General features: G+C 72.7%; 53 protein-coding genes (1 of these 53 cut by a window edge). 26 read left to right on the plus strand and 27 right to left on the minus strand.

Annotated elements, in window-relative coordinates:
- The 3 genes from ACIBP6_RS14795 to ACIBP6_RS14805 form a co-directional block, all read left to right on the plus strand.
- Positions 1–522, plus strand: the 3' portion of a protein-coding gene (locus tag ACIBP6_RS14795) for an NADP-dependent oxidoreductase (protein ID WP_397052337.1). 159 nt of this gene lie to the left of the window's left edge; only the last 522 of its 681 coding nucleotides appear in the window; its start codon lies off the left edge, out of view; its stop codon occupies positions 520–522.
- A complete protein-coding gene (locus ACIBP6_RS14800) occupies positions 519–968 on the plus strand; it encodes a cupin domain-containing protein (protein WP_397052339.1) in 450 nt (149 codons plus the stop codon). The genes ACIBP6_RS14795 and ACIBP6_RS14800 overlap by 4 nt, the downstream gene beginning before the upstream one ends.
- 314 nt (positions 969–1282) lie before the next feature.
- Complete coding sequence (locus tag ACIBP6_RS14805) at positions 1283–1432, plus strand: hypothetical protein (RefSeq protein ID WP_165970021.1); 150 nt, start codon at positions 1283–1285, stop codon at positions 1430–1432.
- A 52-nt stretch (positions 1433–1484) separates the two neighbouring features.
- Here ACIBP6_RS14805 and ACIBP6_RS14810 read toward each other — a convergent pair whose 3' ends face one another.
- A complete protein-coding gene (locus tag ACIBP6_RS14810) occupies positions 1485–1727 on the minus strand; it encodes a hypothetical protein (protein ID WP_132618820.1) in 243 nt (80 codons plus the stop codon).
- Between the two features lie 86 nt (positions 1728–1813).
- Complete coding sequence (locus ACIBP6_RS14815; RefSeq protein ID WP_397052341.1) at positions 1814–2779, minus strand: helix-turn-helix transcriptional regulator; 966 nt, start codon at positions 2777–2779, stop codon at positions 1814–1816.
- Positions 2780–2914: 135 nt separating this feature from the next.
- On the opposite strand from ACIBP6_RS14815, the gene ACIBP6_RS14820 reads away from it, so the two are divergent.
- Positions 2915–6355, plus strand: a complete 3441-nt coding sequence (locus ACIBP6_RS14820; RefSeq protein WP_397052343.1) for a S8 family serine peptidase — start codon at positions 2915–2917, stop codon at positions 6353–6355.
- 113 nt (positions 6356–6468) lie between these two features.
- Here ACIBP6_RS14820 and ACIBP6_RS14825 read toward each other — a convergent pair whose 3' ends face one another.
- Genes ACIBP6_RS14825 through ACIBP6_RS14840 form a run of 4 tightly spaced genes read right to left on the minus strand, consistent with a single transcriptional unit; the run spans position 6469 to position 10272 of the window.
- On the minus strand, positions 6469–7476 hold the full coding sequence (locus ACIBP6_RS14825) for a LacI family DNA-binding transcriptional regulator (protein WP_397052345.1): 1008 nt from the start codon (positions 7474–7476) through the stop codon (positions 6469–6471).
- Between the two features lie 24 nt (positions 7477–7500).
- Positions 7501–8313: an ATP-binding cassette domain-containing protein gene (locus ACIBP6_RS14830; RefSeq protein WP_397052347.1), complete on the minus strand. Its 813-nt coding sequence runs from the start codon at positions 8311–8313 to the stop codon at positions 7501–7503.
- The gene (locus ACIBP6_RS14835; protein ID WP_397052349.1) at positions 8310–9284 is read right to left on the minus strand and encodes an ABC transporter permease; all 975 of its coding nucleotides are present in this window, start codon (positions 9282–9284) and stop codon (positions 8310–8312) included. The genes ACIBP6_RS14830 and ACIBP6_RS14835 overlap by 4 nt, the downstream gene beginning before the upstream one ends.
- Before the next feature lies 1 nt (position 9285).
- The gene (locus tag ACIBP6_RS14840; protein WP_397052351.1) at positions 9286–10272 is read right to left on the minus strand and encodes a sugar ABC transporter substrate-binding protein; all 987 of its coding nucleotides are present in this window, start codon (positions 10270–10272) and stop codon (positions 9286–9288) included.
- 151 nt (positions 10273–10423) lie between these two features.
- Here ACIBP6_RS14840 and ACIBP6_RS14845 point away from each other — a divergent pair, with 151 nt between their 5' ends.
- Entirely contained in the window at positions 10424–11344 is a 921-nt protein-coding gene (locus ACIBP6_RS14845) for a carbohydrate kinase (RefSeq protein WP_397052353.1), read from the plus strand.
- Positions 11345–11357: 13 nt separating this feature from the next.
- Here the strand turns inward: ACIBP6_RS14845 and ACIBP6_RS14850 are convergent, their stop codons facing one another.
- Genes ACIBP6_RS14850 through ACIBP6_RS14860 form a run of 3 tightly spaced genes read right to left on the minus strand, consistent with a single transcriptional unit; the run spans position 11358 to position 18459 of the window.
- On the minus strand, positions 11358–15596 hold the full coding sequence (locus ACIBP6_RS14850; RefSeq protein WP_397052355.1) for a TIGR02680 family protein: 4239 nt from the start codon (positions 15594–15596) through the stop codon (positions 11358–11360).
- Complete coding sequence (locus ACIBP6_RS14855) at positions 15593–16795, minus strand: TIGR02678 family protein (protein ID WP_397052357.1); 1203 nt, start codon at positions 16793–16795, stop codon at positions 15593–15595. Before ACIBP6_RS14855 ends, ACIBP6_RS14850 begins: the two co-directional genes overlap by 4 nt.
- Positions 16792–18459 (minus strand): TIGR02677 family protein, encoded by a 1668-nt coding sequence (locus ACIBP6_RS14860; protein WP_397052358.1) that lies wholly within the window; start codon positions 18457–18459, stop codon positions 16792–16794. The genes ACIBP6_RS14855 and ACIBP6_RS14860 overlap by 4 nt, the downstream gene beginning before the upstream one ends.
- Positions 18460–18587: 128 nt before the next feature.
- Here ACIBP6_RS14860 and ACIBP6_RS14865 point away from each other — a divergent pair, with 128 nt between their 5' ends.
- From ACIBP6_RS14865 to ACIBP6_RS14900, 8 genes are all read left to right on the plus strand, one after another.
- Positions 18588–19007 (plus strand): SRPBCC family protein, encoded by a 420-nt coding sequence (locus ACIBP6_RS14865; RefSeq protein ID WP_397052360.1) that lies wholly within the window; start codon positions 18588–18590, stop codon positions 19005–19007.
- A 388-nt stretch (positions 19008–19395) separates the two neighbouring features.
- The gene (locus ACIBP6_RS14870) at positions 19396–20631 is read left to right on the plus strand and encodes an alpha/beta hydrolase (RefSeq protein ID WP_397052362.1); all 1236 of its coding nucleotides are present in this window, start codon (positions 19396–19398) and stop codon (positions 20629–20631) included.
- A gap of 153 nt (positions 20632–20784) precedes the next feature.
- Positions 20785–23550, plus strand: a complete 2766-nt coding sequence (locus tag ACIBP6_RS14875; protein WP_397052364.1) for a Na+/H+ antiporter subunit A — start codon at positions 20785–20787, stop codon at positions 23548–23550.
- Positions 23547–24356 carry a Na(+)/H(+) antiporter subunit C gene (locus ACIBP6_RS14880; RefSeq protein WP_132612712.1) on the plus strand — a complete coding sequence of 270 codons (810 nt, stop codon included), beginning with the start codon at positions 23547–23549 and terminating at the stop codon, positions 24354–24356. The genes ACIBP6_RS14875 and ACIBP6_RS14880 overlap by 4 nt, the downstream gene beginning before the upstream one ends.
- Before the next feature lie 9 nt (positions 24357–24365).
- On the plus strand, positions 24366–25916 hold the full coding sequence (locus tag ACIBP6_RS14885; RefSeq protein WP_397053396.1) for a Na+/H+ antiporter subunit D: 1551 nt from the start codon (positions 24366–24368) through the stop codon (positions 25914–25916).
- Complete coding sequence (locus ACIBP6_RS14890) at positions 25913–26446, plus strand: Na+/H+ antiporter subunit E (RefSeq protein ID WP_397052366.1); 534 nt, start codon at positions 25913–25915, stop codon at positions 26444–26446. The genes ACIBP6_RS14885 and ACIBP6_RS14890 overlap by 4 nt, the downstream gene beginning before the upstream one ends.
- Entirely contained in the window at positions 26443–26703 is a 261-nt protein-coding gene (locus tag ACIBP6_RS14895) for a monovalent cation/H+ antiporter complex subunit F (protein WP_397052368.1), read from the plus strand. Before ACIBP6_RS14890 ends, ACIBP6_RS14895 begins: the two co-directional genes overlap by 4 nt.
- Positions 26700–27011: a cation:proton antiporter gene (locus ACIBP6_RS14900; protein WP_397052370.1), complete on the plus strand. Its 312-nt coding sequence runs from the start codon at positions 26700–26702 to the stop codon at positions 27009–27011. Before ACIBP6_RS14895 ends, ACIBP6_RS14900 begins: the two co-directional genes overlap by 4 nt.
- Here the strand turns inward: ACIBP6_RS14900 and ACIBP6_RS14905 are convergent.
- The 4 genes from ACIBP6_RS14905 to ACIBP6_RS14920 are packed head-to-tail and all read right to left on the minus strand — an operon-like array spanning position 26966 to position 31000.
- Complete coding sequence (locus tag ACIBP6_RS14905; protein ID WP_132612720.1) at positions 26966–27457, minus strand: DUF6328 family protein; 492 nt, start codon at positions 27455–27457, stop codon at positions 26966–26968. The genes ACIBP6_RS14900 and ACIBP6_RS14905 overlap by 46 nt on opposite strands.
- Before the next feature lie 56 nt (positions 27458–27513).
- Positions 27514–29547, minus strand: a complete 2034-nt coding sequence (locus ACIBP6_RS14910; protein ID WP_397052372.1) for a xanthine dehydrogenase family protein molybdopterin-binding subunit — start codon at positions 29545–29547, stop codon at positions 27514–27516.
- Positions 29544–30515 carry an FAD binding domain-containing protein gene (locus ACIBP6_RS14915; protein WP_397052374.1) on the minus strand — a complete coding sequence of 324 codons (972 nt, stop codon included), beginning with the start codon at positions 30513–30515 and terminating at the stop codon, positions 29544–29546. Before ACIBP6_RS14915 ends, ACIBP6_RS14910 begins: the two co-directional genes overlap by 4 nt.
- The gene (locus ACIBP6_RS14920; RefSeq protein WP_132612726.1) at positions 30512–31000 is read right to left on the minus strand and encodes a (2Fe-2S)-binding protein; all 489 of its coding nucleotides are present in this window, start codon (positions 30998–31000) and stop codon (positions 30512–30514) included. The genes ACIBP6_RS14915 and ACIBP6_RS14920 overlap by 4 nt, the downstream gene beginning before the upstream one ends.
- Before the next feature lie 114 nt (positions 31001–31114).
- Here ACIBP6_RS14920 and ACIBP6_RS14925 point away from each other — a divergent pair, with 114 nt between their 5' ends.
- The 4 genes from ACIBP6_RS14925 to ACIBP6_RS14940 are packed head-to-tail and all read left to right on the plus strand — an operon-like array spanning position 31115 to position 36608.
- Entirely contained in the window at positions 31115–32263 is a 1149-nt protein-coding gene (locus ACIBP6_RS14925; protein WP_397052376.1) for an acetate/propionate family kinase, read from the plus strand.
- The gene (locus tag ACIBP6_RS14930) at positions 32260–33525 is read left to right on the plus strand and encodes an erythromycin esterase family protein (protein ID WP_397052378.1); all 1266 of its coding nucleotides are present in this window, start codon (positions 32260–32262) and stop codon (positions 33523–33525) included. The genes ACIBP6_RS14925 and ACIBP6_RS14930 overlap by 4 nt, the downstream gene beginning before the upstream one ends.
- Before the next feature lie 36 nt (positions 33526–33561).
- The gene (gene recD2 / locus ACIBP6_RS14935) at positions 33562–35697 is read left to right on the plus strand and encodes an SF1B family DNA helicase RecD2 (protein WP_397052380.1); all 2136 of its coding nucleotides are present in this window, start codon (positions 33562–33564) and stop codon (positions 35695–35697) included.
- Between the two features lie 35 nt (positions 35698–35732).
- Positions 35733–36608 carry an ADP-ribosylglycohydrolase family protein gene (locus ACIBP6_RS14940; protein WP_397052382.1) on the plus strand — a complete coding sequence of 292 codons (876 nt, stop codon included), beginning with the start codon at positions 35733–35735 and terminating at the stop codon, positions 36606–36608.
- A 7-nt stretch (positions 36609–36615) separates the two neighbouring features.
- Here ACIBP6_RS14940 and ACIBP6_RS14945 read toward each other — a convergent pair whose 3' ends face one another.
- Complete coding sequence (locus tag ACIBP6_RS14945) at positions 36616–36750, minus strand: hypothetical protein (RefSeq protein ID WP_397052384.1); 135 nt, start codon at positions 36748–36750, stop codon at positions 36616–36618.
- A 102-nt stretch (positions 36751–36852) separates the two neighbouring features.
- Between ACIBP6_RS14945 and ACIBP6_RS14950 the strand changes: the two genes are divergently transcribed.
- Positions 36853–36993, plus strand: coding sequence for a hypothetical protein (locus tag ACIBP6_RS14950; RefSeq protein ID WP_397052386.1), 141 nt, complete (start codon positions 36853–36855; stop codon positions 36991–36993).
- Here ACIBP6_RS14950 and ACIBP6_RS14955 read toward each other — a convergent pair.
- Positions 36984–37574, minus strand: coding sequence for a hypothetical protein (locus ACIBP6_RS14955; RefSeq protein ID WP_397052387.1), 591 nt, complete (start codon positions 37572–37574; stop codon positions 36984–36986). The two genes, ACIBP6_RS14950 and ACIBP6_RS14955, sit on opposite strands and share 10 nt — an antisense overlap.
- A 113-nt stretch (positions 37575–37687) precedes the next feature.
- On the opposite strand from ACIBP6_RS14955, the gene ACIBP6_RS14960 reads away from it, so the two are divergent.
- Positions 37688–38215, plus strand: coding sequence for an RNA 2'-phosphotransferase (locus ACIBP6_RS14960; protein ID WP_397052389.1), 528 nt, complete (start codon positions 37688–37690; stop codon positions 38213–38215).
- Between the two features lie 136 nt (positions 38216–38351).
- On the opposite strand, the gene ACIBP6_RS14965 is transcribed toward ACIBP6_RS14960, so the two are convergent.
- On the minus strand, positions 38352–38924 hold the full coding sequence (locus tag ACIBP6_RS14965; RefSeq protein ID WP_397052391.1) for an NADAR family protein: 573 nt from the start codon (positions 38922–38924) through the stop codon (positions 38352–38354).
- Positions 38925–39085: 161 nt separating this feature from the next.
- On the opposite strand from ACIBP6_RS14965, the gene ACIBP6_RS14970 reads away from it, so the two are divergent.
- The 4 genes from ACIBP6_RS14970 (at position 39086) to ACIBP6_RS14985 (ending at position 41327) form a co-directional block, all read left to right on the plus strand.
- Positions 39086–39748, plus strand: coding sequence for a potassium channel family protein (locus ACIBP6_RS14970; RefSeq protein WP_397052393.1), 663 nt, complete (start codon positions 39086–39088; stop codon positions 39746–39748).
- 46 nt (positions 39749–39794) lie between these two features.
- The gene (locus ACIBP6_RS14975) at positions 39795–40238 is read left to right on the plus strand and encodes a CBS domain-containing protein (protein ID WP_397052395.1); all 444 of its coding nucleotides are present in this window, start codon (positions 39795–39797) and stop codon (positions 40236–40238) included.
- A 52-nt stretch (positions 40239–40290) separates the two neighbouring features.
- Positions 40291–40887: a TetR/AcrR family transcriptional regulator gene (locus tag ACIBP6_RS14980; protein ID WP_397052396.1), complete on the plus strand. Its 597-nt coding sequence runs from the start codon at positions 40291–40293 to the stop codon at positions 40885–40887.
- Between the two features lie 74 nt (positions 40888–40961).
- Positions 40962–41327: an STAS domain-containing protein gene (locus ACIBP6_RS14985; RefSeq protein WP_132612744.1), complete on the plus strand. Its 366-nt coding sequence runs from the start codon at positions 40962–40964 to the stop codon at positions 41325–41327.
- Between the two features lie 471 nt (positions 41328–41798).
- On the opposite strand, the gene ACIBP6_RS14990 is transcribed toward ACIBP6_RS14985, so the two are convergent.
- The 3 genes from ACIBP6_RS14990 to ACIBP6_RS15000 all read right to left on the minus strand — a co-directional run bounded on the left by ACIBP6_RS14990 (position 41799) and on the right by ACIBP6_RS15000 (position 44259).
- Complete coding sequence (locus ACIBP6_RS14990; protein WP_397052399.1) at positions 41799–42983, minus strand: MFS transporter; 1185 nt, start codon at positions 42981–42983, stop codon at positions 41799–41801.
- A 69-nt stretch (positions 42984–43052) separates the two neighbouring features.
- Positions 43053–43631: a TetR/AcrR family transcriptional regulator gene (locus ACIBP6_RS14995; protein ID WP_397052401.1), complete on the minus strand. Its 579-nt coding sequence runs from the start codon at positions 43629–43631 to the stop codon at positions 43053–43055.
- Positions 43632–43659: 28 nt separating this feature from the next.
- Positions 43660–44259, minus strand: coding sequence for a TetR/AcrR family transcriptional regulator (locus ACIBP6_RS15000; protein WP_397052403.1), 600 nt, complete (start codon positions 44257–44259; stop codon positions 43660–43662).
- A gap of 41 nt (positions 44260–44300) precedes the next feature.
- Here ACIBP6_RS15000 and ACIBP6_RS15005 point away from each other — a divergent pair, with 41 nt between their 5' ends.
- Positions 44301–45470: a macrolide family glycosyltransferase gene (locus ACIBP6_RS15005; protein ID WP_397052405.1), complete on the plus strand. Its 1170-nt coding sequence runs from the start codon at positions 44301–44303 to the stop codon at positions 45468–45470.
- Positions 45471–45506: 36 nt separating this feature from the next.
- Positions 45507–46478 (plus strand): aldo/keto reductase, encoded by a 972-nt coding sequence (locus ACIBP6_RS15010; RefSeq protein WP_132612752.1) that lies wholly within the window; start codon positions 45507–45509, stop codon positions 46476–46478.
- A 631-nt stretch (positions 46479–47109) separates the two neighbouring features.
- Here ACIBP6_RS15010 and ACIBP6_RS15015 read toward each other — a convergent pair.
- The 7 genes from ACIBP6_RS15015 to ACIBP6_RS15045 all read right to left on the minus strand — a co-directional run bounded on the left by ACIBP6_RS15015 (position 47110) and on the right by ACIBP6_RS15045 (position 52809).
- Positions 47110–47448 (minus strand): hypothetical protein, encoded by a 339-nt coding sequence (locus ACIBP6_RS15015; RefSeq protein ID WP_397052407.1) that lies wholly within the window; start codon positions 47446–47448, stop codon positions 47110–47112.
- A gap of 19 nt (positions 47449–47467) precedes the next feature.
- Positions 47468–47680 (minus strand): hypothetical protein, encoded by a 213-nt coding sequence (locus ACIBP6_RS15020; protein WP_397052409.1) that lies wholly within the window; start codon positions 47678–47680, stop codon positions 47468–47470.
- Between the two features lie 208 nt (positions 47681–47888).
- Positions 47889–48953: a sensor histidine kinase gene (locus ACIBP6_RS15025; RefSeq protein ID WP_397052411.1), complete on the minus strand. Its 1065-nt coding sequence runs from the start codon at positions 48951–48953 to the stop codon at positions 47889–47891.
- A gap of 271 nt (positions 48954–49224) precedes the next feature.
- Positions 49225–49632 carry a cupin domain-containing protein gene (locus ACIBP6_RS15030; RefSeq protein WP_397052412.1) on the minus strand — a complete coding sequence of 136 codons (408 nt, stop codon included), beginning with the start codon at positions 49630–49632 and terminating at the stop codon, positions 49225–49227.
- Between the two features lie 419 nt (positions 49633–50051).
- Positions 50052–50798 carry an SDR family oxidoreductase gene (locus tag ACIBP6_RS15035; RefSeq protein ID WP_397052413.1) on the minus strand — a complete coding sequence of 249 codons (747 nt, stop codon included), beginning with the start codon at positions 50796–50798 and terminating at the stop codon, positions 50052–50054.
- 94 nt (positions 50799–50892) lie between these two features.
- Entirely contained in the window at positions 50893–51687 is a 795-nt protein-coding gene (locus ACIBP6_RS15040; protein WP_397052414.1) for a thioesterase family protein, read from the minus strand.
- A gap of 21 nt (positions 51688–51708) precedes the next feature.
- Positions 51709–52809 carry an amidohydrolase family protein gene (locus tag ACIBP6_RS15045; protein ID WP_397052415.1) on the minus strand — a complete coding sequence of 367 codons (1101 nt, stop codon included), beginning with the start codon at positions 52807–52809 and terminating at the stop codon, positions 51709–51711.
- Positions 52810–53069: 260 nt separating this feature from the next.
- Between ACIBP6_RS15045 and ACIBP6_RS15050 the strand changes: the two genes are divergently transcribed.
- Complete coding sequence (locus tag ACIBP6_RS15050; protein ID WP_397052416.1) at positions 53070–53987, plus strand: LysR family transcriptional regulator; 918 nt, start codon at positions 53070–53072, stop codon at positions 53985–53987.
- Positions 53988–54042: 55 nt separating this feature from the next.
- On the opposite strand, the gene ACIBP6_RS15055 is transcribed toward ACIBP6_RS15050, so the two are convergent.
- Positions 54043–54318: a hypothetical protein gene (locus ACIBP6_RS15055; RefSeq protein WP_397052417.1), complete on the minus strand. Its 276-nt coding sequence runs from the start codon at positions 54316–54318 to the stop codon at positions 54043–54045.
- Positions 54319–54760: the final 442 nt, after the last annotated feature.

Genomic DNA, 54760 nt, shown 5'->3' on the forward strand with positions numbered 1-54760 from the left:
CGAGCCGGTCATGACCGGGCGGCGAGTGTGCCCGGGCATGGCGTGTCGGGGGTCGTCGCCGAATTGGGGTACGGCACCACCGGTCTTACCGTCGGGCAGCGGGTGTTCGGGCTGACCGACCGGTGCCGTAACGGTTCGCTGGCCGAGTACGTGGCGGAGGAGGCGCGCAACCTCGCGCCGCTGCCGGCCGACGTCGACCACACCGTGGCCGCCGCGTTGCCGATCTCCGGGCTGACCGCATGGCAGGGCCGGTTCGACCACGGCCGTCTCACGACCGGCCAGACCGCGCTCATCCACGGCGCCGCGGGCGCGGTCGGCTCGGTCGCGGTGCAGCTCGCGCGCGAGGCGGGAGCCCGCGTGGCTCGCCGACCTCGTCCAGCGGCTGCGGGACGGCCGGCTCAAGCCCATCGTCGGCGCCGTACGGACGCCGGCAGAAGCGCCGGCGGCGTTCACTCCCGACCGGCGCACCCCCGGCAAGACGATCATTCGCGTCACGGAAGCCCGATGAGGAGGCCGTCATGATCGGAACACGGTTCGCCGGCGCTTGTCTGGCCGCCACCATGGTGGCCACCGCGTGCGCCCCCGCGGCCCAGCCCGCGCCCGACGTGGCGCCGGTCGCCGCCGTGGTGACGACGCCACCGTCGGACAAACTGACGCCGCTGTACGAGCAGGCGCTTCCGAACGTCAAGGGCAAGACGTTCACCTCGGCGATCGTCGACTTCCCGCCTGCCGGTCGCGCGGCGCCGCATCGGCACGGTTCGGCCTTCGTCTACGCCTACGTGCTCGAAGGCTCGGTGCGCAGCCGGCTCGCCGACGGGCCGGCGCGTACGTACCAGCAGGGCGAGGACTGGGTCGAGCAGCCGGGCGCCCACCACCTGCTCGCCGAGAACACCAGCCAGACGAAACCGGCGAAACTGCTGGTCATCTTCATCTCCGACACCGGGCACGAGCTCAAGGTCGACGACTAGCAGCCGGCTCCGTCCGGCGAGACGGCCAGGCGCTGGAGGCGACGTCGGTGGCAGTAGCGGCGCGGCCACGCCGGCCGGTCGGGTGGGCCGGCCGGCGTGCCCGCTCCCGGCAAGCGGGCGAACTCGTCGTCGGTGAGCGACTGCCGATGGTCCTCAACCGGCCGCGCGTCGTGATCAACCCGTCGCCGTCGGCGGACCGTGGGCTGCGACCGGTCGAGTTCCCGCGCGGACGGCGCAGAGCCGTTCCCGGCGGTCAGAGTTCCCCAACCGGCCCGACACGCTTGCCCGCAGCCCGGCCGGGTAGGGGTGGGCGCATGGCCACACTCATGGATCGAGTGCGCACGTACCTGCGCAGCCCTCAGGGCAGACAGAATGTCGAGAAGGCGAAGCGCATGGCCCGTGACCCGCACACGCAGCAGAAGATGCGGCGGTTCCTGGACAAGTTCCGGTCACGGCGTCACTGATATCGGGCGGATTTCGCCGGCACGGTGGGAGGCCCGGCTTTCGCGCCGGGCCTCACTCCACCTTGTGCACGGTGACGGCCTGAACCGCCGTCAGCAAAATCGTGTGGACGGGCGATTCATGCCGGGTCGAAGCGGAGCCCTGCGCGTACTCGTCGAGGACGACGCTCTTGCGGGCCCGGTCCAGTTCGACGACGACTCCCTTCAGGGACTGGCCGCCGTAGAGGTGCACCGTCACCCGCTGCCGGCTCCCTTCCACGCTGGACAGTACGTCCACCCACACGTCCATGACTTCCATCCGGTCCTCCGTGTGGACGTTCGCCCGTAGGCATCTCCCCCTCATTCTCGCATGTCGGACGTACCGCGCCGGGTGGGCGAGCGGCGTCAGATCCAGCCGCGGCGGGTGGCCTCCATCGCGACCTGGAAGCGGGTCTGGGCGCCGAGACGGCGCATCAGCTTCGTGATGTGCCGCTGGACCGTGCGCTCACTCCATCCCAGCGCGCGGCTGGCCGCCTTGTCCGTGGCGCCCGAGGCCAGCAGCGTGAGCAGGCGCTCCTCGTCCTGCGACAGCTCCCCGCCCTGCGGCGTCAGCCGTACGGGGACGCTGCGCTCCCACAGCGCCTCGAACAGCGCCATCAGCGCGTCGAGCAGCGGCGACGGATGGATCAGGTACGACGCCGTGACCGCGCTGTCGCCCGCCCGCAGCAACGGGATGATGGCCAGCCGGTCGTCGGAGATCGCCAGCTTCATCGGCAGGTCGGCGGCGATGCGCGCCTGCTCCCCGCGTTGCATCCCGGCCGTCACGTCCTCCAGCCAGCCCGGCAGCTCCAGCACGCTGGTGTCGTAGATGACGCGGTACTTCACGCCGCGCCGCAGCAGGTCCAGCTCGATCGGGTTCGAGCGGGTGTGCTGCTCGGGGGCGGCGTACGGCGGGCGGTCGAAGCCGCGCATCTCGGCCCTGGTGTTCCGCTGCAGCTGGGCGAAGCGCTGGTTGACCTCGTCACGCCCCGAGACGACCTCGATGAGCTCGCCGGGGTGGGAGAAGAGGGTGTTGGCGCGGTAGACGTCCATGAGCACGCGGATGTGGGTGCGGACGCCGTCGAGCTGGCGTTCGCGCTCGCGCAGGATGGCCTCGAGGCTGCTGTCGGGCGAGACGGCGACATAGCGGGTGGGGCGGCCGGTCGAGCGGGTGGCCAGGCCGAGCTCGACCAGCGACTGCAGGATGCGCCGCGTGGCCGTGACCGGCAGGTGGCAGTCGGCGGCGATCTCGGCGGCCGTGGCCTGGGTCCGCCGCACGAGAGCGTCGTAGACCTCCTCGTCCTGGACGCTGAGTCCGATGGCCTGCAGCAATCCCGCCCCCTCGGATGTCGGGTTTACGCCAGATGACAGAAACTCGTCACCCACGGATCTTGTCAGGAAATAGACGGAGATGTCAGCGTTCTTGGGCACCATCGGCCCCTGTGGCCACAGGATGAAGGAGCCCCCTTGCCGCTGTCCCCCCGTCGGCCTCCTGGACGACGCCTGCTCGCGGCCGTCCTGCCCGCCCTGCTCGTGACCGCAGGGATGTCCGGGACGCTCGTACCGTTAGCCGCGACCTCGGCGATGGCGCAGGCCGTCACCGCCGACGAGCCAGGCCCCGCGCCGAAGATCGACCCCAAGCTCGCCGACCGGATGACGAGCGCTCGCGGCCGCCTGGAGGCGGTCGTCGTGCTGCGCACCCCGCAGGAGGCGCCGGCGATGAAGTCGCGCGCCGAGGCCCGCGCCGCGCTGACGGCGAGCGCCGAGCCGACCCAGGACCCGGTCGCCGCGCTGGTCGCCCAGCGCGGCGACGTCGTGGTCAACCGGTTCTGGCTGAAGAACATGCTCCTGGTACGCGCCACGCCCGCCACGCTGGCCGCCCTGGCGGAGCTCGACGTGGTGGACCGGATCATCCCGAACTTCACCCTGACCACCCCGGACCCGGACAAGCCGGAGGCCGCGGCCCCCAAGGCCACGGCGGCCGGGAGCGCGACCTGGGGCGTGGCCAAGATCGGCGCAGATCGGGTGCGCGCCGACCGCGGCCTGACGGGCGAGGGCGTGCGCGTGGCCGTGCTCGACACCGGCATCGACGCCGCCCACCCCGACCTGGCCGGCAAGCTGGCCACCGACGACGCCTCGGACCCGAAGCACCCGGGCGGCTGGATCGAGTTCGACCCGTCCGGCATGCCGGTGCCGTCCGAGCCGCATGACAGCAGCTTCCACGGCACGCACGTGGCGGGCACGATCGCGGGCGGTGACGCGTCCGGCACGCAGATCGGCGTCGCGCCGGGCGCCGAGCTGATGGCCGCCCTGGTCATCCCGGGCGGCTCCGGCACGCTCGCCCAGGTGATCGCCGGCATGCAGTGGGCCGTCGCTCCGTACGCGGCCGACGGCAGCCCGGCGGGCGAGCCGGCCGACGTCGTCAGCATGTCGCTGGGCGCCGAGGGTTACGCGGACGAGTTCATCGAGCCGGTGCGGAACATCATCAAGGCCGGAGCGTTCCCGGCATTCGCCGCCGGCAACGACTGCGTGGAGGGCCAGTCCAACAGCCCGGGCAACGTGTACGAGTCCCTGGCCGTGGGCGCGACCGACGCCGACGACAACGTGGCCGACTTCTCCTGCGGCGGCGTGGTCCAGCGCGGCGACTGGTTCAGCGCGCCGCCCGAGTGGCCCGACTCCTACGTCGTGCCGGACGTCTCCGCCCCCGGCGTGGACGTGGTCTCGTCCCTGCCGAACGGCGAGTACGGCTCCCTGAACGGCACCTCGATGGCCACCCCGCACGTCAGCGGCACCGTCGCGCTCATGCTGGAGGCGCGCCCCGGCCTGACCGTGGAGGCGGCCGAGGAGATCCTGGCCGGCACGTCGGTCTCCGACGACCGGTACGGCCCGCGTCCGAACCCGCGCATCGGCCTCGGCCGCGTCGACGCGTACGCCGCCGTCGCCGAGGCGGCGCTGGAGAGCGGCGTGCGCGGCACGGTCACCGACGAGCGCAGCCGCAGGCCGCTGGCCGGCGTCAAGGTCGCCGCGGAGACCGGCCGCAGCACCGTGACCGACGACGAGGGGCACTTCGAGCTGCGGCTGCCGGCCGGCACCCGCGAGCTGACGCTGTCCAGGTTCGGCTACCAGGACGACTCCCGCAGCGTCCGGGTCGAGGACGACCGGCTCTCCGACGTGCGCTGGGCGCTGGAGCGGACCCCCTGGAGCACGATCTCGGGCACGGTGACGTACGGGCCGACCGGCTCTGCGGTGCCGGGCGCGACCGTCTCGGTGCTCGGGGTCCCCGACGAGCTGACGGGCGCCACCGACCGGAACGGCCGGTACACGATCAAGGACGTGCCGGTCGGCGACCACCAGATCTCCGCGTACGCCCCGGGCGTGTCCCGTTCGCAGCCGGTGCAGGTCACCGTGGGCCGCCAGAAGGCGTCCGCGGACGTGACGCTGCCGCGCCGCCCGCAGACCGAGCGCGTGTCGGTGGGCCCGGACGGCCGCCAGGGCAACCACGAGACGTGGTGGCCCGAGCTCAGCGGCGACGCGAGCGTGGTCGTGTACGCCAGCTTCGCCGCCAACCTCCTCGACGACGAGGATGACAACGCCGAGCTGGACGTCTTCGCCACCGACCTGCGCACCCGGACGACCGAGCGGGTCTCGGTGCCGACCGGCGGCGGCCTGGCGAACTCGTTCTCGCTGTCGCCGACGGTCAGCGCCGACGGGCGGTACGTCGGGTTCAACAGCGGGGCGAGCAACCTCGCCGAGGGAGACACGAACGGTCAGACGGACGCGTTCGTGCACGACCGGCAGACGGTGACGACGGAGCTGGTGTCCGTGTCGTCCGACGGCACGCCGGGCGACGGGCTGTCGGGCTCGCCGGTCATCAGCGCGGACGGCCGGTACGCGGTCTTCAGCAGCGACGCGACGAACCTGGTGCCCGGTGACACGAACGGCCGCAGCGACGTGTTCCTGCGCGACCGGCAGGAGCGCACGACCGTGCGCCTGTCCGTCGCCCAGGACGGCTCCCAGCTGAACGGCCAGGCCCGCGAGCCGTCGATCAGCGCCGACGGCCGGTACGTGGCCTTCCAGAGCGACGCCGCCAACGTCGTGCCCGGTGACGCCGACGGCCTGAACGACGCGTTCGTGCTCGACCGCCAGAGCGGGACGGTCAAGCGGATCGAGGGGCCGTTCCCGGACACCGAGACCACCGGGCCGGTGCTCAGCGCCGACGGGACCGCGGTGGCCTTCGCCAACGGCGTGGGGCTCGGCGAGATCTACGTGCAGAACCTGGCCACCGGCAAGACCGACATGGTGTCGGTCACGCTGGACGGGCAGGGGGCGGGCGCCCTGTCGTTCGCCCCGGAGCTGAACGCGGACGGCAGCAAGGTCGTCTTCTACAGCGACTCGGGCCGGCTCACCGAGGGCGACACGAACGCGCGCAGCGACGTGTTCCTGCGCGACGTCGCGGCGGGCACCACCACGCTGCTGTCCACCGGCCCCAACGGCGAGGAGGGCGACGACCGCACCGAGCTGCCGTCGATCAGCGACGACGGGCGGTACGTGGTCTGGCAGAGCACCTCGGGCAACCTGGTCGAGGGCGACACCAACCACCGGTCCGACATCTTCGTGCACGACCTGGTGGCCGGGCCGGAGGCGCTGTTCACGCTGGCCGGTCTGGACGTCTCCCCCGCCGTCTCGCGGTCGGGGCGCGTCGAGGTGCGCGCGCTGGTGAAGAACATCGGCGAACGGGCGGGCTCGTACGAGGCCGTGCTGCGCGTCGACGGCGAGAAGGTCCAGCAGCGTACGGTGCCGCTGCAGCCCGGCCGCGGCACGCGCGTCACGTTCGCGCTGCGCGCCGAACCCGGCGACCACACCGTCGAGCTGGGGCCGCTGACCGGGCGGTTCACGGTCAAGCGCTAGAGAAGGTCTCTCCTGGCAGGGCCGCCCGGCATCGGGCGGCCCTGTCGCGTTTCCCGAACGCCGGCGCCTGAAGGGCCGGCGGAACGGGGGCGTTCAGGCGGAGCCGCGGGCGATCAGCCGGGCGGAGGCAGTTCGCCGGAGCCGCGGGCGATCAGCCGGGTCGGCACGGTCGTGCGGCGCGCCCGGGAGCGGTCGCCGTCGAGCCGCCTCAGCACCATCTCGGCCGCCGCGGCCCCGACCGCCGCCGGGTCCTGGGCCACCACCGTCAGCGGCGGGTCGAGCGCCTCGGCCAGCGGCAGGTCGTCGAAGCCGACCACGGCGACGTCCTTGCGGCCCGCCCGCGACAGTGCCACCACCGCGCCCATCGAGGCCAGGTTGTTCCCCGCGAACAGCGCCGTCGGCGGGTCGGCGAGGGATAACAGCCGCATCGTCGCCCGGGCCGCGGCCTCCATGTCATGACCGGTCTCCGCCAGCGCCCGGTCGTACGGCAGCCCCGCGCCGTCGAGGGCGTCGCGGTAGCCCTGGAGCCGTTCGCGGCGGGTGTAGAGCGAGGCGGGCACGTCGCCGACGAAGCCGATCCTGCGATGCCCGTGCGCGATGAGGTGGGCGACACCCGCCCGTGAGCCCTCGCGGTTGGCGCTGACCACGCAGTCGGCCCGCAGGCCGGCGGCCGGGCGGTCGAGGAAGACGATGGGCAGCCCGGCCACCCGCTCGGAACGCAGGTGGCGGTGGTCGCTGGACGCCGCGGGGACCACCATGAGGGCGCTGACCCGGCGGGCCAGGAACGTCGCGATCAACGACTGCTCCAGGCCGGCCGCCTCGTCGGAAGAGCCGACGATGAGGGTGAGCCCGCGCGCCCGCACCGCGCTCTCGACGCCGCCCGCGACCGTGCCGAAGAACGGGTTGCCCATCTCGGGGATGACCAGGCCGATCGCGGCGTCGCGGGCGCCCACGCGTATGTTGCGGGCCATGAGGTTGGGCTGGTAGCCGAGCTTCCTGACCGCCGCCAGGACGCGCTCGCGGGTCTCCACGGCCACCGGGCCGTCGTTGAGCACCCGGGAGACGGTCTTCGCGGTGACCCCGACCTCACGGGCCACATCGGTCATCGTCGGACGCCGCATCGCGCCCATGCTCGCCGTCCGTCCTCAGGACCAGCCGATCGCGTCCGCCGCGCTCTGGTCCACCACCACGGACTTGCCGTCCGACACCTGGAGCGCGCCGGTCATGACGGCCACCACCTCCGCCATGCTGTGCTCGCGCGGGCTGATCTCGGCGACCCGGCGGCCGAGGCGCTGGATGTGGATCCGGTCGGCGATCTCGAAGACGTGCGGCATGTTGTGGCTGATCAGGACGACCGGCGTGCCCCGGTCGCGGACCTGCCTGATCAGGTCGAGCACCTGGCCCGACTCCTTGACGCCGAGCGCCGCCGTGGGCTCGTCCATGACGACGACGCGGGTGGCCCACGCCACCGCCCTGGCCACGGCCACGCCCTGGCGCTGGCCGCCGGACAGCGACTCGACCGGCTGGCTGAGCGAGCGCAGCCCGATCTTCAGCTCGGCCATGTGCCGGGCCGACTCCTGCCGCATGCGCTTCTTGTCCAGCATCCGGAAGACCTTGCCGAGCACGCCGGGCTTGCGCAGCTCGCGGCCGAGGAACATGTTCGTGGCGATGTCGAGCGAGGCGGCGATGGCGAGGTCCTGGTAGACGGTCTCGATGCCGTGCCGGCGGGCGTCGAGCGGGTCGCGGAAGCGCACGGGCTCGCCGTCGAGCCGGATCTCGCCGGAGTCGGGCTGCAGGGCGCCGGTCAGCGCCTTGATCAGGCTGGTCTTGCCGGCGCCGTTGTCGCCGATGACCGCGAGCACCTCGCCGGGCATCAGGTCGAAGTCGGCGCCGTCGAGCGCGACGACGTGACCGTAGCGCCTGGTCAGGCCGCGGGCCTGGAGCACCGGGGTGGTCATCGGTTCCTCCTGCGGGAGAGCTGGTCGACGGCGACGGCGAGGATCACGAGGATGCCGGTGATGAGCGTCTGGTAGATCGACGGCACGCCCATGAGCTGCAGGCCGTTGCGGAAGACCCCCACGATGAGCGCCCCGACCAGCGTCCCGATGACCAGGCCGCGGCCGCCGAACAGGCTGGTGCCGCCGAGCACGACGGCGGTGATGCTGTCGAGGTTGTCGGTCTGGCCGGCCTGCGGGTCGCCCACGCCCGTACGGGAGACCAGCAGCAGGGCGGCGATGCCGTAGACGAAGCCGGCCAGCGTGTAGACGCCGACCGTCAGCCGGCGCGTCCTGATGCCGGTCAGCCGGGCCACCTCGGGGCTGTTGCCGAGCGCGTACACGTGGCGGCCCCACGCGGTCGAGCCCAGCAGGTACGCGAACAGCAGGAACAGCAGGATCGTCAGCAGCGAGCCGTAGGTGACGTTCGTCTGCCCGACCTGGAACGTCTGCCCGAGGAACGTCAGCAGGCCGGGCAGGCCGACCACCGTCTGCTCGTTCGAGTAGATGTGCGTGAGCGCGAACGCCACGTTCAGCATGCCGAGCGTCACGATGAACGGCGGCAGCGAGATCCGCGTCACCAGCAGCCCGTTGACCAGCCCGAAGGCGGCGCAGACGGCGAGCCCGGCGGCCACCGCGAGCAGCGGCGGCAGGCCGTGGTCCACGGCCAGCTTGGTCATCACGATCCCGCCGAACGCCATGATCGCGCCGCACGCCAGGTCGATGCCCGCGGTCAGGATGATCAGGGTCTGGCCGATGGCGAGCGTGCCGACGACCATGACCTGCTGGATGATCAGGGAGAAGTTGGGGCCGGTGAGGAACTGGTCGCTGTTGACGCCGAAGAACACGCACGCCAGCACGAGCGCCGCCAGCGGCCCGGCGACGGGCGTGACGACCAGGCGGCGCGCCGGCGACGGCGCTTCGATCACCGCCATGTCAGCCCCAGCAGTTGGCCAGGCCGAAGGCGGTGTCCTGCGCCTCGACCCCGGGGACGGCCTTGTCGGTGATGAGGGTGACGCCGGTGTCGGTGTAGCCGCCGGCCTTCTGGCCTGTCCTGGCGAACGCGGCCACGGCCTTGACGCCCTCCTCGGCCATCTTCAGCGGGTACTGCTGGCTGGTCGCGGCGATCTGCCCCGACTGCACGGCCCGCGTGCCGGTGCAGCCGCCGTCGACGGAGACGATCAGCACGTCCTTCTCGCGGCCCTTGGCCTTCAACGCGGTGTACGCGCCCAGCGCCGCCGGCTCGTTGATGGTGTAGACGAGGTTGATGTCGGGCGCCTTCTGCAGGCAGTTCTCCATGGCGGTCTGCCCCCTCGCCTGGTCGCCGCGGGTGTCCTGGGAGCAGACGACGGAGGGGTCGCCCTCCTGGACGCCGAACCCCTTGAGGAAGCCGTCGTGCCTGAGCTGCCCGACCGTGATGCCCGGGGCCAGGTCGAGCGTGGCGATCTTGGCGGGCTTGCCCGCCATGGCGGCCTTGGCGTACTGGCCGATCAGCTCGCCGGCCTTGAAGTTGTCGGTGGCGAACAGCGCGTCCGTGGCGTTCTGCGGCTCGGTCGGCGTGTCCAGCGCGATCACCAGGACGCCGGCGTCGCGGGCCTTCTGGATCGCGGGGACGATGGCCTTGGTGTCGCTCGGCGTGATGAGGATGCCCTTCACGCCGGCGGCCACCATGTTCTCGATGGCGGTGATCTGGGAGGCGTTGTCGCCGTCGAACTTGCCCGCGGCGCTCATCAGCTCCATGCCGCCCGCCTGGGCGGCCTTCTCGGCGCCTTCCTTCATCTTGACGAAGAACGGGTTCGTCTCGGTCTTCGTGATCAGGCCGACCTTGGGCGGGGCGGAGGCGCTCTGCCCGCCGCCCCCGCCTCCGCACCCGGTGAGGAGAAGCGCTGTGACCAGGAGTCCTGCCGGAATCTTCGCGTTCATGGCGGTTCCTATCAGGGGGGACTCGCTGTCATCGCCGACATATGTCAACGTTGACATCCGCTGTGCTGCGATGATGAACTCCGGTCCGGGAAACGTCAATGCCCACGGGCCGTGACAGGCCGGAAACGTGCTCAGGAGAGGCAGCCCCCCGATGATCGCCGTCCTCGGCGAGTGCGTCGCCGACGCCTTCACCTCCGCCTCCCGGGCCGGCTCCATGGACCTGCGGGTGTTGCCCGGGGGCGGGCCGGCGAACACGGCGGTGGCGCTGGCCCGGCTCGGCACGCCCACGCGTTTCCTCGGGCGGCTCTCCCACGACGTGTTCGGCGGCCTGTTCCGCGAGCACCTGGCGTCCTCCGGAGTCGACCTGTCCGCCTCCGTCGAGGCCGCCGAGCCGAGCACCCTCGCCGTCGCCGCCCTCGACGAGGACGGCCGGGCCGCGTACACCTTCTACGCCACCGGCACCGCCGACTGGCAGTGGAGCCCGGACGAGCTGGGGCCGGAACGCCTCGGGCCGGCCGCCTGCCTGCACACCGGCTCGCTCGCCCTGGTCAAGGGGCCGGGCGGGGAGGTCGTGGAGGAGTTCGCGCGGGCGGCGGCCGGGCGGGCCACGGTCTCGGTCGACCCGAACGTCCGCCCGAGCCTGGCCACGAAGGACGACTACCAGGTGGCCCGCTGGTGCGCGTGGGCCGACATCCTCAAGCTCAGCGAGGACGACCTCGGCTTCCTGCTGCCCGGTGTGCCGCTCGAAGCGGCCTGCGACATGCACCACGAGGCGGGCGCCCGTCTGGTCGTCGTGACCAGGGGTGCTTCCGGCGTGCTCGTCTCGCTGGACGGCGACCGCGCCGCGGTGCCGGCGCCGGAGGTGGCGGTCGCCGACACGGTCGGGGCGGGCGACGCGTTCACCGCGGGCCTGCTGCACGATTTCGGCGCGCGGGGCCTGCTCGGCGGCCGCCTGGACGGCCTCGACCTGCCCGCCGCCGTGCAGGCGGCCGAGTTCGCCGTCCGGGTGGCCGCCCTGACCTGCACGGTCCCCGGGGCGAACCCGCCCTGGGCCCGCGACCTCACCCCCTGACCTCACGTCGCCGTCAGTCGGCGGGGACCGTGCGGTAGCCGTTCCAGACGAAGCGGGCCGTCGTCACCGCGTCGTCGCCGTCGCCCGTGATGAGCTGGTGGATGGCGATGCCGTCAAGCTCGCGGTATTCGCACCACTCGTGGTCGGACGTCAGCACCAGGTCCAGCCCGAGGTCCACCAGCAGGTCGAACACCTGACCCCGGTTCGTCTTGTCCACCCCGACGAACACCTCGTCCAGCAGGATGAAGCGGGGGCATCCCGGGTCGGTCTGGTAGTGCGCGGCCACCGCGGCGAACAGCGGCAGATGCAGGGCGATCGCCTTCTCCCCGCCCGACAGGGCGCCGTGCAACTTCCTGGTCAGCTCCTGCCAGCCCTGCCCGTCGCCCCGGTCCAGCTTGACCGCGAACCGGTGCCAGGCCGTGTAGTCGAGCACCTTCATCAGCTGGTCCTCCCAGCTCGCCGAGGAGTCGTCGGCGCGGGCCTCCTCCACGCGGTCGCGGAAGAAGACGTACAGCTCCTCCTTCTCGGCCTCGCTCAGCCCGGCGGGGTCGCGCAGCAGCAGGTCGCGGGCGGCGCGCGTGCCCGGCGACTGGGTGGGGTCGACCTGCCAGACCAGCCGGACGGCCACCCGGGAGGCGGTGCGGACGCGTTCGAGGCGCTGGTTCATGCTCTCCACCAGCGCCGTCGCCTGCCGGATCCGGTCGGCCAGGTGCCGCCGCGTGTCGCCCGCGAGCGTACGGTCGAACAGGTCGCGTTCGGCGTCGGTGATGTCGGAGCGCCGCTCGTCGCGTTCCATGCGCAGCGCCCTGCTCAGCGCCGCCGCCCCGGTCCTGACGCCGTTGACGGTGGCGGTGAGCACCTGGACGTCCTCGTCCGGGGCCAGCTCCAGGTCGGCCCGGTCGGCGAGGACCTCCCTGGCGTGGTGGAAGGCGTCCCGGAGCCGCGCCTCGGCCGCCCTGACGTTCTTGTGCTCGTACGGCACCGAGGCGAGCTGCTCGGCCACGGACCCCGCCGCCTCCAGGACGGCCCGCGCCCCCGCTCCGGGCGGCAGCTCGATCGTGACCTGCGCGTCCACCGGCAGGTGCCCGGCCGCCAGGCGGCGGAACCGGTCGCACACCTCGTCGCGCACCCGCCCGGCCTCGGCGTGCCGGTCCTCGGCGGTGCCGAGCTCGCCGCGCAGCCGGCCCAGCCGGGCGTTGAGCCGCGCCAGGTCGTCGTGGCCGGCCTTGATGTGGCGGCGGCAGGACTGGTAGGCGTTCTGGGCGTCCTGGAGCCGGTCGAGCACGCCGTCGTGATCGTCGCCGGCCGTGGACTCGACGGCGGCCAGCCGCTCGGCCAGCACCACGGCCTGCGACGCGGACTCCTCGGCGCGCTCGACGGCCTCGACGGCGAGCCGTTCGCAGGCGCGGGCGGTCTCGGCGGCCAGCTCGGCGCGCTCCCCGGCGGCGCGGGCCTCGGCCCGCCGGTCGTGCCAGACGGCGCCGGTCGCCTCGGCGGCGCGCAGCGCCTCCTCCAGGGTGTCGAGCGCGGCCGCCGCGGTGGGCAGCGCGTGGCGGGCGGCCAGCTCGGTGAGCCTGCGCAGCGAGCGGCCGACGTCCTGCTCGCGCTCGCGCAGCCGCTGCTCGTGGCGGCGCAGGTCGTCCTCCAGCAGCGCCACCTTCCGCACCGCTCCGTCGAGCGCCCGCACGGCGTCGGCGTACGGCCGGCGGTCGGGTCTGCGGCGCAGCTCGGCGGCCAGCGTCTCCCGCTCGCCCTGGACCACGGCGAGCAGGTGGTCGCACTCGGCGATGCGCCCGGCCAGCTCACTCAGCCGGTCGTCCAGCTCCGCCACACGCCGCCGCCTGGCACGCTCGCGGGCGGTCGCGCCGATGTACGACGGCTCCGGCTTGACCCAGCGGCCGGCCGCCGGGCCGAGCCGCCAGGTGCCGTCCGCGCCGATCACGGCCGAGTGGTCGACGCCGATCGCGGTCGGCGCGAACGCGATGCCGCCGAGCACGGCGTCGGCGGGCACCGGCGAGTCGGGCTCGGTGAACAGCACGTGGGCCAGGCTGTAGCCGGGCGCGGGCCGCGACAGCGCGACCACGGCGAAGGCGTCGTGCTCGCCGGGGTCGAACCCGCCGTCGGGACGCAGCCACAGGTCGAGCAGGCCGGAGGCTTCGAGCGCGGCCTCCACCCCGGCCTGGGCGACCGGGTCGAGGCCCGAGCGGAACGCCACCGCGCGCCACAGCGGGGTGCCGGGGCCGCGACGGGCGGCGGCGCCCCGGGTGTGCGGGGCCGGGGGCGCGAGGACGGTCTGCTCGTCGAGGCGTTCGCGTTCCCCGACCAGCTCGGCGCGTTCGGCGACCAGGCGTTCGCGCAGACCCGTGACCTGCTGCTCACGGGCGGCCAGCTCGACGGCGGCCATCGTCCGCGCGGTGCCGACCAGGTCGTCGGCGCGCTCGAAGTGCTCGGCCAGGCCGGCCAGCGTGCCGGGGTCGAGCTGGAGCTGGGTGCAGCCGCCCGCCCATTCGCCGAGGTCGGCGGCCAGGTCTCGGGCGCGTTCCGCGCGTACGCGCTCGGCTCGCTCGTGCGCCTCCTGGGCGGAGGCGAGGTCGTCGCGCGCGCGGTCGCGGTCGTGCTCGGCGGCGGCGCGGCGCGTGACGGCCTCGCCGTGCGCGGCGGCGCCGGCCCTGACCTCCCTGATCTGCGCCGCCCGGCTGCTCACGGCGGCCCGCAACAACTCCCTGACCCGCCGCCCGGTCTCGTCCGTCCCGCCCGTCCCCCACGAGACCGCGCCGCCCTCGACGTCACCCCGGCCGACGCCCGCCTCCGCCGGCTCCGCGCCACCGCGGGGCACGACGCGGCCGGCGTCACTTCCCTCGCCATCGCCTCGGACCAGGGCCCCGCCGTCATCGGCTCCTTGGGGACCGCCGTCGGCGGTCGCCCGGTCGGTGGCGGTTCCGCCGGGCGTGGTCGTGGTGGTGGCCGGGCGGTCACGGGTGGTGTGTTCGGATTCTTCGTGGACGGCGAGCAGCCCGGCGCGTTCGGCGGCGTGGCGGGCCTCCGCGCGGGCGCGTTCGGCCAGGCCGGCCGCCGTGCGGGCCGCCGCTTCGGCCTCGGCGGCGAGCTCCTGCTTGGCCGTGACCGCGCGGGCCGCGTGCCCGGCCTGGTCGCGCAGGCGGGCGGCCGCCTCGTGCGCCGCCTGCGCCTCCGTGCGCAGGCGGTGCAGGTCGCGCCCGGACCGGTACGCCTCACTCTCCTTGAGCCCGTCGATCTGCGCGGCCAGGGCGAGCTCCTGCGCCTCCTGCTCCCCCAGCCGCGCGGTGGTCGCGTCGAGCTCCCGCTCGGCCTCCTTGAGCGTCTCCCCCTTGCCCCTGACCTCGGCGGCCAGCGACTCCAGCGCCGAGCCGGCCGAGGTCACCGCCGCGGCGGCGGCGCGCAGCACCCGCTGGGCGTAGCCGCGCTGCCGGCCGGCGAGCCGTTCGGCCTCCGCCACGTCGCGGTCGAGCAGCCGCAGCTCCTCCCGCTGCCGGTCGAGCCGTTCGAACCCTTCGGCGATCTCGTGGATCTCGCCCTCCCCCAGCGGCGGCAGCGCGCTCGACAGCAGGTCGGACAGCAGCCCTGGGTCGAGCCGTTCGGACAGCTTGGGGGTGCGCAGCTGGCGCAGCGCGGTCAGCAGCGAGTCGTAGCGCTGCTCGTTGAGGCCGCGGTAGAGCGTCTGGCGCACGACCGTGCGGTAGGCCTCCGCGGAGTCGTACACGGTGCCGGAGGCCCCGAGCTCCTCGGCTAGCTGGGCCCTGGTGAGGGGCTGCCCGTTCTCGCCGCTGAGCCGGATGCCGTCGGCGGTGTCGACCCGCGCCTCGGAGGTGAAGTACGCGGCGGTCACGTTCTTGGTGTGCACGGTGGCCTGCAGCCGGGCGCCGCAGGTGAACCAGCGCCCGTCGCCGTGCCCGAACTCCAGCCACACGTACCCGACCCTGGTGGCGCCGCCGGTGCCGTCGCCCATGAGGTTCCAGTGCATGGTGCGCTCGGTGCCACCGAACGTGGACAGCCGGCTCGGCTTGAGACTCGCGTCCAGCACGTACGGCAGCAGCAGTTCCAGCACCTTCGACTTGCCGCTGCCGTTGGGGCCGCGCAGCAGCACCCGGCCCCGGTGGAACTCGAACATCTCGTCGTAGTAGCGCCACACGTTGAGGATCCCGGCGCGTACGGGGATCCAGCGGGCGTCCACGCCCCGCGCGGCACGGGGGGCGGCGAGCTCGGTCACGGTCATCGGTCCTCCTGATCGTCCGGCGCGGGATCGACCCGGTAGCGGGCGGCGGCGGGCAGTGCGGCGACCCGCTCCCCCGTCCGGCGGGCCAGGCCGAAAAGGGTGAGCACCTCCAGCGCGTCGGCCGCCAGCCGCGGCCCGCCGCCGTCGGACTGGTAGGCCTTGGCCCACTGCGGGAAGCGGCGCAGCAGGTCGGCGGCCTCGGCGTCGAGGCGGGCCGTCGTGACGGGCCCGGCGGTGACGAGGAGGTCGAGCAGGAGCAGGGCGGCCACCTTGGCGTGGCCGCCGTCGTCGGGGAAGCGGGTGTCGGTGGCGATCGCGTCGGCGTCGACCAGCAGCAGGCCCTCGGCCCGCTCCTCCAGCACGAACCCGGCCTCCTCGGCCGCGCGGCGGATGAGCCGCCGGCCGGTCGCGGAGGCGGCGTACGCGGCCTCGGCGGGGGTCAGCTCGTGGCGGTAGACGACGGGCTCGTCCAGGAGGCGGCGGATGAGCGAGTGGCGGGTCTGCAGGGCGCGCTGGGTCGCCGTCTGTTCCCCGCCCTGTTCCTCGCCGCCGTAGCGGGACTCGGTGGTGAGCGAGCCGGGCAGGCCGCGGGCGTCGGCGCGCGAGGGTGGCACGGGCGCGGCGAGCAGCCTGATCACGAGCGTGGTGTCGACCCGGTAGAGCACCTTGGCGTCCTCGTCGCCGAGGTAGGAGTCGGTGACGCCGTCCATGGCGGTGAGGGCGCCGTAGTGCTCCAGCAGCTTGAGTGCGTCCGCGAACGCGGCCCGCTCGTCGTTCCTGACCGGGTCGAACGCCGGCACGCCCGGCTCGACCGCGGCCGCCTGGGCGACCCGCCGGGCCAGCATCCCGATGGTGGTGACCGGCGCGGCGAGCAGCTCGGCCGCGCACAGGCACAGCAGCGTGTAACGGCGGCGGTCGAAGGGCGCCCCCGTGGCGCGACGGCGGCGCGCGGGCCGGGTGGCGGCGGGCTCGGACCTGACCTTGACCAGGCGGGCGTAGCCCTGGCGCGGCTCGACGACGAGCCGCCAGCCGCAGAAGTAGTCGAACCACTGCACGAGCGGCCGGCGGCGTTTCCTGATGAGGTCGAACGCGGCAGGGTCGTCGTGCCGGGACACGAGCGGCCGGCCGAGGAGGGTCCTGATCGCGCGGGCGATCTCCTCCTTCTCGGCCCTGACGAGCTGGTTGGCCAGACTGCTCATGCGCCCGCCGCCCTGACCGCCGTCGGGGCCGCTCCTGCCGCCGCTGCTGCCGCGGTTCCGGCCGCCGTTCTGGTCGCGGTTCCGGCCGCCGTTCTGGTCGCGGTTCCGGCCGCCGTTCTGGTCGCGGTTCTGGTCGCCATCGGGGCCTCGCCGGTCGCGCGGACGTCGACGAGGTAGTCCGGCCCGCGCAGCCATCCTTCCGGGGTGCGCAGCACCGCCACGGCCCCGTCGCCGGGGGCCCGCAGGATGATCTCCACCCGTCCGTCGGAGGTGACCGCCCGCCGGACGCCGGTCGCGTCGGGGCGCTCGGCCAGGGCCCGGCCGAGCAGGTCGAGGAGCCGGCCGAACGTGTCGTGATCGAGCTCGCCGAGCTCCGACAGCCGCAGCGCGCCGGTGGTGGCCAGCGCTGCCCAGGCGGCCTCCAGCTCGGCGCGTTCCTTCTCGGCCCTGGCCCGGCGCTCGGCCCGCAGCGCCGCCACGTCGCGGATCCGGCCGGTGCGGCCCATGCGCTCGGTGCGGCCGCTGGAGCGCAGCAGCGCCGACACCTCGACCGGCTCCGCCTGCGCCCACGGGATGCCGGGCGGGATCAGCTCGGCATCGGCGTGGCCGAGGTGGGCGTGCCGGGCCGAGCCGAGCCCGAACGCGGCGTCCCACAGCCGGTGCGCGTCGTCCTCGCCGGGTGCGGCGGCGAACCAGCGGGCCAGCGTACGGAAGTCGGCGGCGGCGCTGGAGGAGCGGCGGCGGGAGTCGGTGATCCGGTCGAGCACCTGCAGCAGCGCCACGATGGCCCGCCGGGCCACGTCGTGCAGCAGGCGCACCCGCGGCACGGCGCCGGCCTCGCCGGGCGCGAACCACAGCAGCAGCCCCTCCCACCGCTCCCGCCGCGCCGCCAGCCAGTCGGCCGCGGGGTCGGCGCCCGGGGTCTGGGGAAGGTCGGCGCCGTCGAGCGCGCGGGCGTGCAGCACGCCGACGCCGTGCGCCGCCACCGCGCGCAGGGCGGCGGCGATGCTGTCGCCGCGCTGCTCCAGATCGGTCACGAACTCCTGCAGGTAGGCCACCGTGGCGGCCTTGACCTCGTGGAACGTGGCCAGGTCGGCGCCCTCGACGCGCAGCAGGCGCTGCAGCTCGCCGTTGAACCGCCGGGTGTTGCCGCGCAGCGCGTCGAGGTGGGCCTCCAGCTCCTGCAGGCTCGTGAAGATGCGCCGGTTGCGGCCGGGGTCGGGATCGCCGAGCAGGCCGTCCAGCTCGGCCAGCCGGTCGGCGACGGCGTCGAGCACGGCGGTCTGCAGCGCGCCCGCCGAGGCCAGCACGGCCATCGCGTGCCGCATCCCGGCGAGGGCGGCCTCGCCGCGCCTGGTGAGCGCGTACTGCAGGTTCCTGCGTTCGTACTCCTCGGCGGTGGCGAAGGTGCCCGCGTGGTTGAAGATCACGTCGAGCAGGCCCCAGCCGGTCAGCTGCTTCAGCGTGCCGGCCAGGTCGTGCTCGCCGACCGGCGCGTACCAGCCCACCGCGCGCAGCCGCTCGCGCACCTGCTCCGCCGTCAGCGCCGTCTCCAGCCGTTCGTCGGCCTCGCCGAAGGCGTAGAGCACCGCTGTGTGCAGGTCCGCCCGCTCGGTGGTGGTGAACCGGAACATCTCGGGCGGCACTCGTGGCGGCTCCGCCATCACCCCGCTCCCTCCCCCGGACGATTACAACGAGCCACCGTAGCGTCACAGGGCTTCGCGGCGACCGCTGTTTGCGAGCACATCACGGGGGTACGGCGCCACCATTATCGGAACCCGGGGGGACGGCAATGGCGGAGTTCGAGGCGACGCGCGGGATGCCCGCGGAGAGCATGGTCGTCTTCGGCGTCGCGTCCGACGTCGAACTCATGGACCGCTGGCTGCCTCAGGGCCTGTCGGTGCACGACACCGGGCCCGGCACCATCGAGGCCGACGGCGACCTCGTCCCCGGCACGGGGCACCACGAGGGCCTGTTCCGCGTCTCGGAGGAGCAGCTCAGGGTCGAGTGGGGCGGGCGTGACCACCCCGACTACTCGGGCTGGCTGCAGGTTTCCGACGCGGCCAGCGGGACGAGCGAGGTGACCGTGCACATCAGCCTCCTCGACGAGCCCGACTCAGGGCCGCGCGCCGACGAGGTGCGTGAGCTGCTCGACCGCTCCCTCGACCGCCTGGCAGAAGAGGTCGACAGCCGTATCCACGACGCCGGATGATCTACCTTCGGCCGGAAAGCCCGGCCTGACAGGGCATGCCGCGGCGAGGACGGGAAAGCGCAGCACTATTGGTACTGACGGTTCAGATGTGACCGGGAATTTTACCCGTCATGGTATTCGTTGAACCCTCTTAGCTCCGCTACCCTGATGGGGACGTTTCCCGCAAACGATCTATTCGGCCGTCAATCTAACGCGTCGGATCCTTTGCCGTCCACCCCTTGGAACCATGCGAATCCTGTCAAAACTTCTTTCGCCTGTCGTGGCAGGCGCGCTCGCCATGTCGGGATTCACCGGCACGGCCGAAGCGGCGGCCCCTGGAAAGCTGGACCGTTTCTACGGCCAGCGCCTGACCTGGGGAGACTGCGGCAGCGGTTTCGAATGCAGCAAAATGTCCGTACCACTGGACTATGCGCAGCCCGAAGCCGACCAGATTCAGATCTCGCTGATCCGCCTGCCCGCCACAGGAAAGAAGATCGGCTCGATCGTCCTCAATTTCGGCGGCCCCGGCGCGTCCGGTGTCGAGTCGCTGAAAGACAGCCACGGCACCGTTTCCCCTGCCGTTCGCGAGCATTTCGACGTGGTCAGCTTCGACCCGCGCGGCGTCGGCGGTTCCTCGCCGGTGCGCTGCATGGGCACCCTCGGCCTCGACGCCTACCTGTCGATCGACCCGACGCCCGACACGCCGCGCGAGGAGAAGCAGTCCGAGCGCTGGGACAGCACGTTCGCCAAGAACTGCCTGGAGCGTTCCGGCAAGAAGCTCCTCGCCCACGTCGGCACGGTCGACGCGGCGCGCGACATGGACGTGATGCGGGCCACCCTCGGCGACGCCGGCCTGACGTACCTGGGCTTCTCCTACGGCACCTACCTGGGCTCGCTCTACGCGGACATGTACCCGAAGCGGGTGCGGGCCATGGTGCTGGACGGCGCCGAGGACCCGTCGCTGGACATGGACGCGTTCACGGAGGACCAGGACCGCGGTTTCCAGATCGCGACCGAGTCGTTCCTGCGCGACTGCTTCAAGTCCGCCGACTGCCCGTTCCGCGAGCGCACGGTCACGGGCGCGCTGGACGAGCTCGACAAGCTCTACGCGCGGGCCGACGACGCGCCGCTGCGCAACACCCGCGACGCCCGGCAGGTGAACGAGGCGGTCGTGCGGGCGGCGGTGGACTTCTCGATGTACCAGACGTCGTCGTGGCCGCACCTGCGCCACGCGCTGACGGACGCGTTCAAGGGCGACGGGACGAAGCTGCTGCGCCTGGCCGACGTCGGCAACGGGCGGCGCTCCGACGGCACCTACGACAACGACTTCGAGGCCCTCATGGCCATCAACTGCGTCGACCACCCCGAGGCGCCCTGCCCGCACTGGCCGGTCAAGGGCACCCGCTACCCGAAGAAGGTGCGGGCCGAGGGCTCGCCCCCGATCGTGGTCGTGGGCACGACGCGTGACCCGGCGACGCCGTACAAGCTGGCCAAGTCGCTGGCCAAGCAGCTGGCCAACGGCGTGCTGCTGACCAACGACGCCGACGGCCACACCGCCTACGGCGGGTCGTACTGCCTCGACCGGAAGATCGACGAATACCTGATCAGCGCGAAGCGCCCGCAGGACGGCACCTGCAAGGCGTAACGCCCCCGCGCTCAGCCACCGGCCCCGCACCGTCCCACACGACGGTGTGGGGCCGGTGACGTTCGGGTCAATCCCGGGAGCGCCTGCGCTGCGGCGGTGACATGACGGGGCAGATTGGGCGGACGTAGCCGGAGATTCCCGCCCGAGGAGCCCATGGAGTCGCTGCTGGTCCTGCACGCGGCCGCGGCCGTCTGCGCTCCCTGGCTCGCCGCGCGCCTGGGCCGCGCCTCGTTCTTCCTGCTGGCCGTTCCCCCGGCCGCCGCCTTCGGCTACACGGTGTGGCTGGCGGTGCGCGGCCTGCCCGCGCGGGAGAGCCGGCCGTGGGCGCCGGTGCTGGGGCTGGAGCTGTCGTTCCGCGCCGACACCCTGGCCGTGCTGATGATGGCGCTGGTCACCGGCGTGGGCGTGCTCGTGCTGGTCTACAGCGTGCGCTACTTCGGCCGCGGCGACGACGGGCTCGGCCGCTACGGCGGCGCCATGGTGGCCTTCGCCGGGTCGATGCTGGGCCTGGTGGCGGCCGACGACCTGATCCTGCTGTACGTCTTCTGGGAGCTGACCACCGTCTTCTCCTACCTGCTCATCGGCTACGACCCCGAGAGCCGGGCCAGCCGGCAGGCGGCGATGAAGGCGCTGACGGTCACCACGTTCGGCGGCCTGGCCATGCTGGCCGGGTTCGTCCTGATCGGGGAGGCGGCCGGCAGCTACCGGATCTCGGACATCGCCGCCCGCCCGCCGGACGCCGGGCCGGTGGCCCTCGTGCTGGTCCTGACCGGGGCGCTGGCCAAGTCGGCGATCTTCCCGTTCAGCACGTGGCTGCCGGCGGCGATGGCCGCGCCCACGCCGGTGTCGGCGTACCTGCACGCGGCGGCCATGGTGAAGGCCGGGGTGTACCTGGTGGCCCGCCTGGGGCCGGTGTTCGGCGACGTGATGGTGTGGCGGGCGGTGGCGGTGCCGCTCGGGCTGGTGACGATGTTGCTGGGCGGGTGGCGGGCGCTGCGCGAGACGGACCTGAAGCGCCTGCTGGCGTACGGCACCGTCAGCCAGCTCGGTTTCCTCGTTGCGCTGTTCGGCTCGGGGAACCAGGGGGCGGCGCTGGCCGCGGTGGCGATGCTGCTGGCGCACGCGCTGTTCAAGGCGTCGTTGTTCCTGGTGGTGGGCATCGTCGACCACGCGGCCGGCACGCGGGAGCTGGGCGAGCTGAGCGGGGTGGGCCGGCGGATGCCGTGGGTGTGCGCGGCGGCCGTGCTCGCGGGCGCGTCCATGGCCGGGCTGCCGCCGCTGGCGGGGTTCGTCGCCAAGGAGGCGGCGCTGGAGGCGTTCCTGGAGCATCCGTCCGCGCTGGCGGGCGTGGTGGCGGGGTCGGCGCTGACGGCGGCGTACACGCTGCGGTTCCTGTGGGGGGCGTTCGCCGCGAAGCCGGGCGCGGCGGCGTCCGAGGTGCACGGGACACCGGCCGTCATGTACGTGCCGGCGGCGCTGCTGTCGGTGCTGGGGCTGCTGCTCGCGCCCCTGGCCTCCTGGTACGCGGGCGCGATGTCCGGCTACACGGGCACCTTCCGCGACCCTGGCCACGAGACGCACCTGGTGCTCTGGGCGGGTTTCTCCCTCCCGCTGCTGCTGTCGGCGGTGGCGCTGGCCGCCGGGGTGGTGCTGTTCCTGGCCGGCGAGCCGGTGGCGCGGGTGGGGGCGGCGCTGCACGCGGTGGACTCCTCGCGGCTGTTCTGGGCGGTCGTACGGCGGCTCGACCGGTTCGCGGTCCAGGCCACCGGGTTCGTCCAGCGCGGCTCGCTGCCCGACTACCTGGTGCTCGCGCTGGCGACCACGGTCGGAGTGGGCCTGTTCTCCGTCGCGTACGGCGGCGCGCCCCGCCTGGGCCTGCCGGTCGTGGCCTGGCAGCGGCTCGAGCAGCCGATCGTGGCCGTGCTGCTGATCGCAGCGGCGGTGCTGGCGCTGTTCACCCGGGCCTACATCGCGCTCGCCGTCGTCGTCGGTATGACCGGGTACGGCGCCGCGCTGCTGTTCCTCGCCCACGGCTCCCCCGACCTGGCGCTGACCCAGTTCCTGGCCGAGACGCTGAGCCTCGTGATGTTCGCGCTGGTGCTGCGGCGGCTGCCGATCGAACCTCCGAGGGGACGGCTGCGCTTCCGGTTCCGCCTGGCGCTCGGGCTGGCGGTCGGCGTGGTGGCGACCGGCGGGGCCATGCTGGCGATGGGCGCGCGGACGACGCGGCCGGTCGGGGAGCTCATGAGCGCGGCGGCCGAGCGGGAGGGCATCAGCAACATCGTCAGCGCGATCATCCTGGACGTCCGCGCCTGGGACACGATGGGCGAGAGCGCGGTGCTGATCGTGCTGACACTGGGCGTGACGAGCCTGGTGTTCCTGCGGCGCACGGCGTACCGGATCGAGCGGGTCGGGACGCGGGCACGACGGGACCGGGGGCCGCACTGGCTGGCCTCCACGCTGCCGCGCGGGCAGTGGGCGCTGGCGTTCGAGGTGGTGGCCACGCTGACGTTCCACACGGTGCTCCTGCTGTCGGTGTTCCTGCTGTTCATCGGGCACAGCGGGGTCGGCGGCGGATTCGCGGGCGGCATCGTGGCCGGCCTGGCGATCACCGTGCGGTACCTGGCCGGCGGCAGGAACGAGCTGGCCGCGGCCGTGCCGATGCACGCGGGCGTGCTGATGGGGGTGGGGCTGACGTTGTCGACGGGCACCGCGCTGGCCGGGTTGCTGTTCGGCCGCGCGGCCCTGGAGATGCTGGCCACGGACGTGACCGTGCCGCTCGTCGGCCACCTGCACCTGTCCACCAATCTGATCTTCGACCTCGGCGTGTACGTCTCCGTCGTCGGGATGGTGCAGGACGTGCTGCGCGGCCTCGGCGCCGAGCTGGACCGGCAGATCGACGCGGAGAGCGAGTCGTGAGCATCTCCCTGCTGCCCTTCCTGGCCTGTGGCGCGCTGATCGCCGCGGGCGTGACCCTGCTGCTCGAACGGAGCCTGGTCCGGGTGCTGACCGGCGTCATCATGCTGGGCAACGGGGTCAACCTGCTCATCGTCACCTCGGGCGGCGACGCCGGCCACCCGCCCTTCGTCGGCACGGCCGGCATGGCCGACCCGCTGCCGCAGGCCATGGTGCTCACCGCCATCGTCATCACGCTCGGCGTGACGGCGTTCCTGCTGGCGCTGGTCCACCGCACGTGGCAGCTGTCCGGCAGCGACGAGGTCCAGGACGACACCGAGGACCGCCGGATCCGGCTGCGCTCGCGGCGCGGTGAGCTCAGCGACGCCGTACGCGCCCGCCGCGACGCCTACCGGCGGCTGGTGGCCGAGCAGCGGGCCGAGCTGGCGCACCTGGAGGCCGAGCAGGCCGAGCGGGAGCGGCTTCAGGAGGCCGACCTGGAGCAGCGCATCTCCCGCGTGCACACGGAGCTGGAGGAGTGGTCGCGCGGGCTGCGCGAGGCGGGCGTGCCGGAGGAGGAGCTGCACCGCCGCCTGGAGGAGGCCGGGCTGCGCGCGGAGCAGGCCGCCATGGACAACCAGGAACGCATCGAGCAGCTGCGCCGGGAGCACACGCGCGGCCGGGAGGAGCAGGCCGCCAGGGAACGGGATCTGCGCAGGCGGCTCAAGGCGCGCCAGCGGGAGGCGCGCCGCCAGATGCGGGCGGCGATCAGGGACGAGCGGGAACGGCAGGCCCTGGCGCAGGACCCCGAGCTGGAAGGCGAGGACTGACCCGTGTCGCTGGAGAGCCTGATCTGCGTGCCCGTGCTGCTGCCGCTGCTGGGGGCCGGGGTGAAACTGGCCATCGGAGGGCGGCTGCGCCACGTGCAGGCGCTCATCAGCCTCGGCACGCTCTGCGTGACGCTGGCGGTGTCGGTGGTGCTGCTGGTCGCGGCCGACCGGCACGGGCCGCTGGTGACGGAGATCGGCGGCTGGGCCGCGCCGGTCGGGATCAGCCTGGTGGCCGACCGGCTGTCCACGCTGGTGCTGGTGGTCTCGCAGGCGGTGACGCTGTGCGTGATGACGTACTCGGTGGCCAACGCCTACGACCGGCAGGAGCACGACGCTCCCATGGCGATCTTCCATCCGGCGTTCCTCGTGATGGTGGCGGGGGTGAGCGACGCGTTCCTGTCGGGCGACCTGTTCAACCTGTTCGTGGCGTTCGAGCTGCTGCTGAGCGGCTCGTACGTGCTGCTGACGTTCGGCGGGACGGAGTCGCGGATCCGGGCCGGGGCGACGTACACGCTGATGGCGCTGGCCTCGTCGATGTTGTTCCTGATCGCGCTGGCCATCACGTACGCCGCCACGGGGACGCTGTCGCTGGCGCAACTCGCCGTGCGCTTCGGCGGCCTGCCGGAGCAGGTGAAGCTGCTGGTGGAGCTGACGCTGCTGCTGGTGTTCGCGATCAAGGCGGCGATCTTCCCGCTGTCGGCGTGGCTGCCCGACTCCTACCCGACGGCGCCGGCCCCGGCGACGGCGGTGTTCGCCGGCCTGCTCACCAAGGTCGGCGTCTACTCGATCATCCGGCTGGAGGCGCTGCTTTTCCCCGGCGGGCCGGTGGCGGGGCTGCTGATGTGGGTGGCGCTGGCCACGATGCTGGTCGGGGTGCTGGGCGCGGTCGCGCAGACCGACATGAAACGCTTGATCTCCTTCACGCTGGTCAGCCACATCGGCTACATGGTGTTCGGCGTCGCGTTGTCCACGGTGGCGGGCCTGGCGGGCGCCATCTTCTACGTGGTGCACCACATCACCGTGCAGACCACCCTGTTCCTGGTGGCGGGCATGATCGAACGGCGTACCGGCACGACGTCGGTGAACCGGCTGGGCGGGCTGATGAAGGCGACGCCGCTGATCGCCGTGCTGTTCTTCGTGCCCGCGATGAACCTGTCCGGCATCCCGCCCCTGTCCGGGTTCCTGGGCAAGCTCATGCTCGTGCAGGCCGGGCTGAGCGCCGGTGGCTGGCACGCGTTCATGCTGGTGGCCGGGAGCCTGGTGACGAGCCTGCTGACGCTGTACGCGGTCGCGAAGACATGGGGCAAGGCGTTCTGGCGCCTGCCGCGCGAGGACCGGGTGGGCACCGTGGTGGAGAGCGAGGAGGCCACCGGTGAGGAGCCGACCGTGACGACGGTCGCGCTGCCGGCGGCGCTGCCGCTGTCGGTGACGGCCCTGGTCGCGCTCGGGCTGGCGTTCACGGTGCTGGCGGGACCGCTGTCGGGGCTGGCGCAGCGGGCGGCCGGCGAGCTGATGTCGCGCGATCCGTACATCTCGGCCGTCCTGGGGAGGCAGCGGTGAACCCTGAGCGGCTGGCGCCGCGGCTGTTCGGCCGGCGGGTGCCACTGGTCCTGGTGGCCTGGCTGGCGGCGGTGTGGGTGACGTTGTGGGGCGACCTGTCGGTGGGCAACGTGCTCGGCGGGCTGGTGGCCGGGCTCGTGGTGACATGGCTGCTGCCGATCCCGGTGCTGGACCCGGGGTTGCGGGTGCGGCCGGTCGCGCTCGTGTCGTTCCTCGTGTGGTTCGCGTGGGACCTGGTGCTCTCGACCGCGCGGGTGGTGTTCTGGGTGGCGCATCCGGGCCCGCCCCCGTCGCAGGTCGTCCGCGCGCCGCTGCGGACGACGTCCGACTCCATGGTGGTGCTCGTCCTGGTCGCGCTGAGCACGGTGCCCGGCACCCTCGTCCTGGAGGTGGACGGGCAGGAGCTGGTGGTGCACGTCCTGGGCCGGCGGGGCGACGCGACGCAGATCGCGCGGGCGGACGTGGCGGATCTGGAGTCGCGGATCGTGCGGGCGTTCGGCACCCGCCGCGACCGGGAGGAGCTCGGATGACGGCGGTGTACCTGGTGACGCTGGTGCTGCTGGCGTGCGGGGCGGCGGCCTCGCTCTACCGGCTGGCGCGCGGGCCGTCGATGCTGGACCGGGCGGTGGCGCTCGACGTGCTGACGGCGCTGTCGATGTGCGGCGTGGGGGCGTTCGCCGTGGCCAGGGACGACTACTCCGACCTGCCGATCCTGCTGGTGCTGTCGCTGCTGGGGTTCGTCGGCGCGGTGTCGCTGGCGCGGTTCTACTCGGGGAGATCCCGATGAGCGCGTTCGACGTGGCGGCGGCGGTCTGCCTGCTGACAGGCGCGGCGCTCGCGCTGACGGCGGGCGTCGGGCTGATGCGCTTCGGCACCACCCTGGACCGCATGCACGCCGGGACGAAGCCGCAGGTCCTCGGCGTGCTGCTGGTGCTGCTGGCGATGTGGCTGCACCGGCCCTCCTGGGCCTACGCCGGGCCGCTGCTGCTGGTGGGGGCCGCGCAGGTGGTCACCGTGTCGGTGGCGGCGTACATGGTGGCGCGCGCCGACTACCGGGGTCGGTCCGCCGGCGACGACGGCTCCTCCGGCGAGTGATCCGAGCGGTTGAGCGCCGCCTGCCCGAACCACGTCCACAGCGACAGCGCGGCCAGCGCGCCCGCGGTGATCCAGGCGAGCACCGCGTCGAACAGGTAGTCGATCACGAACATGGTGGACGTCGTCATCGACACCGCCAGGGCCAGCGCGCCGAAGATGCCGTAGAAGTTGGAGCGGCGTACCAGGATCTCCTTGCGGCCCTGGCGGAACAGCACGCGGTGCTGCGCGGTCGGCGCGATGTAGCAGATCGACGCGAGCGCTGCGCTGACCAGTGCCGCGTAGTACAGCCACCGGTCGGTCTGGTCGAGCCGGGCGAAGGCGGAGGAGAACGGCACCGTCAGCAGGAACGCGAACAGCACCTGCACCCCGGTCACCGCGACGCGCGCGCCCTGCAACAATTCCACGAAGTTCCGGTCCGCGCGCTCCTCGTGCGACTCGTTCTTCACGTGTCCCTGCCTCCCGCCCGGCAAACGAGAGACTTCTTCTTCCTTGCCAAGAGAGGCTAAAACCTCGGCATCAGGATCTTGTCCGGTGTGATGGGCAGTTCGCGCACGCGGTGGCCGGTGGCGTGGTACACCGCGTTGCCGATCGCGGCGGCCGTGCCGACGATGCCGATCTCGCCGATGCCCTTGCTGGCCATCGGGTTGAGCTCGGCGTCGCGCTCGTCCAGCCAGAAGGCCTCCACGTCGGGCACGTCGGCGCAGGCGGGCACGTGGTACTGCGCGAGGTCGCGGCGCAGGAAGCCGCCGAACTCCTCGTCGGTGAGCGTCTCCTCCATCAGTCCCATGCCCATGCCCATCGTCATGCCGCCGATGAACTGCGACCTGGCGAGCTTGGGGTCCACGATGCGGCCGGCGGCGAAGACGCCGAGCAGGCGCGGGACGCGTACCTCGCCGGTGACGGAGCTGACCCGCACCTCGGCGAACTGGGCGCCGAAGGCGTGCCGGGAGAACGCGGCGTCCCCCTGGACCTCCTCGGTGGTGTCGGCGAGGCCCTCCTTGCCGTCGCTCTTGAGCTCCTCGCAGGCGCGCACGATCGCCGACCCCCACGACGCGGTGCCCATCGAGCCGCCCGCGACGGGCGCCTCGGGCAGGTCGCTGTCCCCCAGTTCCACGTGCACCCGCTCCGGGGCGACGCCGAGCGCCTCCGCCGCGATCCGGGTCAGGGCCGTACGCGCGCCGGTGCCGATGTCGGCGGCGGCCACCTGGACGAGGAAGTCGCCGTCGTCCTCCACCACGGCCCTGGCCTTCGACGGCCGGCGCCTGGCCGGGTAGGTGGAGGCGGCCACGCCGGTGCCGACCAGCCACTCCCCGTCGCGCCGGACGCCGGGCGTCGGGTCGCGGTGCTCCCAGCCGAAGCGGCGGGCGCCCTCGCGCAGGCAGCCCACCAGGTTGCGGGAGCTGAACGGCAGCCCCCTGTCGGGCTCGGTCTCCGGCTCGTTGACCACGCGCAGCTCGACCGGGTCCATGCCGAGGGCGTAGGCGAGCTCGTCCATGGCGGACTCCAGCGCGTACATGCCGGGGCACTCGCCGGGGGCGCGCATCCACGACGGGGTGGCGACGTCCAGGCGGACCAGGCGGTGCGCGGTGCGCAGCGCGGGCGCGGCGTACATGATGCGGGTCGGGGTCGCGGTCTGCTCGGCGAACTCCTCCAGCGTGGAGGTCTGCTCGTACACCACGTGCTCCAGCGCTGTCAGCCGGCCCTCGGCGTCCGCGCCGAGGCGCAGCCGCTGGATCGTGGGCGTGCGGTAGCCGGTGACGTCGTACATCTGCTGCCGGGTCAGCACGATCTTGACCGGGCGGCCGACCACTCTGGCGGCCATCGCGGCCAGCACCGCCTGCGGCCGGGTGGTGCCCTTCGAGCCGAAACCGCCGCCGACGTGCCGGGACACCACGCGCACCCGCTCCTTCGGCAGGCCGAACACCTGGGCCAGGGTGTCCCGGCTCAGGGTGGTGCCCTGCGCGGTGTCGTACACCAGGAGCCCGCCCTCGTCGTCCCAGCAGGCCAGGGCCGCGTGCGGCTCCATCGGGTTGTTGTGCAGGACGGGCGTCTCGTAGACGACGTCCACGACGGAGGCCGCCCGCGCCAGGCCGGCCTCGATGTCGCCCTTCTCGCTGTCGGTCGGGTAGGCGGGGTTGACGTGGTCGGGCTTGTAGAGGCCCGGATGGTCGGCGCGCAGGCTCACGTCGTGGTCGTCGGAGTCGTAGTCGACGCGGACGACCGCGGCGGCGGCCCGGGCGTTCTCGTAGGTGTCGGCGACCACGGCGGCGACGATCTGGCCGCGGTAGGCGACCTCGCGGCTCTGGAACAGCGCCAGCTCCCCGTCGGCGCCGGAGGCCAGCGGCGGCGGGTCCTCACCGGACAGCACGGCGAGCACACCCGGCATCGCCAGCGCGTCCTGGGCGTCCACGTGCCTGACCCGGCCCTTGGCGATCTGTGACTGCACGGGGAAGGCGTAGGTGACGTCCTCCACCGGGTACTCCGCCGCGTACGTCGCCAGGCCGGTGACCTTGACGCGGCCCTCGATGCGGTTCACGATGCCAGCCCCTCCAGCGTGGAGACGATCAGGTTGCGGGTCAGCGGCACCTTGTACGCGTTGCGCGGCAGCGGCCTGGCCTGTTCGAGCTCGGCCTCGGCGGCCCGCAGGAACGCCTCGCCGGTCGCCGGCCCGCCGATCAGGGCCTGCTCGGCGCGCTCGGCCCGCCAGGGCGCGTGCGCCACGCCGCCGAGCGCGATGCGGCAGCCGGCGACCACACCGTCGTCGCCGACGTCCAGCACCGCGGCGATGGACACCAGCGCGAACGCGAACGACGCCCGCTCGCGGACCTTGCGGTAGACCGTGGCGCCGGCGGGCGGGGGCGGCAGCTCGACGGCGGTGATGAGGTCGCCGGGTTCGAGCACGGTGTCGCGTTCCGGCTCCTCGCCGGGCAGGCGGTGCAGCCCCGGCATGGGGATGATGCGGTCGCCGCCCGGCCCGGTCACGTGCACCTCCGCCTCGAGCGCGGCCAGGGCCACCGCCATGTCGGAGGGGTGGGTCGCCACGCACGCCTCCGAGCTGCCGAGGATGGCGAGGTTGGTGTGGTCGCCGGCGATCGCCGGGCAGCCGGAGCCGGGGCGGCGCTTGTTGCACGGCCTGGTCACGTCCTGGAAGTACGCGCAGCGGGTGCGCTGCAACAGGTTGCCGGCGACCGTGGCGACGTTGCGCACCTGCCCGGACGCCCCGAGCAGCACCGCTCTCGCGAGCATGGGGTAACGGGCGCGGATCATCGGGTCGACCGCCAGGTCGGTGTTGCGCACGGCCGCGCCGACGCGGACGCGGTCGCGTACGGACTCGATCGTGTCGAGCGGCAGGCGGCTGACGTCGACCAGCCGCTCGGGCTCGGCCACGCCCAGCCGCATGAGGTCGACCAGATTGGTGCCGCCCCCGAGGTACATGGTGCCGGGGACGTACTCGCGCACGGCCTGGGCCGCGCTGGCCGCGCGGGTGTAGTCGAAGGGCTTCACCGGGCCACCTCGGAGATCGCGCTGACGATGTTGACGTACGCGCCGCACCGGCACAGGTTGCCGCTCATGCGCTCCCTGATCTCCTCGGGCGTCAGGTCGGGATCGACGAGGATGTCCTCGGTGACGGCGCTCGGGCCCGGCTCCCCCAGCATCCCGGCCGCCGAGCAGAGCTGGCCCGGCGTGCAGTAGCCGCACTGGAAGGCGTCGTGCTCGATGAAGGCCGCCTGCAGGGGGTGCAGCTCGTCGCCGTTCGCCAGCCCCTCGACGGTGGTGACCTCGGAGCCGTCCACCGCCACGCCCAGCGCCAGGCATGACAGGGCCCGCCGCCCGTCGATCAGGACCGTGCAGGCGCCGCACTGGCCGTGGTCGCAGCCCTTCTTGGCGCCGATGAGCCCGAGGCGCTCGCGGAGCAGGTCCAGCAGCGACATCCGCGGGTCGACGTCCACCGTGCGTGGTTTGCCGTTCACCTGCAGGGTGATTTCCATAGGCGCACGACTACCCGAGGGGCAGAAGGGACAACCCCTGACCGCGGTAAAGCCGATGGTTCCGGACGTTTCAGGCGTTCGTTTCGCCGGAACGCCGTCGGGTAGCCGGGCGGCATGGGCTGGGCAGCGGGCGAGGAGATGGACGAGCCGGCGGCGATCCTCACGGTCAACGCGGGCTCGTCGAGCCTGCGCCTCGACCTCGTCCAGGGCGGGAGCGTCCTGGACAGCGCGCACAGCGAGCGGGCCGCCGACCCGGGCTCGGCCCGCGAGGAGCTGGCGTCGTTCCTCGGCGGCCACTTCGACCGCGACGTCCGCGCGGTGGCGCACCGCGTGGTGCACGGCGGCGACCTGGTGCCGCAGCCGTCGGTGGCGGACGACGAGACGGCGGACGGGCTGCGCGGCCTCGTCCCCCTGGACCCGCTGCACCTGCCGCCCTCGCTGGCCCTGCTGGAGGCGGCCCGCGAGCAGCTGCCGGCCGTCCCGCACGTGATCTGCCCCGACACCGCCTTCCACGCCGGCCTGCCGGACGCCGCCGCCACGTACGCGCTGCCGCGCGAGTGGCGTGAGCGACACGGACTGCGCCGCTACGGCTTCCACGGCCTGTCCTACGCCTGGGCCGCCGACCGGGCCTCGGAACTGCTCGGCCGTCCGGCGGACGAGCTGGACCTCGTGCTGACGCACCTGGGCGGCGGCTGCTCGGTGTGCGCGGTGTCGGGCGGGCGCAGCCTGGACACCTCGATGGGGTTCACGCCGCTGGACGGGCTGCCCATGAGCAAGCGGTCGGGCAGCGTGGACCCGGGGATGCTGGTGTGGCTGCTGTCGGAGGGCCACCTGTCGGTCGAGGAGCTCGCCGAGGGGCTGGAACGCCGTTCCGGCCTGCTCGGCCTGTCGGACGGGCGCTCCGGGGACACCCGCGACCTGGTCGCGGCCGAGCGGGACGGCGACGAGGCCGCCGCGCTGGCGCTGCGCGTGTTCGCCCACCGGGTGAGCCGGGAGATCGCCGCCGCGGCCACCTCGCTCGGCCGGATCGACGCGCTGGTGTTCACCGGCGAGATCGGCTGGGACCAGCCCGAGGTGCGCGAGGCCGTGTGCCGCCGCCTCGGCCTGCTCGGCGTCGAGCCGCCCGTGCTCGGCAACCGTAGCGACGACGGCGCGGTCAGCGCGGACGGCGCCGCCGTGCCCGTCCTGGTGGTGCAGGTGCGGGAGGAACTGCAGCTCGCCCGCGAATGCCTGCGGGTCCTCGCGGAGGAGGACGACGCATGACCGACCTGGAGGAGATGCGCCGCGCCGCGCTCCCGCTCACGGGGCCGGAGGACCTCGGCCCGCTGGTGGAACGGGTCGGCGAGGCCACCTTCGTGCTGATCGGCGAGGCCAGCCACGGCACCCACGAGTTCTACGCCTGGCGGGCCGAGCTGACCCGCCGGCTGATCGCCGAGAAGGGGTTCGGCTTCGTCGCGGTCGAGGGCGACTGGCCCGACTGCCGGCGCGTGCACCACGCGGTCACCACCGGCGCCGACCCCTTCGACGCCCTGTACGCCTTCGAACGCTGGCCGACGTTCATGTGGGCCAACGAGGAGGTCGTGGACTTCTGCCGGTGGTTGCGGCGCTGGAACGCCGGCCGGCCGCCCGGTGAGCGCTGCGGCTTCCACGGCCTGGACGTCTACAGCCTGTGGGACTCGCTGCACGCCGTCCGCCGCTACGCCGCCGCCCACCTGCCGGACCAGATGGAGACGGTGATGGAGGCCCTGCACTGCTTCGAGTCCTACGGCCACGACGCGGAGCGGTACGGGCTGGAGACCCGCCTGGTGCCGGACAGCTGCGAGGACGAGGTGGTGAGCCTGCTGACCGCGGTGGCCGGCACCGCGCCGGGCGGCGAGGGCGGGCTCGGCGTGCGGCAGAACGCCGAGGTCGTGGCCGGGGCCGAACGCTACTACCGGGCGATGGTCCGCGGCGGCCCCGACTCCTGGAACATCCGCGACGTCCACATGGCCGACACCCTCGACCGGCTGGCCGAGTTCCACGGGGCCAGGGGCGTGGTGTGGGCGCACAACACGCACGTCGGCGACGCCCGCGCCACCGACATGGCCGCCGCCGGGCTGACCAACCTCGGGCAGCTGGCCCGCGAGCGGCACCGCGAGGACGTCGTGCTCGTCGGTTTCGGCACCCACCGGGGCACGGTCATGGCCGGCGAGCGGTGGGGCGCCCCGCATCAGAGCATGCCGGTGCCGCCCGCGCGCCCGGCGTCACTGGAGGCCCTGCTGCACGAGGCGCTGGGCGGCCACGACGCCCTCTTCCTGGTGCCGCCCGCCGGACTGCGGGCCGAGTGGTACGACGAGCCGATGGCGCACCGGGCGATCGGCGTCGTCTACCGGCCGCAGCGGGAGCGGTGGGGCAACTACGTGCCGACCATCGTGGGCCGCCGCTACGACGCCTTCCTCTGGGTGGACGAGACCACCGCCGTGCGCCCGCTGCACGGCGAGCCCGCCGGGGACGCCGAGCCGGAGACCTTCCCGACGGCCATGTGAGCGGGTTTGTCGGTGGGTGGTGGTTGGATCGGTGCCGTGGAGGCTTCGGTCGAGCAGCTCGTCTACGTCCGCGACGACGCGTACACCGTGGCGCGCATGAGCGCCGACGGCGTGCCCGGCTTCGTGGCGACCGGGCGGGCGCTGGCCGGGGTGCAGCCGGGTGAGACGCTGCGGCTGCTCGGCGACTGGAGCACGCACGCGCGTCACGGCAGGCGGTTCGCGGTCACCGCGTGCGAGCGGGTCACGCCGTCGTCGGTGCGGGCGATCCGCGTCTACCTGGGGTCGGGGCTGATCCGGGGCATCGGGCCGCGGCTGGCGTACGCGATCGTCGACCACTTCGGGGAGAACACCCTCAAGGTCATCGACGCCGAGCCCGAGCGGCTCACCGAGGTGGTCAACATCGGGCCGCTGCGGCAGGCGCAGATCGTGCAGGCGTGGCAGGAGCAGAAGGCCGTCGCCGCGCTGATGGTGACGCTGCAGGGGCTCGGCGTCAGCCCGCTGCTGGCCGCGAAGATCTACCAGGTGTTCGGCTCCGACGCCGACGAGGTGCTGGCCACCGACCCCTACCGCCTCATCGGGCGGGTCCGGGGCATCGCGTTCCGCGTCGCCGACAAGATCGCGCTGCAGGCGGGGGTGCCCGAGCGCAGCCCGCAGCGGGTCAAGGCGGCGCTGCTCGACCGGCTGGAGGCGGCCGGCAGCCGCGACGGCCACTGCTACCTGCCGGTGTCCGCGCTGGTCAGGCAGGCGGCCGAGCTGATCGAGCAGGACCAGGAGCTGGTGCGGCCGGTGGTCGACGCGCTGGCGGCCGAGCGGCGGCTGGTGCTGGAGGCGGCGCCCGACCAGCCGGGGCAGGTGGTGGCGTACGCGAAACACGTGCACAGCCGCGAGGTCGCGCTGGCGGCGCAGCTCGCCGCGCTGCTGCGGGCCCGCTCCACCCTGCCGCTGCGCGCGTACCGCGAGGATCCCTCGCTCCACGACGACCAGCGCGCCGCCGTCACCATGGCCCTGACGAGCACGGTGTCGATCATCACCGGCGGGCCGGGCTGCGGCAAGAGCCACACGGTCAAGGCCATCGCGACCACCGTGCGGGCCGCGGGCGGCTCGGTGACCCTCGCGGCGCCGACCGGCAAGGCCGCCAAGCGGCTGTCCGAGCTGACCGGCATGCCGGCGATGACCGTCCACCGCATGCTCGCCCAGCAGGAGGCCGACCCCGACCCCGAGACGCTGTTCGACGAGCGGCCCGCGCAGGCCGACCTGGTCGTGGTCGACGAGGCGTCCATGCTCGACCTGCATCTCGCCACCCGGCTCACCGCCGCGGTGCGGCCGGGCAGCCACCTGCTGCTCATCGGCGACAGCGACCAGCTGCCGAGCATCGGCGCCGGCGACGTCCTGGCCGACCTGCTGCGGGTGCCGGCGGTTCCGCGCGTGCAGCTCACCCACGTCTTCCGGCAGGCGGCCGGCAGCGGCATCGTCGACGCCGCCCATCGCATCCGGGCCGGGCGGCTGCCGGCGCTGCCGGGCGGGGGCGGGTTCTGGTTCGAGGAGCTCGACGATCCCGTGCGGGTGGCCGAGCGGGTGGCCCACCTGGCCATGGTGGCGATCCCCCGCAAGCAGGGCGTGCCGCCCGGCCAGGTGCAGGTGCTGTGCCCGATGCGCAAGGGCGAGACGGGCGCCACGGCACTCGCGCGGCTCATCCAGGAGCAGCTCAACCCGGCGGCCGACGACAAGCCGGAGCACTGGTCGGGGTCCACGGTGTTCCGGGTGGGCGACCGGGTGATGCCGATCCGCAACAACTACGACAAAGGGGTCTTCAACGGGGAGACCGGCACGGTGACGGCGGTGGTGCTCGAGGAGCGCGCGATCGAGATCCGCACCGACGACGGCGAGAGCGTGCGCTACGGGTTCGACGAGCTCGACGACCTGACCCACGCGTACGCGATCAGCGTGCACCGGTCGCAGGGCAGCGAATACCCGTTCGTGGTGGCGCCGATCGTGGCCGAGTCCGGCGGGATCATGCTGCGCCGCAAGCTCCTCTACACCCTGGCGACCCGCGCCAAGGCGTGGGTGGTGCTGGTGGGCCAGCGCGAGGCCCTGGAGCTCGCCGTCCACCGCCTCGGCCAGCGCCGCAACACCGGCCTGCCCCGCCGCCTGGCCCTCACCCTCGACTCGTGACCCCGTCATCCGCCCGCGTGACACAATGGGCGGCGATGTCAGGGGATCCTCTGGAGCGGGCGACCGCTTCCCTTCGCGGGCTGCTCGTGGGTGACGCTCTCGGGTCGCAGTTCTTCGTTCCGGGCAACCGGCGGGCACTGGCGGACCGGGCCCTGCCGCCGGAGCCGTGGCAGTGGACCGACGACACGGAGATGGCCTGCTCCGTCCACCGCGTCCTGGCCGAACGCGGCCGCATCGACCAGGATCTGCTCGCCGCCTCCTTCGCCGCGCACCACGACTTCGACCGCGGGTACGGACCCGCGACCGGGCGGATGCTCCGCCTCGTCCGCGCGGGCGGCGACTGGCGGGCGCTGGCGGCCGAGCTGTTCGACGGCAGGGGGTCGTGGGGCAACGGCGCGGCCATGCGGGTGGCGCCGCTCGGCGCGTGGTTCGCCGGCGACCTGCCCCAGACGGCGGCACAGGCGCGGCTGTCGGCCGAGGTCACGCACACGCACCCCGAGGCGGCGGCGGGCGCGATCGCCGTCGCGGTGGCCGCGGCCGTCGCCGCCGGCGATCCCCGGCCCACGCCGGGCGGGCTCATCGACCAGGTGCTCGGCCACACACCGCCCGGCCGCGTCCGCGACGGGATCGCCCAGGCGCGAAAGCTGCTGACGATCAGCGACCCGGTGCTCGCCGCCCGGGCCCTCGGCAACGGCCGCGAGGTCTCCGCCCAGGACACCGTCCCCTTCACCCTGTGGGCCGCCGCCCGCAACCTCGGCGACTTCACCGCCGCGTTCTGGACGACGGCGGCGGCCGGCGGCGACGTCGACACGACCTGCGCGATCGTCGGCGGAATCGTCGGCTCCCGCACCCCGCCACCCCCGCAGTGGCTCGCCCGGTCGGAGCCTCTCCCGCCGTGGGCGCACGTGTAACCGGCCGCTACGAACCGCGAGTCACCGTCCGGACGCGGCGGCCGGACTGAACGGCACGGATGCGCTCGACGTCGAGCCTGGTCGCCCGGTCGAAGCGGTAGACGACGTTCCGGGTCAGCTGCGTGTAGCAGTAGCCGACCATGTCAGGCTGTCGCGGCCGATCACGCTGGCGATCTTCACGTGGAACGACTTCCTGTGGCCAACGGCCCCGACCTGATGGCCCTGGCCCCTCGGGCTCCCGAGCGTGATCAGCGGTTACGGCGTGGTCTTCGCCCAGAACATGCCGAGCCCCCTCCTGGCCGCGCTGCCGCCGATCGCCGTCTTCCTTTTCTTCCCGTGGCAGATTTTCCCACCGCCGCCGAGGTCAGCGGCCGGCTACCGGTGACCGGGCGGGAAGGTGCGGTCGTAGGTGAGGGTGAACGTGCGCCTGACCCAGCCGGCGCCGCGCGGGTCGCCGTCCGGGTCCGGGATGACGCGGTCGAGGATCGAGGCGCGGACGCCGGCGACGTCCGCGGACCTGTCGCGCCGGGCGACCACGTGGCCCGCGTCGAGGACGAGCTCGACGACGTGCGCGTACTTCCAGCCCGGGGCGAAACCCATGTCGGCGTCCGCGATGAGGTCGCGCCCGGCCAGCAGCCGGCCCGAGAACGGCACCGCCACGTCCAGCGGGGCCGCCGTGAACGAGCCGTCGTCGCCGTTCTCGGCGACCTGCGTGCCGAACACCGTCACGCCACGGCCGATCGGGCGGCCGGCCACCGTGGCGTGCGGACCCAGCGTCAGCTCCCGCAGCGCCAGGCGGTCGTTCTCGGTCGTGTACGAGCAGACGTACCCGCGGTAGCAGGCCGTGTGGAACGGCCCCGGGATGAGGTCGTGCTCGACGGGGTCGAAAAGCGGATCTCCGTCGACGGCGGCCAGGGCGTGGCTGCAACCGTCGATGTCGATCGTGTCCGGGATTTGCGCGGTCACCGAGAGAAACTCTCATGCCCGCCGGGCGTGGCGGGAACGTTGAGACTCTTTCGTAATCCGCTTGGCCGCACGATCGGTGCGGGGGCACCATGACATCGATGGACGAGCGGCGCATGACGCGCATTTCCAAGTACCTGGCCCGGCATCTGCGCCACGATCCGCACCGCATCGGGCTCGTGCTCGACCCCGCCGGCTGGGTGGAGGTGGACGCGTTGCTGCGGGCCGCCGCCGAGCACGGGTTCCCGATCTCCGCCGGGGAGTTGCGGGAGGTCGTCGCGTCCAACGACAAACGCCGCTACACGCTTGAGGACGGGCGGATCCGGGCGAACCAGGGGCATTCGGTGCCGGTGGACCTCGGTCTGCCGGTGACCGAGCCTCCCGAGGTGCTCTACCACGGCACCGTGGGGCGGTTCCTGGCGGCGATCCGCGACGAGGGCCTGCGGCCGATGAGCCGGCACCACGTGCACCTGTCGCCGGACCGGGAGACGGCCACGCGGGTGGGGTCGCGCCGGGGCGTGCCCGTGGTGCTGGTGGTGGCGGCGGGCGTGATGCACCGCGACGGGCACCCCTTCCGGCGCAGCGCGAACGGCGTCTGGCTGGCGGACCACGTACCGTCGCGTTACCTGCGTTTCCCGTCCTGACCCCGCACGCACCCGGCCACGCCGGCCGCCGTCAGGAGCGGTCGCGGAGGGTGGCGCGGGCCGCCGTCAGGAGCGGTCGCGGAGGGTGGCGCGGGCCGCCGTCAGGAGCGGTCGCGGAAGCCGGGCGGGCCCGCCGTCAGGAGCGGTCGCGGAGGGTGGCGCGGGCCGCCATCAGGGCGAAGCCCAGCAGGTTGAGGCCCTGCCAGGCCGACGGCGAGGCGGCCTGTTCGTCGGTGGCGGTCAGGCCGATCCCCCACACCCGGTCGCGCGGGCTCGCCTCCACCAGGACGCGGTTCCCGGTGCCGAGCAGGAAGTCCCTGAGCTGCGGGTGCTGCCCGAACTTGGCCACGTTCCCGCGTACGACGATGTCGAAGCGGCGGGCCCGCCAGGTGTCCTCCTCGAAGCCGCGCACGGTTCGGCCGAGGTCCTTGGCCTCGCCCGGATGCCCGGCCGCGAGGATCAGGGCGGCGCTCTCCTCGTCGCCGAACAGCCACGCCTTGTGCGCCATCATGTAGTGCTCGGCGGAGGCGTACGTGTGCCCGTCCTCGGTGAAGGTGACCGGCCACCACTGGCTCAGGCAACCGGGGCCCACGCCGCCGTCCCGCGCGGGCTGGTGGCCCCAGAAGAAGAGGTATGTGAGGCGGCGGCCGGACTTCTCCGCGGCGATCGCCTCGTCGACCGTCATGGGCAGGGGCACTTCATCTGACATGTCGCCCACGGTGCCACATCACACGCGTCAAGATCGCATGCTTTTGCCGTCAAGGACGGGTAAGTACGGTGGCCGTCCGGGGCACTGTTACGGTAGGGCCCTGCGCCCGGAGCCCGGCCGGAGGATCTCTCGAGGGCGCTACACCGAGGAGCGAGTCATCGTTGGCTGAGTACAAGGGCGACCCGGTGGTCGTCATCGGCCTGGGCCGGTTCGGCACGTCGCTGGCGCTGGAGCTCACCCGGCGCGGCACCGAGGTCCTGGCCATCGACAACCGACCCAAGATCACCCAGAGTCTGGCGGGGCAGATCACCCAGATCGCCACCGCCGACGCCACCGACATGGAGGCGCTGCGCCAGCTCGGCGTGCCCGACTTCTACCAGGCGGTGGTCGCGGTGGGCAGCGACATCGAGGCCAGCATCCTGACCACGTCGCTGCTGGTCGAGCTGGAGATCAACGACATCTGGGCCAAGGCGATCAGCACCCAGCACGGCCGCATCCTGAGCCGCATCGGCGCCCACCACGTCGTCTTCCCCGAGCACGACATGGGCGAGCGGGTGGCGCACCTGGTGAGCGGTCGCATGCTCGACTACATGCAGGTCGACGAGAACTTCGCGCTGGCCAAGACCACCCCGCCCAAGGAGTACGTCGGCGTGCCCCTGGGCAGCTCCAACCTGCGCCGCAAGTACGGCGTCACCATCGTGGCGGTCAAGCCGTCGGGCGAGGAGTTCACGTACGCCACGGCCGACACCGAGCTGTCCTACGGCGACGTGGTGCTCGTGTCCGGCCGCACCGAGCAGGTCGAACGGTTCGCCGAGCTGCCGTAGGGCCGCGGGCGGAGCCCGTTGGCTAGGCTGGCGACGGAGGCCACTGATGCGCACACGCGATCTCGCCGTCGAGTTCCCGACGGTCACCATGGACACCCCCGCGATGGAGGCCGCCAGGCTGCTGGCCGAGCAGGACCTTCCGGGGCTGATCCTCGTCGACGACGAAGGGCGGCCGCTCACCATCCTGCCCGGCACTCAGGTGCTGCGGCTGGCCGTGCCGGGCTACTGCCAGGACGACCCGGCGCTGGCCCGGGTGGTGGACGAGGCCCACGCCGACCAGTTCCTGCACCGGCTGGACGGCAAGACCGTCCGCCAGTGCCTGCCGGAGCAGCCGCGCGAGCTGCCCGTGGCCGACACGAAGGCCACCGTGCTGGAGCTGGCCGCGCTGATGGCCCGCACCCGCAGCCCGGTCGTCGCCGTGGTCGAGAACGAACGCCTCGTCGGAGCCGTCACCCTCCAGGCGCTGATGGACCGCGCCCTGGAGCTCTGACAAGCGCGCGCCCCCGTCCGGGCACGACGGAGCGCGGTCGTAGGGTGGGCATATGGTGAAGACCGCCGCACGACAGCCCGTACCGGCCCGGCGCGCGGACGCCGAGCGCAACATCGCCGCGATCCTGGAGGCGGGAACGCGGCTGCTGAGCGCCGATCCCACGGCCAGCGTCGCGGACATCGCGAAGGCGGCGGGGGTCGGCCGGGTCACCCTGTACGGTCACTTCCCGTCGCGTGAGGCGCTGGTCGACGCGGTGCTCGACCACGCGGTGCGCATGGCCGACGACGTGCTGGAGGACGAGTCGATCGACGCGGCGCCGGCGCCGGAGGCCATGGCGCGGCTGCTGCGCTCCGCGTGGGAGATCCTCGACCGGCACCGCCGCCTGTTCCTGGCCGCCGACCGGGCCCTGGCCACCGAGCGCATCCGCGAGCACCACGAGCGGCCGCTGCGGCGGGTCGAGCGGCTCATCGATCGGGGACGGCGCGACGGCGACTTCCGTACGGACCTGCCGCTGCCGTGGCTGGTGACGGTCTTCTTCTCGGTCGTCCACAGCGCCGCGCAGGAGCGGGAGGCGGGGCGGCTGGCGGCGGACGAGGTCGAGCGGGTGCTGGTCCAGACGATGCTGTCACTGCTGCGCCGCGGCGAGTAAGCGGGATGTCGCGGGCGACGTCCGCGGATTATGCTTCGTTGATGATGCATGTTCCGCGGGCGGTGAGCCCGTAGATGCCGTCGCTGGGGCTGGCGCACCGGCATCTGACCGGCGTGACGGTGATCATGGTCTGCGGTGAGATGGACGCCACCAACCGGGGGCAGATCGAGCGCTACCTCAGCGAAGCCCGGCGGGCGCCCTCCGACGCGGTGGTGTTCGACCTCTCCCAGGTGCCGTTCATGGACAGTTCTGGCCTGCACGTGCTGCTGACGTGCGCCACCGACTGTCTCCGGCATGGTGGCGCGATCCATCTGGCCGCCGTGCAGCGCCTGCCCGCCCGGCTCTTCGAGATCACCGGCGTGGTGGCGCACATCCCGATCCACGAAACGGTCGACGACGCCGTCGCCGCCGCGCTGGCACCGTTCAAACGCTCACTCTGACACCCGGACATGAAAGAGAGCCGGCGGCTTCAGCCGCTCGGCTCTCACAGGGCTGGACTACCACCAGAAGTCGTCGTCCCAGTGTCCCCAGCCACCCCACCACCTGCGACGGCGGCGGCAGGAGCGGCGGCGACGCCAGCGGCGCGGGCATCCCCCTAGGTGGAAGCCAACCTGGGACACATGCGGACTAGCCATGGTTCCTCCCCCGTTGGTTGATTTCCAAAAACGACGCTAGCACCCAAATCATGACAAATCATCCAATATTCACTCATTTCACACAGCCTTGACGGGACCCCTCAATCCACCACGTAACAGCAAAATTGGTTGATTCTCGAACTACATCGGGCGCCGATCAGGAACCAGGAGGTCGCGGCGTCCTTCACTCCCGCATCCGGCATCCGCGAGTCTCCGCGCCCGGCCCGCTACGCAAAGCCCAGGTCGGCCCACCCCCGCCCTTAGGGTGCGCGCCGGTCACGTGAGCCGCGGCGAATCAGGTCGCGGCGCCGGCTGCGTGCCGGTGTGGTGCCAGGCGTAGGCGCTCAGGGAGAGTCCCGCGAGGGTGACCGCGGCCCCGGCGAGGTAGAGGGCGGACAGGCCGAGGCCCGTGTCGATGACGCGGCCGCCCAGCCACCCCGCGAAGGCGGCGGCGAGCTGGTAGGCGGAGGCGTTCACCGCCATGGCCAGGGTCGGCGCGGCGGCGGCGGTGGCGAGAACCCGGGCCTGCATGCCGGGGATCACCGCGAACCCGAGCGCGCCGACGGCGAACACCATCACCGCGGTGGCCGCCATGCTGCCGCTGACCGCCCACATCACGACGAGCCCGGCCGCGAGCGCCGCGAGCAGCCCGAGCTGCGAGCGCCGGGGCGCGCGGTCGGCGAGCCGGCCGCCGGCGAGGTTGCCGGCCGCCGCGCCGATCCCGTACACGAGCAGCAGGACGGCGACCGTCCCGGCGGCGAACCCGGTGACGCCGGTGACCAGCGGCGCGAAGAACGTGAACACCATGAGCAGCCCCGTGTTCGCCACGGCGGTGACGGCGATGGCGAGCCGCACGTCGCGGCCGCGCAGGACGCGCAGCTCGGCCACGGCGGAGGTGGCCGGGGCGGCGTCGCGTACGTCCGGCACGAGCCGCGCCACCAGCAGGAACCCGGCCGCGCAGCAGAGGGCGACGGCCAGGAACGCGGCCCGCCAGCCGTGGCGCTCACCGATGAACGTGCCGATCGGCGCGCCCAGGATCATCGCCAGGTTCATGCCGAACACCAGCCGCGACACGGTGGACGCCCGCCGGTCCGGCGACGCCGTGGAGACCGCGATGACGATCGCGTTGGCGAAGAACGTCGAGGTCACCAGCGCGGTGACGATCCGGGCGGCGAAGAGCACGGGATAGGACGGCGCGAGCGCGGAACCGAGGTTGCCCGCGATCGCGATCGCGAGCAGGACCATGATGAGCGGCTTGCGCGGGAACCTCGTGGTGAGCGCCGTCAGCAACGGCCCGCCGGCGACCATCCCGATGGCGTACGCCGTCACCAGCAGCCCGGCGGCGGGGATGGAGACCGCGAGGTCGCCGGCGACGCCGGGCAGGATGCCGGCGATGACGAACTCACCGGTCGTGATGCCGAACACGCACACCATCAAGGACGGCACGGTCACAGGTCTCATGACTCCCATTTTCTTTACAGGTCAGTACAGAACTGGCGCAGCACAAAAAGGCACCCCCCTAGGAGGGGATCAAAGAGCGGCGACGGCCCCTTCGACGACGTCGAGCAGCGCGTCGCGGTCATCGGTGACCTTGGCGAGCACGCGCAGCCCGTAGTAGGCGCTCTGGAAGGCCCGCGCCACCTGCTCCGGCGGCCGGCCGGACGACAGCTCGCCGCTGCCCTGGCCGACCCGCACCAGCCGGAGCACGGCCTGCTCCAGGTCGGCGAACTGGCGGTGGACGAGCGCGGCGACGGACTCGGTGCGCCCGCTGGACTCGGTGGCGGCGTTGAGCGCGAGGCAGCCGCGGCGGCCGGGGTCGCTCATGTCGGCGTCGATGACGCCCAGCATCAGCTCCCGCAACCGTTGCCTGACCGGTCCAGGCCGGTCGAGCATCTCGAGCTGGGCCTGCGCCCAGGTGTCGGCGTAGCGGCGGATCGCGGCCTCGTACAGGTGGTGTTTGCTGCCGAAGGCGTTGTAGAGGCTGCCTCGGCCGAGCCCGGTGCGGGCACACAGGTCGTGGGTGGACGTGGCCTCGTACCCCTTCTCCCAGAACACCTCCATGGCGGCGTCGACCACTGCCTCATCGCTGAACTCGCGCGGCCTTCCCATGGCGGAAGGCTAGCGCGTTATGTACACATCAGTAAAGAACGGTCAGCCGATCGAGGTGGTAGCGGACCACGGCGAGCGCCTCGGCGGGCTCGCGCACGCCGACCACGAGGGCGGAGGCGAGCCCTTCCAGCAGGGCGAGCAGCACGACGGCCTCGCGCCCCGGGTCGAGGCCGGTCCGCAGCTCACCGTCACGCATTCCCTGAACGATCAGCTCGGCCACCCGCTCGTGCAGCCATCGATCGCCCTCGCGAAGGTCGCCGATCAGCTCGGGCGCGGCCACGGCGCGCGCCTCGAACGCCTGCCCCGCCCGGCGCTCGGCGCGGCGGCGGGCGTCGAGCGGCAGCACCTCGGCCGCCATCGACAGCAGGAACGCGCGCACCGGCCGCTCCCGCGCCTCGCCCATCCCGGCCACGATCCGCTCGGTGACGCGCTCGCCCAGATAGCGGACCACGTAGCGGAGCATCTCGTCCTTGCTGCCGAAGTAGTGCTGCACGGAGCCGAGCGACATGTCCGCCTCGGCCGCCACGTCGCGCAGCTTCGCCTGGTCGAGGCCGTCACGGCCGGCGATGCGCAGCACGGCCTCGGCGATGTGCCGCCGACGCTCCTCGTGGTCGACTTTTTTCGGCATATCCCTCCTTTTGCCATACCGTGGTATTAAAATACAGTGGTATGGCAACGATAGCGTTCTTCGCCCCCCTCGGTGCGGGCCACGTCAACCCCCAGCTGGGCCTGGTCGCCGAGCTCGTCCGGCGGGGCCATCGGGTCACGTACGCCACCGACGAGTCGAACGCGCCCCGCGTGGCCGAGACCGGCGCCGAGATCGTGCCCTGGACCTCCACCTGGGAGTCGCTCGACATCGGCGACGTGCCGCAGATGCACGGCAAGGAGCTGGTCCGTGCCATGGGCCTGCTGCTGGAGGAGACCAGGGCGGCCCTGCCCCAGCTCGACGGGGGCGAGCGGCCCGACCTGGTCGTCCACGACGGCACGATGTGCTGGTGGGGCCGCATCCTGGCCGAACGCTGGCAGGTGCCCTCGGTCGAGACCTGGCCCAACCTGGTCGGCAACGACCACTGGTCGATGCACCACGACTACACGACGGTCAACCCGCTCAGCTTCGGCTTCCTGCGCACCGGGGTGCGCCTGGCCCGGTTCCTGCGCAAGGAGGGGTTCGGCGACGTGCGGGCGTTCATGCGGGGCGACCGGGCGGCGGTCCGGCTGGTGATGCTGCCACGGGCGTTCCAGTACGCGGGCGAGACGTTCGGTGACGGCTACGTGTTCGTCGGGCCGGGTTTGAGCGAGCGGGCCGGCGAGGGCGGCTGGGAGCCGCCGGGCGACGGGCGTCCGGTACTGCTGGTCTCGCTGGGCACCACCTACAACCACCGGCCCGATTTCTACCGTACGGTGCTGGACGCGGCGCGCGACCGGCCCTGGCACGTCGTCCTGGCCGTCGGCGGGGTGGACCCGGCGACGCTCGGCCCGATCCCGCCCAACGTGGAGGTGCACGCGCGCGTGCCGCAACTGGCCGTGCTCCGCCACGCCCGGGCGTTCGTCACCCACGCGGGCATGGGCAGCACGATGGAGAGCCTGCATTTCGGCGTCCCGATGGTGGCGGTGCCGCAGATGGCCGAGCAGCGCGCCAACGCCGACCGCATCGCCGAGCTGGGCCTGGGCCAGGCACTGCCCGCCGACGGGGTCACCGGCGCCGCGCTGTGGGAGGCGATCGAGGGGGTGGCCGCCGACGAGCGCGTACGCGAGCGGCTGCGCTGGATGCAGGGCGAGCTGGCCGCCGCCGGAGGGGCCGGGGCGGCGGCGGACGAGGTGGAGAGGGTGCTTAACTGAGCACGGCAAATCCGGATCTTCCGCGAAAGGTCATCCTTGGACTACGAACGACAGCCGTACCGCAGGTGCGGCCGCAGCGGCCTGCTCCTGCCCGCCGTGTCCCTCGGCCTGTGGCACAACTTCGGCGAGGGCAAGACCCTCGAAAGCCAGCGTGCGATCCTGCACCGGGCGCTCGACCTCGGCATCACCCACTTCGACCTCGCCGACCGCTACGGCCCGCCGATCGGCGCGGCCGAGGCCGCGCTCGGCCGGATCCTGCCCAGGTCGCTGCGCGACGAGGTGGTCATCACCACCAAGGGCAGCAACCCCATGTGGGACGGCCCGTACGGCAAGGGCAACTCGCGCAAGCACCTGCTGGCCACGCTCGACCGCTCGCTGGCCCGCCTCGGCCTCGACTACGTGGACATCTTCTACCTGCACCGGGAGGACCCGGACACTCCGCTGGAGGAGCAGCTCGCCACGCTCGACCACATGGTCCGCACCGGCCGCGCCCTCTACGTCGGCGTCTCCAACTTCTCGCCCGAGAGCACGGCCGAGGCGGCGCGGCTGCTGCGCGACCTCGGCACCCCGCTCCTGGTGCACCAGCCGCCCTATTCGCTGCTCGACCGGCGGATCGAGGATTCCCTGCTGGGCGTGCTGGAGCGCGAAGGCGTCGGCTGCGTGGTGTACTCGCCGCTGGCGCAGGGCCTGCTGACCGACCGCTATCTCAACGGCATCCCGGCCGACTCGCGGGCGGCCGAGGGCCGCTTCCTGACGCCGGACCGGGTGACGCCGCAGGTGCTGACGTTCGTCCGGACGCTGGCGGAGCTGGCCGAGTCCCGTGGGCAGACGGTGGCGCAGCTGGCGCTGGCGTGGGCGCTGCGCGACCCGCGCGTCACGTCGGTGCTCGTGGGCGCCTCCAGCCCCGAGCAGCTGGAGACGAACGTGGCCGCCGTGGACCGGCTCGACTTCACCGATGACGAGCTGGCCGCCATCGACCACGCCGCCAAGGAGGCCGTCGCCGGGTGAACCGGCGGCGGCCCGCGAGCGGGTTCATGGTGTGAAACGTGCCGGTTGGATCGGGCTCACGGCCGCCGCCGACCTGGACGAGGTCGAGGACACGCTGGTGCCCGGGGAACCTGTCAGCGCGCTGATCTGCGTCTATCCGGGCCAGCACGCGGGCACGGGCGGCGAGCCGCTGGCCGGGTCGCGGACGCTGACCGATCAGGCCGCAGGATCACCGAGTTCCTTGCCGAGGCGGCGACGACGCTCACCGGCCTGGCCGAGCGACCAGGCAGCTGGACGCCGAGCATGTCCGGGCCCTGGAGCAGCCCCTCGCCCAGCCGGCGGACGGCATCGAGAAGATGTTCGCCGAGCAGCGGCGGGCGGTGGAGGAGTCGCACACGCGGATCCAGGAGCAGATCACGCAGCTGGCCGAGCGGCTGCGGCAGGCGGCGGCCGAGCTGGAGAACGCCAGCCATGAGGACCGTCGAACCAGGAGGGGCTCACCGCGCGCAGGTGCGGAGAGCCCCTTTCGCGTGTCCGGGGTCATCCGACGACGTGCGCTGGATCGAGGTCAGTGCGCGGGCGCGGGTACTTCACGGGATGCCGGTGCCGGTGGCCGTCCTGGGCGGTGTCGACCAGCACTTCCACCACCAGGTCAGGCCGGACCTGCGTGTAGGTGATCGGGTCGCGCCGGCCGTACGGACTGGACACCGCACTCGGCGGCAGCGACCTCGGCCACGGACGCGCCACGGATGGGCCACGGATGGGCCACGGCACACGGCAGCCGGGGTGAGCAGAGGGCGACCTCGGCCGCCGCCCGCGCGGTGAGCCGGGTGGTGCGGCCGACAACGCGGAGCCGTCCCGCCCCGTCGTACCGGCCGAGGATGAGGCCGCTCGGCCGCCGCGGGTGGCCGACGTAGCCGCCGGCGACGGCCTCCGCGCCGGCGCGGAGCATCAACGTGAGCCGGCCGCGCACCGAACCCGCCGTGCCCATCTTGACTCCATGGGATTGCTCACCCGAAGGGGCCTCTCGGGCGGGGCAGGCCGACGATCTGGGCCACGGTGCCGGCCGCCAGTCCGACCGCCTTCAGCGCGGCGGCCAGGCGCCAACGTTCGACCGGTTCCAGGGCGGCCTCGCCAAACTGGTGGGCGAGCCACAGCGAGCGTGGCGTAGGGGTGTCATAAGTGGCCCCGGCGGCGCGAGCGGGGCTGGTCCCGTAAGCCATGGGCCGGAACAGGCCCTCATCTCCGTTCGAGAAGGCGGAATCCCCGGCCCGTACCAGGGTTTCCACGTCGCCGAGGGACGCCACCCAGGAGCGGCGGCATCCTCCGCCTGTTCTGTGCGAACCCGTTGAACCGTGACGGCAGGCCGAGCCGAGCCGGTGGTCCCTGTAGTTGGCCAGCTGTGTGTCGGGCTTCGAGATGTGCTTGTCCCTACGACGTCCGGCTTTTTCTCCGGTCTGGGGCCACTTCGGCAGACAGGCCACCTGGCCGGCTGTTGCCGAGGGGGAGCCTGAGGACGAACTGCGCGCCCCCGCCGGGTCCGTCCTCCACGTGGAGAGTGCCGCGGTGGGCGCGAGCGAGGTCACGGGCGATGGCCAGGCCGAGCCCGGTGCCTCCGCGGTCGCGGCTGCGGGCGGACTCGAGCCGGAGGAATCGTTCGAAGATCCGTTCGCGGTCCTTCTCGGCCACTCCGTCCCCGTCGTCGGTGACGATCAGTTCCGCCGCCGTCCCGTTCCGGCGCACCCGCACCATGATGGCCCTGCGGGCGTGGCGGTGGGCGTTGTCGAGCAGGTTGGTGAGCACGCGCGTGATCTGGGTCGGCACTGCGTCGACGGTCACCGCCGGGTCCAGGTACAGGCGCACCGCGTCCTGATCGATCCGGCGGGAGACCTCGGCCCGCACCAGTTGTCCCAGGTCCACCTTCTCCCAGATGCGGTTGATCTCGGCGCCTGTCCTGGCCAGGAGCAGCAGGTCGGTGACGATGGCCTGGAGCCGGTCGACGTCCTCCAGCACCCGGTCCAGGACCTGGCACACATGGGAGTCGTCCACCTGGAGCTGCGCCTCCTCCAGCCGCAGCCGCAGTCCCGCGAGGGGAGTACGCAGCTCGTGTGAGACGTCGCCGGCGAACTGCCGATGTCGCTCCAGCGCTTGTCGTGTCTGCTCGTCGGCCCGTTCCGGCTGGTTCAGCGGGTTGTTGCCGGTCAGAGCGTTGATGTTGTCGGCCGGTTGCGGGACGCGGCCGCTGAGATCGTTGGCGCTGATCGTCGCAAGTCCGGCCCGGATCCGGTTGAGCCGTTGGAGAGTCGAGCCGGCGGTCTGCGATGTCGCCCCCGCCTTGAGCAGGACGAGAGCCGAAACGCATGTCACAAAGGGCATGTCGACGACGAGGGGCCGGCCGGTCGGCAGGTTCTTCAGCGGGCCACCGGGCACCAGCGCCACCACCGCGATGAGGGCGACCAGAACGGTGACGCCCTTCTGGATCGGCCATGGACTCATGCGCGATCGGATGTGCCGCAGCGGAGCTGGTGTCCTGTGCATCCTGTCCCCTCCATGGTGCGGGCAGAGCTGGTTCAGCCGGCAGGTGAACGTCTCCTCTCCCTGTGTGCCGACGGGAGAGCTCACCTCGCCGACGTGGGCAGAGAGGACCCCCGGCGGCCGGGCGTTGAGGACGAGTGGGCCGGCGAGTTGTCGGGGGTGGCCTCCGCTGGGCGCACCGCCGACGGTGTTCAGCCGCTCGCTACCGGATTGTCGCCACCCTGGTGGCGGCCTACAGGTCCGCCTCCGGAAGCAGGACCGAGTCATGGCGCCTGACGATGTCCATCATGGACGCGTACCGCTCGGGCCCCCACGCAGGCGGCTGCTCACCAGGCCGCGGGTCGTCGCCGCCCTCGAGGAAGGCACCTTCCGGGCCGCCGGGCGTGAAGAGGAAGAGCAACCGGGCAGTGTGCAGCCCCACGTTCTTGAAGCGGTGCAGGTGTCCCCGAGGAATGTAGACGAAATCCCCCGTCCGGCCGATGAACGTGCGATCGCCGTCGAGGAACTCCAGTTCGCCGGAGAGCAGATAGAACGCTTCATCGGAGCCGTTGTGGATATGCGCCACCGGCCCTGCGCCCGCAGCGAGCCGTTGCTCTGGGCTGCGGTGATCTTGAGCGAATAGACGTCGCCGACCATCCATTTCGTGATGCCTCCGCCCGCGGGTACGTGGATGGCGCCGCCCTTGGTGTCCTGCCGGTGGTTCTCATCCGGAAGGGGGAATGGCAGACTCACGAAATACTCCTTCGATGTGTTGCGGGCCGGCCACCGGTATGGCGAGCCCGATATGGTCTCGTCCTCTGATGCTGCCGGAAATTCCCAGCTCAGGAGATGATGGAATGAGTTATCGGAAATCGCGATCAGTGATGAACGGTGCGGCGTTCCGATGCTGCCGGACCCGGATCACCAGGCGAGCATTCACCTACGGGGCGGTGGCGGGCCTGCGGCGCGGAAAAGGGCGTCGGCGATCTCATGTCCCGATTGCCGCGCCATGCGGCGTGCAAGCGCGGTGCCGTCCGGACGGTGGCCGTCGCTTCACGGGTTGTCGCCCGTCCGGCGCGGCTACGTGTCGTGCCGGTCGGGGGCTGAGGCGCCGATGATGACCTCGCCGTCACGGATCGTCCAGGACAGTCCCTCGACGGGTCCAGAAAGCGCTGCTTTGAACCGCGCGCTCACGTCGTCGACGAGGACCTCGGTCTTGCCCGCCCGCAGGGCGGTCAGGACATCCCGCGCGACCTGCGCCGGATCGTTCTTGGCCACCTTGAGCCTGCTCGTCATCTCGGTATCGGTGTAGCCCAGGTGCACGCCCAGGACGTGGGTGCCCTGCCCGGCCAGTTCGACGCGCAGAGCGTTGGTCACCGACCACAGCGCGGCCTTCGACGCGCCGTACGCTCCCGCGCCCGCCGCCCAGGACAGCGCGGAGTGGATGTTCACCATCGCGCCGCCGCCGTTCGCGGCCAGGACCGGCGCGAAGTTCTGGGCGACGCGCAACGGGCCGAAGACGTTGGTGTCGAACACGGCCTGGACGGTCGCGATGGGCTCCGCCACGATCGGTCCCCTGGCCGCCATGCCGGCGTTGTTGACCACGATCGAGACGTCGTGCGCGTACCGAGCGAGCTTCGCGACGGCGTCGTCGTCCCTGACGTCCAGGACGACGGACTCGATCCGCGGATCGCCGACCGGCGCGGGCGTGCGTCCGGTGGCGTACACCTTCGCTGCGCCGCAGTGCAGGAACTCGGTCACGAATGCCGCGCCAAGGCCGCGCGTCCCGCCCGTGACGAGGACCGTGGCTCCCTCTATGGAGATCATGTCTGCCTCTTCTCAGGGCTTCGCGGTCGTCGACGCACGCAGCCCGTTCATGCCTGCTTCCAAGGTTGTTGCCCGAGCGAGTCCTGGCATGCGTTCAGGTCGGCATGCGGACGGCCGCCAGTTGGGTGGCCTGGGCCACCAGGCGGTCGTCGCTGTCCCAGACGTACGCGGTTTCGTCCATCCGCCCGTTCGCGAGGTCGGCGGCGTGCACCCGGACGCGCAGCGGCCCGGGCGCGGGCAGGCGGCGGATGTACGCGGTCAGCAGGATGGTGGGTGCCCTGCCGGGCAGGTCCAGATCGAAGTTGACCGACGGGACCGGGTCGAGGGCGATGAGCACCGAAAACGGGTCCCAGTCGGAGCCGTCGGCGAGGCGTTGCCAGCCCGCGATGACGCCCTGGCGGGACGGCGAGCCGGACAGGAAACCCAGACAGGACGGGTCCAGTCGCTGCTCCATCACTTCCATGAGAGGCACCGCGAAGGCTCCGCCCGGCGCCACGGCGGCGGTGCGCGGGCATTCCCGTTCCGGGGCGACGTCGACCGGGTCCTGCCCGGACCACCAGGAGCCGCACCTCGCCAGCCGTTCCAGCGTCATCAACGCCTCGACGCGGACGGTGCCGCCCTGGGTCAGCCGGGCTCGTACCTGGGTGATGGTGCGCCCCGTCCGCAATGTCACGACGTGTATCTCGGCCGGGCCGGGCGCCGCCGCGGCGACGAAGGACCCGCTCACCGCACTCGGGTGAAGATCCGCGCCGTCACAGGCCGCGCGGCCCATCACCGCGAGCAGGTAGCCGCCGTGCGACTGTCCGCCCACGCTCCATTGCGGGTCCAGATCGGCCTCGTAGACGTCTCCGCGCCTGACGACTGCCGTTGCTTGTCGAAAACTACCCATCCGTAGATCCCCCGTGTCCGGTCATCGGGTACGAACGCCCTCTTTGAAGACCGCCTTGACGTCCCGGAGGCGGTTGAGGTCGTCCACGGGATTCCCGGCCACCGCCAGGAGGTCGGCGTCCGCCCCCACTCTGATCCGGCCCTTCCGCTCGGCGACCCCGCACGCGCGAGCCGCGCGGCTCGTGGCCGCGGTCAGCGCCTGCAGCGGGGACGAACCGTCCGCGGGCATCTGGGCGATGGCGTAGGGCAGTACGTCGTGCGGCTTCAGCGGCATGATGCCGGCATCCGTACCGATGATGATGTTCGCTCCCAGCTCGTTCAGCCGCCGATAGACCTGCTGGATGTCGTCCAGCCGGCTGGTCATCGCGGGCGGCATCGCGGTCCCGGGCGTGAATCCGATGGTCTCGCTCACGAAGGCGCCGCCGGCCGCGACGGCGGCGACTATGTCAGGAGCGGCCTCTATGCCGTTCTCCGCCATGAACGACACGTGCTCCAGGCTGTCTACGCCCGCGTTCAGGGCGTCCCGAACCGCCGCCCCGCCGTGCGCGTGGGCGGCCACGGGCAGGCCGAGCCGATGCGCCTCCTCCACGACGATCCGCAGGTCGGCCGGCGAGTACTGCGACTCGTGCGGTGCCGAGCCCTGGGTCATGTTCCCACCGCTCGCCATGATCTTGACGACGGCGCAGCCACGTTCATGGCGGTCCCGGACCGCTGTCCGCAGTTCCTCGGCGCCTTCGGCGGCGCCGCCCATGAAGTGGCAGTGGCCACCGTAGGTGGTGATCGGAGGTCCGGCGGAGAGGATCGTCGGGCCTCCGCCGGAACGCCGGTCCAGCTCCCCCCTCAGTGCCAAGGTCAGATAGCCGCGGTCGCCGAGATCACGCACGGTGGTGATGCCCGCCTGGAGCGCCCTGTCGGCCGCGGCCCGCATCACGGCCAGCAGTTCCGTGTCGTCGGCGGAGGTGAACGCGGTGAGCGCGTCGACGCCGGCGTTGAAGCCCAGGTGTACGTGCGTGTCGATGAGGCCGGGCAGCAGGAACGCGTCCGCGCCGAGATCGATCGTCGGCATCCCGTCCGGCGCGGGAATGCCCGTACGGTCGACGGCCGTGATCCGTCCATCCGCCACGAGAACCATGGTGGATCCGTACAGATTCTCGCCGTCGAACATGCCACCGGCCCGGATAGCGAAGGGCGTCATGATCGGCGGCCCCCGTCAACGGTGCCGCCTGGCGGCCAGAAGGGGAGCATAGAAGGGACGGAAAGCACCATCGATTCGCCTTTATCGACATGAGTGGTTCGGGACGAGTTCCATGGTGCCGTGACCGGACATCTCGGGAGATGAAGAGACAAGATACGGCTCATCGTGAGTCGTGATAAACAGATGAGATGGAACTACGGCACCTGGCCGCATTCGTCGCTGTCGCGGAGGAGGGCGGCTTCACCCGCGCGGGCGAGCGGTTGCACCTGGTCCAGTCCGCGGTGTCCGCCGCCGTGCGCAACCTGGAGCGTGAACTGGGCGTGGCGCTGTTCGAGCGGACCACGCACGTGGTCGATCTCACCGACGCCGGACGGCTGCTGCTCTCCGAGGCCCGGCGCGCCCTGAACGCGGCCGAGGCCATGCGCGGCGTCGTCGACCAGATGACCGGCGGACTGCGCGGCACGGTGCGGCTGGGCGTCATGCAGTCCCAGCGACCGCCCTGGGTGAGCGTGCCCAGGCTGCTGGCCGGCTTCCGCACGGAGTACCCGGGGGTGCGCGTGGATCTGCGCTGCGGAGCCAGCGCCGCCCACGCGCGCGATCTGCGCGAAGGCCGCCTGGACCTGGCGTTCCTGGCGCTGCCGGCCGGAGCGGCGCGCGACCTGACACTGGCGCCGCTCGCCAGCCAGACCATGCGGCTGGTCTGCCCTCGCGACCACCGGCTCGCCGGCCGCGACAGCGTCGAACTACGCGAGCTGGCCGAGGACACGTTCGCCGACTCGCCCGCCGACTGGGGCAGCAGGATCGTCGTCGACCGTGCTTTCGAAGCGGCGGGTGTCCATCGCACGGTGGGCTACGAGGTGGGTGACATGGCGAGCCTGGTCGACTTCGTCCACTACGGCCTCGCGGTCGCCATTCTGCCGCCGTCCGTCGTCGATTCGGCCGCCGACGTACGCCTTGTCGAGATCCGGGAGCACGCGCCGGAGTTCTCCACCTCGATCGCCATTCCCGCCGACCGCGACCTCACCCCGGCGGCGCACGCCATGTTCCACGCCATCCGGCACACCGCTGCCGCCGAGCTCCGAGAGCCCGGCGACGTCGCAGCGTGACGGACGCCGAGCTGCGGCGTAACCGGGTTCTGGGCGTTTGCCGTCGTGATGTCGGTCAGTACCAGAGGTCCTGCACCCGTCGGGACGGCAGCATCACAGCGAGGTCGGCGTCGCCCCTCGAAGCGCCGCGGGCGACATCCAGCCCGTGCGCGTGCACGGCCGCGCCCTTCGTCCCAGATGGTGGACCCGACTTGCGGATGAAGGACCACGCGGTGATGAGCTGCTTGTCTTCAACCATGGTCGGCAGCGGAGCGAGGTGGGTCACCGCCGTCCGCTCCGCTGTCTGCCAGTCGGAGAAGGCGGCGTTGACTTGCCGCCACGGAACATCCACGTCGCCTCCCAAAGGGGTCAGACGTCGGATGTCACAGGCGCACGATGCCCGTGGCGGCGCCTACGGGCATCGTGCACGCGGCCCGCACGTGCTGTTGCAGCCGTCGTCGGTCATCCGGATGAGCTGCTCGGCGGCCACGCCGTGATGATGGACACGTCCGGGTTGGCGCCCCAGTCGGCGGCGTCCCCGTCTTCGGCATCCGGGAGGTTCGGCGCGGGCAGCACGGATGGTTCGAGCGTTGCCGTACCTCCGGTAGAGCGGGTCATGAAGGTCCCTCCTTCGTCAGAGCGGGTGGGGTTCCCCGAGCCTCGCCGGGGCCGGCGTTCGACCTTCCCTGGGGGCGGCCCGGCGGTCTAGGGCCAGGTGACGACGACAGTCCCCGTGCCGCTTCGGCAGGACCCCAGCCGGTCGCCCGGCACCTCCCCGGGCGGGCGTGCACCCT

Origin of the sequence: Nonomuraea terrae, assembly GCF_044465245.1 — a bacterium.
In the GTDB taxonomy this organism is placed as follows: domain Bacteria; phylum Actinomycetota; class Actinomycetes; order Streptosporangiales; family Streptosporangiaceae; genus Nonomuraea; species Nonomuraea terrae.

What these genes read in the sequence shown, in the direction of transcription:
- ACIBP6_RS14800 (WP_397052339.1), top strand. Translation starts at nt 519, where the DNA reads ATGATCGGAACACGGTTCGCCGGCGCTTGTCTGGCCGCCACCATGGTG.
- ACIBP6_RS14805 (WP_165970021.1), top strand. Translation starts at nt 1,283, where the DNA reads ATGGCCACACTCATGGATCGAGTGCGCACGTACCTGCGCAGCCCTCAG.
- ACIBP6_RS14810 (WP_132618820.1), bottom strand. Translation starts at nt 1,727, where the DNA reads ATGGAAGTCATGGACGTGTGGGTGGACGTACTGTCCAGCGTGGAAGGG.
- ACIBP6_RS14825 (WP_397052345.1), bottom strand. Translation starts at nt 7,476, where the DNA reads ATGCGGCGTCCGACGATGACCGATGTGGCCCGTGAGGTCGGGGTCACC.
- ACIBP6_RS14830 (WP_397052347.1), bottom strand. Translation starts at nt 8,313, where the DNA reads ATGACCACCCCGGTGCTCCAGGCCCGCGGCCTGACCAGGCGCTACGGT.
- ACIBP6_RS14835 (WP_397052349.1), bottom strand. Translation starts at nt 9,284, where the DNA reads ATGGCGGTGATCGAAGCGCCGTCGCCGGCGCGCCGCCTGGTCGTCACG.
- ACIBP6_RS14840 (WP_397052351.1), bottom strand. Translation starts at nt 10,272, where the DNA reads ATGAACGCGAAGATTCCGGCAGGACTCCTGGTCACAGCGCTTCTCCTC.
- ACIBP6_RS14845 (WP_397052353.1), top strand. Translation starts at nt 10,424, where the DNA reads ATGATCGCCGTCCTCGGCGAGTGCGTCGCCGACGCCTTCACCTCCGCC.
- ACIBP6_RS14850 (WP_397052355.1), bottom strand. Translation starts at nt 15,596, where the DNA reads ATGACCGTGACCGAGCTCGCCGCCCCCCGTGCCGCGCGGGGCGTGGAC.
- ACIBP6_RS14855 (WP_397052357.1), bottom strand. Translation starts at nt 16,795, where the DNA reads ATGAGCAGTCTGGCCAACCAGCTCGTCAGGGCCGAGAAGGAGGAGATC.
- ACIBP6_RS14860 (WP_397052358.1), bottom strand. Translation starts at nt 18,459, where the DNA reads ATGGCGGAGCCGCCACGAGTGCCGCCCGAGATGTTCCGGTTCACCACC.
- ACIBP6_RS14865 (WP_397052360.1), top strand. Translation starts at nt 18,588, where the DNA reads ATGGCGGAGTTCGAGGCGACGCGCGGGATGCCCGCGGAGAGCATGGTC.
- ACIBP6_RS14870 (WP_397052362.1), top strand. Translation starts at nt 19,396, where the DNA reads ATGTCCGTACCACTGGACTATGCGCAGCCCGAAGCCGACCAGATTCAG.
- ACIBP6_RS14875 (WP_397052364.1), top strand. Translation starts at nt 20,785, where the DNA reads ATGGAGTCGCTGCTGGTCCTGCACGCGGCCGCGGCCGTCTGCGCTCCC.
- ACIBP6_RS14895 (WP_397052368.1), top strand. Translation starts at nt 26,443, where the DNA reads ATGACGGCGGTGTACCTGGTGACGCTGGTGCTGCTGGCGTGCGGGGCG.
- ACIBP6_RS14900 (WP_397052370.1), top strand. Translation starts at nt 26,700, where the DNA reads ATGAGCGCGTTCGACGTGGCGGCGGCGGTCTGCCTGCTGACAGGCGCG.
- ACIBP6_RS14920 (WP_132612726.1), bottom strand. Translation starts at nt 31,000, where the DNA reads ATGGAAATCACCCTGCAGGTGAACGGCAAACCACGCACGGTGGACGTC.
- ACIBP6_RS14925 (WP_397052376.1), top strand. Translation starts at nt 31,115, where the DNA reads ATGGGCTGGGCAGCGGGCGAGGAGATGGACGAGCCGGCGGCGATCCTC.
- ACIBP6_RS14930 (WP_397052378.1), top strand. Translation starts at nt 32,260, where the DNA reads ATGACCGACCTGGAGGAGATGCGCCGCGCCGCGCTCCCGCTCACGGGG.
- ACIBP6_RS14940 (WP_397052382.1), top strand. Translation starts at nt 35,733, where the DNA reads ATGTCAGGGGATCCTCTGGAGCGGGCGACCGCTTCCCTTCGCGGGCTG.
- ACIBP6_RS14945 (WP_397052384.1), bottom strand. Translation starts at nt 36,750, where the DNA reads ATGGTCGGCTACTGCTACACGCAGCTGACCCGGAACGTCGTCTACCGC.
- ACIBP6_RS14960 (WP_397052389.1), top strand. Translation starts at nt 37,688, where the DNA reads ATGACGCGCATTTCCAAGTACCTGGCCCGGCATCTGCGCCACGATCCG.
- ACIBP6_RS14965 (WP_397052391.1), bottom strand. Translation starts at nt 38,924, where the DNA reads ATGTCAGATGAAGTGCCCCTGCCCATGACGGTCGACGAGGCGATCGCC.
- ACIBP6_RS14975 (WP_397052395.1), top strand. Translation starts at nt 39,795, where the DNA reads ATGCGCACACGCGATCTCGCCGTCGAGTTCCCGACGGTCACCATGGAC.
- ACIBP6_RS14980 (WP_397052396.1), top strand. Translation starts at nt 40,291, where the DNA reads ATGGTGAAGACCGCCGCACGACAGCCCGTACCGGCCCGGCGCGCGGAC.
- ACIBP6_RS14985 (WP_132612744.1), top strand. Translation starts at nt 40,962, where the DNA reads ATGCCGTCGCTGGGGCTGGCGCACCGGCATCTGACCGGCGTGACGGTG.
- ACIBP6_RS14990 (WP_397052399.1), bottom strand. Translation starts at nt 42,983, where the DNA reads ATGAGACCTGTGACCGTGCCGTCCTTGATGGTGTGCGTGTTCGGCATC.
- ACIBP6_RS14995 (WP_397052401.1), bottom strand. Translation starts at nt 43,631, where the DNA reads ATGGGAAGGCCGCGCGAGTTCAGCGATGAGGCAGTGGTCGACGCCGCC.
- ACIBP6_RS15000 (WP_397052403.1), bottom strand. Translation starts at nt 44,259, where the DNA reads ATGCCGAAAAAAGTCGACCACGAGGAGCGTCGGCGGCACATCGCCGAG.
- ACIBP6_RS15005 (WP_397052405.1), top strand. Translation starts at nt 44,301, where the DNA reads ATGGCAACGATAGCGTTCTTCGCCCCCCTCGGTGCGGGCCACGTCAAC.
- ACIBP6_RS15015 (WP_397052407.1), bottom strand. Translation starts at nt 47,448, where the DNA reads ATGGGCACGGCGGGTTCGGTGCGCGGCCGGCTCACGTTGATGCTCCGC.
- ACIBP6_RS15020 (WP_397052409.1), bottom strand. Translation starts at nt 47,680, where the DNA reads ATGGCTTACGGGACCAGCCCCGCTCGCGCCGCCGGGGCCACTTATGAC.
- ACIBP6_RS15025 (WP_397052411.1), bottom strand. Translation starts at nt 48,953, where the DNA reads ATGAGTCCATGGCCGATCCAGAAGGGCGTCACCGTTCTGGTCGCCCTC.
- ACIBP6_RS15030 (WP_397052412.1), bottom strand. Translation starts at nt 49,632, where the DNA reads ATGGATGGTCGGCGACGTCTATTCGCTCAAGATCACCGCAGCCCAGAG.
- ACIBP6_RS15035 (WP_397052413.1), bottom strand. Translation starts at nt 50,798, where the DNA reads ATGATCTCCATAGAGGGAGCCACGGTCCTCGTCACGGGCGGGACGCGC.
- ACIBP6_RS15040 (WP_397052414.1), bottom strand. Translation starts at nt 51,687, where the DNA reads ATGGGTAGTTTTCGACAAGCAACGGCAGTCGTCAGGCGCGGAGACGTC.
- ACIBP6_RS15050 (WP_397052416.1), top strand. Translation starts at nt 53,070, where the DNA reads ATGGAACTACGGCACCTGGCCGCATTCGTCGCTGTCGCGGAGGAGGGC.